The sequence below is a fragment of the Pseudoduganella sp. jia 12 genome, from assembly GCF_055502675.1.
This window is the reverse complement of sequence record NZ_JBUXKP010000005.1, coordinates 457,014-504,364: the sequence shown is the minus strand read 5'-3', so window position 1 is coordinate 504,364 and position 47,351 is coordinate 457,014. Positions and strand designations below refer to the sequence as shown.

At 62.2% G+C, this 47,351-nt stretch carries 43 protein-coding genes and 2 tRNA genes (1 of these 45 only partly in view); 19 read left to right on the top strand and 26 right to left on the bottom strand.

Features of this window, described 5'->3' with window-relative positions; all coding sequences use genetic code 11:
• The 10 genes from ACY65G_RS14295 to ACY65G_RS14250 form a co-directional block, all read right to left on the bottom strand.
• Window positions 1-369, bottom strand: a 369-nt coding sequence (locus ACY65G_RS14295; RefSeq protein ID WP_464998018.1) for a helix-turn-helix domain-containing protein, incomplete at its 3' end; no start/stop codon positions are given.
• A gap of 100 nt (window positions 370-469) precedes the next feature.
• The gene (locus tag ACY65G_RS14290) at window positions 470-886 is read right to left on the bottom strand and encodes an ankyrin repeat domain-containing protein (RefSeq protein ID WP_464998017.1); all 417 of its coding nucleotides are present in this window, start codon (window positions 884-886) and stop codon (window positions 470-472) included.
• A 944-nt stretch (window positions 887-1,830) separates the two neighbouring features.
• Window positions 1,831-3,552, bottom strand: a complete 1,722-nt coding sequence (locus ACY65G_RS14285) for a sensor histidine kinase (protein WP_464998016.1) — start codon at window positions 3,550-3,552, stop codon at window positions 1,831-1,833.
• A 401-nt stretch (window positions 3,553-3,953) separates the two neighbouring features.
• On the bottom strand, window positions 3,954-4,370 hold the full coding sequence (locus ACY65G_RS14280) for an anti-sigma regulatory factor (protein ID WP_464998015.1): 417 nt from the start codon (window positions 4,368-4,370) through the stop codon (window positions 3,954-3,956).
• 22 nt (window positions 4,371-4,392) lie between these two features.
• Window positions 4,393-4,749 (bottom strand): STAS domain-containing protein, encoded by a 357-nt coding sequence (locus ACY65G_RS14275; RefSeq protein WP_464998014.1) that lies wholly within the window; start codon window positions 4,747-4,749, stop codon window positions 4,393-4,395.
• Window positions 4,750-4,756: 7 nt separating this feature from the next.
• On the bottom strand, window positions 4,757-5,623 hold the full coding sequence (locus ACY65G_RS14270) for an STAS domain-containing protein (RefSeq protein ID WP_464998013.1): 867 nt from the start codon (window positions 5,621-5,623) through the stop codon (window positions 4,757-4,759).
• Between the two features lie 184 nt (window positions 5,624-5,807).
• Entirely contained in the window at window positions 5,808-7,088 is a 1,281-nt protein-coding gene (locus tag ACY65G_RS14265) for a sensor histidine kinase (protein ID WP_464998012.1), read from the bottom strand.
• Window positions 7,089-7,486: 398 nt separating this feature from the next.
• A tRNA-Ser gene (locus ACY65G_RS14260) sits at window positions 7,487-7,577 on the bottom strand.
• Window positions 7,578-7,861: 284 nt separating this feature from the next.
• On the bottom strand, window positions 7,862-9,850 hold the full coding sequence (acs, locus tag ACY65G_RS14255; protein WP_464998011.1) for an acetate--CoA ligase: 1,989 nt from the start codon (window positions 9,848-9,850) through the stop codon (window positions 7,862-7,864).
• A gap of 538 nt (window positions 9,851-10,388) precedes the next feature.
• Window positions 10,389-11,957 (bottom strand): methyl-accepting chemotaxis protein, encoded by a 1,569-nt coding sequence (locus ACY65G_RS14250; RefSeq protein WP_464998010.1) that lies wholly within the window; start codon window positions 11,955-11,957, stop codon window positions 10,389-10,391.
• A gap of 281 nt (window positions 11,958-12,238) precedes the next feature.
• Between ACY65G_RS14250 and ACY65G_RS14245 the strand changes: the two genes are divergently transcribed.
• The 7 genes from ACY65G_RS14245 to ACY65G_RS14215 all read left to right on the top strand — a co-directional run bounded on the left by ACY65G_RS14245 (window position 12,239) and on the right by ACY65G_RS14215 (window position 17,667).
• The gene (locus tag ACY65G_RS14245) at window positions 12,239-12,847 is read left to right on the top strand and encodes a TIGR00645 family protein (protein WP_464998009.1); all 609 of its coding nucleotides are present in this window, start codon (window positions 12,239-12,241) and stop codon (window positions 12,845-12,847) included.
• Between the two features lie 25 nt (window positions 12,848-12,872).
• Window positions 12,873-14,402 carry a fumarate hydratase gene (locus ACY65G_RS14240; RefSeq protein ID WP_464998008.1) on the top strand — a complete coding sequence of 510 codons (1,530 nt, stop codon included), beginning with the start codon at window positions 12,873-12,875 and terminating at the stop codon, window positions 14,400-14,402.
• A 363-nt stretch (window positions 14,403-14,765) separates the two neighbouring features.
• Window positions 14,766-15,614: a glutamate racemase gene (gene murI / locus ACY65G_RS14235; protein ID WP_464998007.1), complete on the top strand. Its 849-nt coding sequence runs from the start codon at window positions 14,766-14,768 to the stop codon at window positions 15,612-15,614.
• A 164-nt stretch (window positions 15,615-15,778) separates the two neighbouring features.
• Window positions 15,779-15,854: transfer RNA gene (locus ACY65G_RS14230), tRNA-His, on the top strand.
• Between the two features lie 63 nt (window positions 15,855-15,917).
• Complete coding sequence (locus tag ACY65G_RS14225) at window positions 15,918-16,586, top strand: pentapeptide repeat-containing protein (protein ID WP_464998006.1); 669 nt, start codon at window positions 15,918-15,920, stop codon at window positions 16,584-16,586.
• A 149-nt stretch (window positions 16,587-16,735) separates the two neighbouring features.
• On the top strand, window positions 16,736-17,071 hold the full coding sequence (locus ACY65G_RS14220) for a hypothetical protein (protein WP_464998005.1): 336 nt from the start codon (window positions 16,736-16,738) through the stop codon (window positions 17,069-17,071).
• Between the two features lie 149 nt (window positions 17,072-17,220).
• Window positions 17,221-17,667 carry a hypothetical protein gene (locus tag ACY65G_RS14215; RefSeq protein WP_464998004.1) on the top strand — a complete coding sequence of 149 codons (447 nt, stop codon included), beginning with the start codon at window positions 17,221-17,223 and terminating at the stop codon, window positions 17,665-17,667.
• A 296-nt stretch (window positions 17,668-17,963) separates the two neighbouring features.
• Here the strand turns inward: ACY65G_RS14215 and ACY65G_RS14210 are convergent, their stop codons facing one another.
• From ACY65G_RS14210 to ACY65G_RS14160, 11 genes are all read right to left on the bottom strand, one after another.
• Window positions 17,964-18,341, bottom strand: coding sequence for a hypothetical protein (locus ACY65G_RS14210; RefSeq protein ID WP_464998003.1), 378 nt, complete (start codon window positions 18,339-18,341; stop codon window positions 17,964-17,966).
• Between the two features lie 210 nt (window positions 18,342-18,551).
• Window positions 18,552-18,725 (bottom strand): hypothetical protein, encoded by a 174-nt coding sequence (locus ACY65G_RS14205; protein WP_464998002.1) that lies wholly within the window; start codon window positions 18,723-18,725, stop codon window positions 18,552-18,554.
• Window positions 18,726-18,754: 29 nt separating this feature from the next.
• Window positions 18,755-19,324: a hypothetical protein gene (locus tag ACY65G_RS14200; RefSeq protein ID WP_464998001.1), complete on the bottom strand. Its 570-nt coding sequence runs from the start codon at window positions 19,322-19,324 to the stop codon at window positions 18,755-18,757.
• Between the two features lie 159 nt (window positions 19,325-19,483).
• Window positions 19,484-19,819 (bottom strand): energy transducer TonB, encoded by a 336-nt coding sequence (locus ACY65G_RS14195; protein WP_464998000.1) that lies wholly within the window; start codon window positions 19,817-19,819, stop codon window positions 19,484-19,486.
• Window positions 19,820-19,855: 36 nt separating this feature from the next.
• On the bottom strand, window positions 19,856-20,200 hold the full coding sequence (locus tag ACY65G_RS14190) for an energy transducer TonB (protein WP_464997999.1): 345 nt from the start codon (window positions 20,198-20,200) through the stop codon (window positions 19,856-19,858).
• Window positions 20,201-20,263: 63 nt separating this feature from the next.
• Window positions 20,264-22,021 (bottom strand): methyl-accepting chemotaxis protein, encoded by a 1,758-nt coding sequence (locus ACY65G_RS14185; RefSeq protein WP_464997998.1) that lies wholly within the window; start codon window positions 22,019-22,021, stop codon window positions 20,264-20,266.
• Between the two features lie 432 nt (window positions 22,022-22,453).
• Window positions 22,454-23,437: a tRNA dihydrouridine(20/20a) synthase DusA gene (dusA, locus tag ACY65G_RS14180; protein WP_464997997.1), complete on the bottom strand. Its 984-nt coding sequence runs from the start codon at window positions 23,435-23,437 to the stop codon at window positions 22,454-22,456.
• Window positions 23,438-23,737: 300 nt separating this feature from the next.
• A complete protein-coding gene (locus ACY65G_RS14175; protein WP_464997996.1) occupies window positions 23,738-24,703 on the bottom strand; it encodes an SGNH/GDSL hydrolase family protein in 966 nt (321 codons plus the stop codon).
• Window positions 24,704-24,707: 4 nt separating this feature from the next.
• Window positions 24,708-25,058, bottom strand: coding sequence for a hypothetical protein (locus ACY65G_RS14170; protein ID WP_464997995.1), 351 nt, complete (start codon window positions 25,056-25,058; stop codon window positions 24,708-24,710).
• Window positions 25,055-25,213: a hypothetical protein gene (locus tag ACY65G_RS14165; RefSeq protein ID WP_464997994.1), complete on the bottom strand. Its 159-nt coding sequence runs from the start codon at window positions 25,211-25,213 to the stop codon at window positions 25,055-25,057. The genes ACY65G_RS14170 and ACY65G_RS14165 overlap by 4 nt, the downstream gene beginning before the upstream one ends.
• 159 nt (window positions 25,214-25,372) lie before the next feature.
• Window positions 25,373-25,543, bottom strand: a complete 171-nt coding sequence (locus ACY65G_RS14160) for a hypothetical protein (protein ID WP_464997993.1) — start codon at window positions 25,541-25,543, stop codon at window positions 25,373-25,375.
• A 140-nt stretch (window positions 25,544-25,683) separates the two neighbouring features.
• Here ACY65G_RS14160 and ACY65G_RS14155 point away from each other — a divergent pair, with 140 nt between their 5' ends.
• A complete protein-coding gene (locus ACY65G_RS14155; protein WP_464997992.1) occupies window positions 25,684-26,439 on the top strand; it encodes a PEP-CTERM sorting domain-containing protein in 756 nt (251 codons plus the stop codon).
• A gap of 316 nt (window positions 26,440-26,755) precedes the next feature.
• Here ACY65G_RS14155 and ACY65G_RS14150 read toward each other — a convergent pair whose 3' ends face one another.
• Window positions 26,756-27,571, bottom strand: a complete 816-nt coding sequence (locus ACY65G_RS14150; RefSeq protein WP_464997991.1) for a PEP-CTERM sorting domain-containing protein — start codon at window positions 27,569-27,571, stop codon at window positions 26,756-26,758.
• Window positions 27,572-28,764: 1,193 nt separating this feature from the next.
• Window positions 28,765-29,226 carry a DUF2867 domain-containing protein gene (locus tag ACY65G_RS14145; protein ID WP_464997990.1) on the bottom strand — a complete coding sequence of 154 codons (462 nt, stop codon included), beginning with the start codon at window positions 29,224-29,226 and terminating at the stop codon, window positions 28,765-28,767.
• A 184-nt stretch (window positions 29,227-29,410) separates the two neighbouring features.
• Here ACY65G_RS14145 and ACY65G_RS14140 point away from each other — a divergent pair, with 184 nt between their 5' ends.
• Window positions 29,411-29,677, top strand: coding sequence for a hypothetical protein (locus tag ACY65G_RS14140; RefSeq protein WP_464997989.1), 267 nt, complete (start codon window positions 29,411-29,413; stop codon window positions 29,675-29,677).
• 127 nt (window positions 29,678-29,804) lie between these two features.
• Here ACY65G_RS14140 and ACY65G_RS14135 read toward each other — a convergent pair whose 3' ends face one another.
• Window positions 29,805-30,377, bottom strand: coding sequence for a PEP-CTERM sorting domain-containing protein (locus ACY65G_RS14135; RefSeq protein ID WP_464997988.1), 573 nt, complete (start codon window positions 30,375-30,377; stop codon window positions 29,805-29,807).
• A 195-nt stretch (window positions 30,378-30,572) separates the two neighbouring features.
• Between ACY65G_RS14135 and ACY65G_RS14130 the strand changes: the two genes are divergently transcribed.
• The 7 genes from ACY65G_RS14130 to ACY65G_RS14100 all read left to right on the top strand — a co-directional run bounded on the left by ACY65G_RS14130 (window position 30,573) and on the right by ACY65G_RS14100 (window position 41,902).
• A complete protein-coding gene (locus tag ACY65G_RS14130; protein ID WP_464997987.1) occupies window positions 30,573-31,643 on the top strand; it encodes a sensor histidine kinase in 1,071 nt (356 codons plus the stop codon).
• 179 nt (window positions 31,644-31,822) lie between these two features.
• On the top strand, window positions 31,823-33,040 hold the full coding sequence (locus ACY65G_RS14125; protein WP_464997986.1) for a DUF4861 family protein: 1,218 nt from the start codon (window positions 31,823-31,825) through the stop codon (window positions 33,038-33,040).
• Between the two features lie 321 nt (window positions 33,041-33,361).
• On the top strand, window positions 33,362-34,615 hold the full coding sequence (locus ACY65G_RS14120) for a rhamnogalacturonan acetylesterase (protein WP_464997985.1): 1,254 nt from the start codon (window positions 33,362-33,364) through the stop codon (window positions 34,613-34,615).
• Window positions 34,612-35,556 (top strand): glycoside hydrolase family 43 protein, encoded by a 945-nt coding sequence (locus tag ACY65G_RS14115; protein ID WP_464997984.1) that lies wholly within the window; start codon window positions 34,612-34,614, stop codon window positions 35,554-35,556. Before ACY65G_RS14120 ends, ACY65G_RS14115 begins: the two co-directional genes overlap by 4 nt.
• Before the next feature lie 123 nt (window positions 35,557-35,679).
• Window positions 35,680-38,082 carry a TonB-dependent receptor gene (locus ACY65G_RS14110; protein WP_464997983.1) on the top strand — a complete coding sequence of 801 codons (2,403 nt, stop codon included), beginning with the start codon at window positions 35,680-35,682 and terminating at the stop codon, window positions 38,080-38,082.
• A gap of 322 nt (window positions 38,083-38,404) precedes the next feature.
• On the top strand, window positions 38,405-39,829 hold the full coding sequence (locus ACY65G_RS14105) for a glycoside hydrolase family 88/105 protein (RefSeq protein ID WP_464997982.1): 1,425 nt from the start codon (window positions 38,405-38,407) through the stop codon (window positions 39,827-39,829).
• A 90-nt stretch (window positions 39,830-39,919) separates the two neighbouring features.
• Window positions 39,920-41,902 carry a rhamnogalacturonan lyase gene (locus tag ACY65G_RS14100; RefSeq protein WP_464997981.1) on the top strand — a complete coding sequence of 661 codons (1,983 nt, stop codon included), beginning with the start codon at window positions 39,920-39,922 and terminating at the stop codon, window positions 41,900-41,902.
• Window positions 41,903-42,067: 165 nt separating this feature from the next.
• On the opposite strand, the gene ACY65G_RS14095 is transcribed toward ACY65G_RS14100, so the two are convergent.
• Entirely contained in the window at window positions 42,068-43,756 is a 1,689-nt protein-coding gene (locus ACY65G_RS14095; protein ID WP_464997980.1) for a GDSL-type esterase/lipase family protein, read from the bottom strand.
• A 133-nt stretch (window positions 43,757-43,889) separates the two neighbouring features.
• Here ACY65G_RS14095 and ACY65G_RS14090 point away from each other — a divergent pair, with 133 nt between their 5' ends.
• From ACY65G_RS14090 to ACY65G_RS14080, 3 genes are all read left to right on the top strand, one after another.
• The gene (locus ACY65G_RS14090; RefSeq protein WP_464997979.1) at window positions 43,890-45,233 is read left to right on the top strand and encodes a TolB-like translocation protein; all 1,344 of its coding nucleotides are present in this window, start codon (window positions 43,890-43,892) and stop codon (window positions 45,231-45,233) included.
• Between the two features lie 167 nt (window positions 45,234-45,400).
• Complete coding sequence (locus tag ACY65G_RS14085; protein ID WP_464997978.1) at window positions 45,401-46,318, top strand: alpha/beta hydrolase; 918 nt, start codon at window positions 45,401-45,403, stop codon at window positions 46,316-46,318.
• Between the two features lie 43 nt (window positions 46,319-46,361).
• Window positions 46,362-46,994 (top strand): helix-turn-helix transcriptional regulator, encoded by a 633-nt coding sequence (locus ACY65G_RS14080; RefSeq protein WP_464997977.1) that lies wholly within the window; start codon window positions 46,362-46,364, stop codon window positions 46,992-46,994.
• Between the two features lie 84 nt (window positions 46,995-47,078).
• Here the strand turns inward: ACY65G_RS14080 and ACY65G_RS14075 are convergent, their stop codons facing one another.
• Window positions 47,079-47,351 carry the 3' portion of a 3-keto-disaccharide hydrolase gene (locus ACY65G_RS14075; RefSeq protein WP_464997976.1) on the bottom strand. 354 nt of this gene lie beyond the right edge of the window, so only the last 273 of its 627 coding nucleotides appear in the window; its start codon lies off the right edge, out of view — the gene reads right to left on this strand; it ends in the stop codon at window positions 47,079-47,081.

Sequence of the window (47,351 nt, the reverse complement as noted above, 5' to 3'; positions counted from 1 at the left end):
TGTTCGTTTGCTTGATGGATTGACCCGCTCAGTTTGACCCTCCCTCCACACCCGCGCGAACGCTGCAACCCTGTCGTAAGAACCCTCAAATCCCAATTCCTTCAGGTCCTCATGGATCTGCTTTAGCGTACGCCGCTGCTTTCTAGATCGTGCTGCCTCGGTCTTGAGCATGGCTGAAAGTTGAATCGAGTATTTGTCGATTGCGCTGCGCGAGCGCCGCTCGGTGTAGGCCGGCTCGGTGATTTCCTCGCGCAGGTAGCGCCGGACAGTGTTTCTTGAGATGCCTAAGCGTCTGGCGATCTCTCTAAGGGGGACCTGGTCACGAATGTGCCAGCGTCGAATAATGCCTAGTAGTGCCACGTCGATCACTCCGGTTCCCCACTCAACTTGTTGAGCAGGATTGTGTCTTAAACGTGGGTCAGATTCACTTGCAAATTACTGGGTAAAGTGGGTCAGATTTCGCTGCAAATCAACAGGCGCTCATCATGTCGATGAGATCAAGGGAGACTGGCGACTCAAGCCCTGTCTTTTCGTGACTCCATGCAGCCTCAAGGGCGTCTTGCGAATGAGCTGTTTCTTCTGTTCCAAAGTCCACTTCGCTGCTTGAAATAGCAGACTCCAACTCCACCACCGCCTGGTGAGCTCCCGCTTCCACGGCGATTGTATATGCGGTCTTGCCAGAGGGAGTGAGCAGGTTCGCATCCACCCCAGCATTCAGTAACAATTTGCACATCGCGGCTTTATTTCGCGAAGCAGCGAGCATGAGAAGAGTGAGGCCATCACTATCGCGCGCATTGAGATCGTCACCTCTATCGATGTGAATCTTTAGGGCGCTTTCAACGCCGGCCAGAACAGCAATTTTCAGAAAACGATTGAGTAGACGCATATAAAGCGAAGTGGTTAGGCGCCAGTAGAAGCGTTTTGGACATCAGCGCTGCTGAATGATAGAGGCTCGACTGATGGCATTTTTAGGGCCGAACAATTTTGCAATCTCATGTGGCCGCTGACCTATGGACATCCATTGCCGCACAAAACTTAAATTTCTTTCTTGAAATAAATTCTACAGCAGATTGAAACTTATTTCACGAAAAAGGTGAGCTAATGTGGAATGTCCAAGGAGGTCTATATCAGATGGCTTCGAGATCAGTCTGAATTTGGAAGCGTTCTGAACTGAGCGAAGGATTGGCAGGTTTGCTGCAGGCTATGGGTTGTGTGCCCAAGAGTAGAGCACAATGTGGTTCTCACGGGAAAGCCGTCGGTCACCAAGGCGAAAATGCCAGTAGGGATGCACAACCCACGCCCTTGACGCGCGGTTCGGTTTGGGCGCTGTCGCCCGCACGCAGGCGACAGCGCTTAACAACAAAGTGATGATTCAGATAGGGCTGGCGAGCACGCGTTCGTCATTCGAATCAACCACATAAAGTCCGCAGGGCCTACTTCTCTCCGGCAGGTCGGCATAGGGCCAGCATATTCAAGCCGCGTCTGCCGAGCTACGCGGCACGCGGGTCCGCACCGGGCGGTTCGAGTAGTTAGGTCAGAAGAAGCGAGGCAGGCCGCCCCTCTCGAAGTAGGCGATTTTGAGGGCTGTTTCAGCAGTCGATCGGCATTTCGCCACGAGTAGCGATTGTCCGCGGCCACTTTTCTTGCGACTTCAGCGGTAGCGCCGAATGCTATAGTTTTCAATGAATGGTTTTTCCTCGCTTCCAGTGCTTGAGCTAGGTTGCCCTCAGCCTGTGACGCAGCCATTCATAGAGTGTCCGCCAGATCTTGCGCGCCGGCTAAGACTAAAACCGTATCTGTGCAAACCTAGTCACCGTTACCTCAGCCACTCTAAGCTGCCGCCCCAACCCGCGGCAACGTCACCTCCAACTGACACCCCATCCCCGCCCCATCGCTTTTCGCGCTGACCGCCCCACCATGCAGATGCACCAGACTCCTTGCCAGCGCCAGCCCAATCCCCAGCCCACCCTGGCTGCGATCCAACCCCTGCGCACCCTGTGAAAACAGGTCAAAAGCACTATCGATCAACTCCGCGGACATCCCTATCCCGTTATCCCGGATCGAGATCGTCAATGTCCTGGCCTGCACCTCGAGAAGCAGTTCGATACGTCCGCCATCCGGTGTGTATTTCGCCGCATTCCCGAGCAGGTTCGCGAACACTTGCACCAGGCGCTTGCGGTCGCCTTTGACCATCACCTGCACCGGTGCGAGCAGCACATCCAGGTGATGCTGGTGGCGTGTAACGAGTGGCCGGACTTGTTCGATCGCGTCGGCAATCACGTCCTTGATGTTCAGTTCCGCGGTGTCCAGTTCCACCTTTCCGCGCGTGACCCGTGAAACGTCGAGCAGGTCGTTGATCAGCGAGGTCATATGCGCTGCCTGCCGGGCGATGATTGCACCGGTACGCCGCACGACGCCCTCGTCGAAATGGAAGTTGGACAGGATGGCGGACGCCGACATGATTGGCGCCAGCGGGTTGCGCAGCTCGTGCGCGAGCATGGCAAGGAACTCATCTTTCTTCTGGTCCGCCATGCGCAGTGCGCTCTCGGCGTCGACGCGGTCCGTGATATCCATCTGCGCGATGACGGCGCCGGTGATCGCGCCAGTCTCGTCACGCACCGGGCGGCCGGAATTGAGCACGGTGCGACGAGGCCCGGCCGCATCGAATGGCGCGATCTCGATCACCTGGCGCGGCGATTCCTCGCCAAGCAGGGCCCGCGCCAGCGACCATTCATGTGGCGCAAGCGGCTGTCCGTGCCGTGCCGAGCCATCGGCCCACCATCCCCGCCATGGTTGCCCCGGCCCGAGGTCGGTGGCCTCGGGATGCACGCCCAGCATCCTGCGATTCTCCACATTCATCTTGACGATCAAGCCGTTGGCATCGGCGATGACAATGCCGACAGGCGCGGCCTCCAGCAGCGCATCGGTTCGCCTGCGCTCGGCTTCGGCCTGGCGGGACACTTCCAGGGCGCGCAGCTGGCTCTCGCGCAGCTCGCCCTGCACCTGTGCCTGCCGGGCGATCAGCACTGCCTGGTCCTTCACGACCTTGCGCAACTCGATCTGGCTCATGATCTGCTGGGCGAGCGTGGCCAGCACGAACTGCTGCTGCTGCGTCAAGCCTTGCGGCCGCGGTTCCAGGTCAAGCACACACAAGGTTCCCAACGGGATACCCGCCTTGGTTTTCAACAGCTGGCCGGCGTAGAACCGCAAGCCCGGCTCTCCGGTCACCAGTGGATTGCAGGCGAACCGCGCATCTTCGCGTGTATCGGGCACGATCATCAGCTGGTCTTCCAGCAATGCGAACTTGCAGATCGAATCGCCGAGCGGCATCTCGCGGGTGCCAAGGCCGACTTCCGACTTGAACCATTGCCGATTCCTGGCAATCAGGTTGACGGCGGCAATCGGCGCATCGAGCAGCTGGCTGGCGAGTTTGACGACGTCGTCGAAGGCCTGCTCCGCAGGCGTGTCGAGGATGCCGTAGGAATCGAGTATGGCAAGACGCTCGGTTTCGTCGTGGTGGTCAGCGTCCACAATGGACCAGTGTTGAACCAAGCTGCAATCGCGCAAGCGCCTGCAAGCCATCATGGGCCACCTCTACCTTGCAGCCCGGCCATCGCACCAGCGCGGAAAGCATGGCGGCGGTGTGGCATGGTTTGTTCATATGTCCCCCGTGTTATCGATCGATCACCGGCGCGGTGCATCGCAATTCCCGGGCTGTGTCACTTTTAACCAGTATAGACAACGGCCGAGCAGCAGGATGCCGTCCGGCGTGGGACAGGGACACCACGCTTCGTAGGACGAGCGCCCTGTGTAACTTCAGGTATTGGAGATGTGGGAAGTGCTGCACGATGGCCAATGGCCTGGCGTTGTAGCGGTCGGCGCACATGGGCGGCGCGACCTTTTCATGCAATGCACGCAAACCGCCGGCGGCGTTGGCGCCGTCGACCGATTCGCTAGAAGGACTTCGATTTGCTGATCTGCACCGTGGTTCCCTGGCCAGGGGCCGATTCGATATCGAATTCGTCCGCCAGGCGCTTCGCGCCAGACAGTCCCACGCCCACTCCGCCACCGGTGGTGTAGCCATCGGTCAAGGCGAGACCGATATCGGCGATGCCTGGTCCCTGGTCGATGAACGCGAGGCCGATTCCCTTGCGCGAGCCAGTGAGGAGCCGCCGTACGTGAGCCTCCCCGCCGCCGCCATAGCGCAGCGTATTGCGCGCCAGTTCGCTGGCGGCGGTGATCATCCTGGTCTGCTCGAGGAGCGAAAAACCCGCGGCGATCATCAGTTCGCGAACGCACTGGCGCAAGCGCACGACGTCCTCGTCGGAACGGATTGACAGGTGTTGCGTATCGACGTCCGTATAGCTCAAAGATCGCCTGTCTCGAAAGGGGTCAAGTTGCGTTCCGCTGCAGCAGCGCGATGCCTTTTTCAACGTTCAGCGCGGTCTGCACGCCGTGCAGCGTGAGGCCCAGCTCGACGAGCGTAATGGCCACGGCCGGCTGCATGCCGACCAGCACCGTGCGTGCATCGAGGATACGCGCCATTGCCGCGGTATTGCTGATCATCCTGCCGATGAAGGAATCGACGATGTCCAGCGCCGAGATGTCGATCAGCACCCCGCTCGCGTGGTCCTTGACGATGCGCGAGGTCAGGTCGTCCTGCAGCGTCATCGCGAGCCGGTCGTGCATGTCGACCTGGATCGTGACCAGCAGCAGGTTGCCCATTTTGAGGATGGGGATATGCTCCATCGCTACCTCAGAAGGACTGTTCGGCGCGCGTCACGTTCGCGCCCACGCGTTTCAGGGCTACCAGAAACGCATCGGCCAGCGTGGCTTTCGTGGTCACTTCTTCCAGGTTGACGCCCAGGTGCACGATGGTCTGCGCGATCTGCGGGCGGATGCCGCTGATGATGCAGTCCGCGCCCATCAGGCGCGCCGCGGCCACCGTCTTCAGCAGGTGCTGCGCCACCAGCGTGTCGACTGTCGGCACGCCGGTGATGTCGATGATCGCAATCGATGCGCCGGTCTCGATGATCTTCTGCAGCAGGTTCTCCATCACCACCTGGGTGCGGGCACTGTCCAGCGTGCCGATCAGCGGCAGCGCCAGCACGTCCTTCCACAGCTGCACGACGGGCGTGGACAGTTCCAGCAGCTCCTGCTGCTGGCGCATGATCACGCTTTCGCGGCCGCGCTGGTACTCTTCGATCGTGTACAGGCCCATGCGGTCGAACAGTGTGCCCGCTTCCGTCATCACGGTGGTGATCGTGTCCGGCTCATGCGCCATTGTCTGGCGCAGCACCGCGAACAGCGGTTCTTTCAGGGAAAAGATGAACGAGGCCGTATCGGTCGATGAATAACCCTGGCGCAAGCGCCCCATGGAGATCTCGGCCAATGTCTGGCGCACGTCCGCCCATGCAGGCGAGTCGAATTCATAATTCTGGCTCCGCTCCAAGGTGGCCGCAACCGCCGGCAGGAATCGCGTGGCTTGCTGGCGGATCTCCCCCTCGGCCACCTTGTCCCGGCGGACCATGCGGGACAGCATTCCGCCCAGCCACACTTCCAGCAAGGTTGCCTGATGTTCGTTGAGGGTTTTGGCCAAAAGGCCCGTCGTTGCCATGCTCATGCATTCTCCTGGGTTATTGCCGAACTACTTCGTGAGTGGCTTATCCAGTATCACACAGAAATAAGTTATCAATGCATTAATCGTCGCGAACGGACGGAATGATCGGCGGCTGACGTCCAAGCTAAATCCCAAGCGTGGGATACCACTTCAGTGCATGAAAGGATTGCGGTAAGGCGGGCGGGGCCTATTGCCCGCGATGACGCGGCAGCCGCACCGAGAAAGTGCTACCGGCATCTTTTCCATCGCTGTGCGCGGACACCGTGCCGGCATGGGCCTCGACCAGACGTTTGACAAGTGCCAGGCCAAGGCCCAGGCCACTGTCGCGGTCGGCCGCCGTCAAGTCGGCCTGGACATACAGGCCGAACATGGTGGGAATCAGCTGCGGATCGATGCCAACGCCATCGTCGGCGATTTCGACAACCGCGTGCTCCCCCTCAATGGCCAGGCGGATGCGGATTTCGCTGCCGGAAGGCGAGTATCGGCTGGCGTTCGACAACAGATTGCTCATCACCTGGGTCAGTCGGGTGCGGTCGCCGACGACGACCGCGTCAGCGCACGCGACCATCCGAACGGCCTGGACCTTCGCGGCGATCAACGCCCCCACCTGCTCGATCGCCGCCTCCGTTACCTGGTCCAGGTCGACGACTTCGCGCCCGAGCGCCATCGTCCCGCGTTCGAAACGGGACACGTCGAGCAGGTCTTCGGCAAGGCGGCTCATGTAGCCTACCTGGCGCTTGACGAGCCTGCCGATCCCGGCGATGCGTGCGGCGTCGAGGTGGCTTGCATTGATCAACAGGTCGGCGGCGCCGTTGACCGCGGAAAGCGGGCTTCTCAGTTCGTGGGCCAGGACGGCGAGAAACTCGCCCTTCTGCGCATCGGCCTTGACGGCCGCGGCATAGCGCACCTCATTGCTCAATTGGAGCTCTTCGAACTGGCGAGCCTGCCGTTCGAGCATGTCGGCGCGTGCCGCCAGGACCGAGTTGTCCGCGGTAAGACCAGCGATCTTTTGATGCAGGGGGGCCTGGTGAAGGGCGGATCCCCGGCGGATATCGGCCGTGGAGGCATCGACTTTGGCGAGTCCGGTCGCAAAGGAATCCCTGGTCAGCGAACTGCTGGCGGGACATTCCCGCCACATGACGATGGAGCCGCCAGCCTGGTCGTAGTCGATCGTGTCGGCCCAATCGTTGGCCAGTCGTAGCGGCTCGGTCAAGGCGCTGCGGTCGAGAGGGTTCGCGGCCCCGGTGGCGATGGATATCCCCAGGCGCGTCGATGGCATCGCGCCCCCCAGGCTGAACTGCAGGGTACCAGCGGCGCCGGATGAAACCACGCTGCGAACGATATCGGAAACGATGGTGCCGAGCCTCACCTGATTCAATGAACTGAAGCCGCAGATCGCAGCGACCTGCAAGGCGCGCTGGCGTGCGGAAAAGACATCAAATTCATTGATAAGTTCAACGGTTAGCATAAGAAGGGAGGCTGGCTTGGCGACGGCAAGTCGCAAAAATGATGTAAATCAATGCATTCTAACGTGAGGATGCTGACAGATGTCGACAACTTCACTGCCATAGGTTGATGCCGGTGAGCTGGCTGCAGTGCCGTTTTGGCCCTTGGATGCGTGGCTAGCGGACGTTTCCCTTGGGGGGCCAGATAGCGCAGAGAATCGGATGGCATGACGCTGTTGAGGCGAGGCCGCCCCGCAAGCGAACCAGTACCTTAACGACAAAGTGACGATTCAGATTGGGCTGCGCTTGCATGCTGGGTCCTTCGAATCGCCCGTGCAGGCCTGCGAGGCCCAGCTTTTTTACGACTGCGGAGCCCAAAACAAAAAAGCCACCTTGCGGTGGCTCTTCTGTTTTATGTCCTTGGCGGAGAGACGGGGATTCGAACCCCGGTTAGGCTATGAACCTAAACACGCTTTCCAGGCGTGCGACTTAAACCACTCATCCATCTCTCCTGCATTCTCCCGCGATGCGAGAGGCGCAGATTATAGCAGGTGGCCTGTAGAGTGCAAAGTTTTTTCTCGGAAAGGAACGGCTCGGTCAATCGTTCCGGATAACCTGGGCCCGGACTCACAACCGCCAAGCCCAAGAACAGGACAATCCGAGATCACGAACGCCGCAGGCTAAAGAACCGGGGACAGACCCCAAGCGAGAAAACCGGGGTCAGTCCCCGCGCCGCGGGTCGTCCCTAGGGCCACAGGCACGCACACAAAGCCGGCGCGCCCGGCCAAGTAACGACTTAAGCAGTTTCCTTCAGCTGCTCCAAGATAGCCGGATTCTCAAGCGTGGAGACGTCTTGGGTAATCGACTCCCCCTTCGCCAGCACCCGCAGCAACCGCCGCATGATCTTCCCAGACCGCGTCTTCGGCAGGTTATCCCCAAACCGAATCTCCTTCGGCTTGGCAATCGGCCCAATCTCCCTGCCCACCCAGGTCCGCAGCTCGGCAGCGATCCGCTTGGCCTCCTCCCCCGTAGGCCGAGCCTGCTTCAGCACGACAAACGCACAGATCGACTCCCCAGTCGTATCATCCGGCTTTCCAACCACGGCAGCCTCGGCGACGAGAGGATTGGCAACGAGAGCCGATTCGATCTCCATCGTCCCCATCCGGTGCCCGGAAACGTTCAGCACATCGTCGATCCGACCGGTGATGGTGAAGTACCCCGTCTCCTTGTTCCGGATCGCCCCATCGCCCGCCAGGTAGTACTTCCCACCCAGCTCCTCGGGGAAGTAGCCGGCCTTGAACCGCTCAGGATTGTTCCAGATGGTGCGGATCATCGAAGGCCATGGGCGTTTGACGACGAGGATGCCGCCCTGCCCGTTCGGCACGTCGGCGCCGGATTCGTCCACGATGGCGGCCATGATGCCCGGCAGCGGCAGCGTGCAGGAGCCTGGCACCATCGGCGTGGCGCCCGGCAGCGGGGTGATCATGTGGCCGCCGGTTTCCGTTTGCCAGAACGTGTCCACGATCGGGCAGGCTTCGCGGCCCACGTTCTTGTAGTACCACATCCAGGCTTCCGGGTTGATCGGTTCGCCCACAGTGCCCAGCAGGCGCAGGGACGACAGGTCGAAGCTCTTCGGGTGCACCTTGTCATCGGCGTCCGATGCCTTGATCAGCGAGCGGATCGCCGTGGGGGCCGTGTAGAAGATCGTCACCTTGTGCTTCTGCACGTTTTCCCAGAAGCGGCCCGCGTGCGGGAAGGTGGGCACGCCTTCGAAGATCAGCTGCGTGGCGCCCACGGCGGTGGGGCCGTAGGTGATGTAGGTGTGGCCGGTGACCCAGCCGATGTCGGCGGTGCACCAGTACACGTCGGTGGGCTTGATGTCGAAGCTCCACTTCATCGTCAGCGCGGCCCACAGCAGGTAGCCGCCGGTGGCGTGCTGCACGCCCTTCGGCGTGCCGGTGGAGCCGCTCGTGTACAGAATGAACAGCGGGTGTTCCGCTTCCACCCATTCCGGCTCGCATTCGCTTGGCTGGCTGTCGACCAGGTCGGAGAGCCAGATGTCGCGCCCTTCCTTGAAATTGATGTTGCCGGCGGTGCGCTTGTACACGACCACGTTCCTGATCGTGTCGCAGCCGCCCATGGCCAGCGCTTCGTCGACGATGGCTTTCAATGGCAGCTGCTTGCCGCCGCGCAGTTGCTCGTCGGCGGTGATCACGGCCACGGCGCCGGCGTCGATGATGCGCTCCTGCAGGCTCTTGGCCGAGAAACCGCCGAACACCACGGAGTGCGTGGCGCCGATGCGGGCGCAGGCCTGCATCGCGGCCACGCCTTCCACCGACATGCTCATGTAGATCACCACGCGGTCGCCCTTCTTGATGCCGAGCGATTTCAGGCCGTTGGCGAACTTGCACACCTTCGCGTGCAGGTCTTTATAGGTGACGTTGGTGACGGTGCCGTCGTCCGCTTCGAAGATGATCGCGGTCTTGTCGGCATTGCCGTTCTGCAGATTGCGGTCCAGGCAGTTGTAGCTCACGTTCAGCTTGCCGTCCTCGAACCATTTGTAGAACGGCGCGTCGTCTTCGTTCAGCGTGCGGGTGAACGGCGTTTGCCAGTCCACGTTTTCGCGCGCCAGACGGGCCCAGAAGCCTTCGTAGTCGCGCTCGGCCTCGGCGCACAGCGCGTTGTAGGCATCCATGCCGGATACGGCGGCGCTGGCCGTGAAGGCCGCGGGCGGGTTGAATACGCGGGTTTCGCCGAGGCCCTGCTGTTCGGTAGCTGCGGTCATGCTTGTCTCCATCGTGGTAGTTGTTTGCCATGACAGTAAGGCGAGGCGCTTACAACGCCCTTACAGTGCCCTGGTTCCGGCAAAGGCAATACTGCCATTCTAACCAGATTGGAAAAAGCGCGAGGAGACCCCGCGGCTCAGCTGGCTGCTGCAGGTGCTGCTGCTGCCACCACTTCAGGCGCGGCCAGCCCCACTGGGCCGGGCCATGGAAGGTGCCGATCCTGCCGAACACGAACCATGCGGCGAAGCCGATGCCGCACACCGTCATCAGCTACGCCGTTTGCACGCTGCGCACGCGGAACCAGCGGCACAGGTAAAGGTGGTCGATCGCCACGCGGCCAGGAATTCCCGGACGATGGGGTTCATCGCCAGGTGCAGTCAGGGCGAATGCGTGGCGAGGTGCTGGCGCACGTCCTTGGCATGAGAGCGCACGCCCGGCAAACCCAATCCGGCGTGCTGACCACCATGACAAAAAACGGGAGGGCGACCCGCGGTCCCCCTCCCGTTTTCTGCCGATCCCGCTACTGCCGGGCCGATGTCAGGCGCGATGCCCCAGCAGCATGCGGCCCGGGGTGGCCGCGCCGTCCAGCCGGAATACGGAAACCGCCTGGGCCAGGCCTGCCGCCTGGTCCTGCAGCGAGGCGGCGGCCGCCGACGCCTGTTCCACCAGCGCGGCGTTCTGCTGCGTGATGTCGTCCATCTGGCCGATTGCCACGTTCACCTGCTCGATGCCGGCGCTCTGCTCCACCGTGGCGGCCGTGATGTCGGCCATGATGTCCGTCACGCGCTTCACGCCTTCCACCACGTCGTTCATCGTGCTGCCGGCCTGCGACACGAGGCGGCTGCCCGCGTCCACCTTGTCCACCGAGTTGCCGATGAGTTCCTTGATTTCCTTCGCGGCGCTGGCCGAACGCTGCGCAAGGTTGCGCACCTCGGATGCCACCACGGCGAAGCCGCGGCCCTGCTCGCCGGCGCGGGCCGCTTCCACGGCCGCGTTCAGCGCCAGGATGTTCGTCTGGAACGCGATGCCGTCGATCACGCCGATGATGTCCACGATCTTGCGCGCGGACTCGTTGATCGCTTCCATCGTGGCCACCACCTCGCCGATCACTTCGCCGCCCTTCACCGCCACGCCGGACGCCGCCTGCGCCAGCTGGTTCGCCTGGCGCGCGTTGTCCGCGTTCTGGCGCACGGTGGTGGTCAGCTCGCCCAGCGAAGCGGCGCTGTGCTGTAGCGAGCCGGCCTGCTCCTCCGTGCGCTGCGACAGGTTCAGGTTGCCCGCGGCGATCTCTCCCGATGCGGTGGCGATGGTATCGGTGCCGCTGCGCACCTCGGCCACGATGCCCACCAGGCTGTCGTTCATGTCCTGCAGCGCGTGCATCAGCTGGCCGATCTCGTCGTTGCGGCGCACGTCGATACGGCTTGTCAGGTCGCCCTTGCTGACCGTTTGCGCCAGCGTCAGCGCATCGCGCAGCGGCAGTGTCACGGAGCGCACCACGCGATAGCCCATGAACGCGGCGGCAACGAGTGCCAGCACGGCCACGGCAATCTGGATGTTGCGGAAGGCGGCGTTGGCGGCCAGCAGCTGCTCCACCTTTGCGTCCGCAATGCGGTCCTGCTGTTCGATGAGGTACTTGAAGGCCTTCACGGTGGCGGCGCCGTGCTTGTTCGTGTTCGCCGCGCGCCATGCGGCCGCTTCTTCCGTCTGGCCGGCGGAATACAGCTCGAACCAGCGCGGGCGCGAAGCGAAGTATTGCGCATACGATGCCTTCAGTTCCGCCAGGCCCGCCTGCTCTTCCGCCGTGTGCGGCATGGCTTCATACAGCTTCAGGTTGTCGGCGATGAGGCTTGCCCATTTCTGCTCGTCGCCCAGGATCTTGGCGCGCCCCTGCTCGTTGGCCGTCATGAAGTTGGCGATGCCGAAGCGCAGCTCCCACATGGCGTTTTGCGCGCTCACCAGGCCGGCGCTGCTGGATTTCAGTTCGCGGATGCCGTCGTTGTTGCGCGCCACGCTCCGCAGGGACATGCCGCTCACCACGAGCAGCAATACGAACAGCACACCCAGCATCAACGTGATGCGCGTGCCGATTTTCAGGCTGTTGAACATTATTGTTATTCCAGAATCGTTGTGCGGGTGGCGGGGGTGAGGCCGGTCGCGAATGCATGATGGCCGTGATGCTGCGAGGAATGGGCAGCGGCCGAAGGGGGACGATTGTAAATCGGCTGTATTACCTGAGTAAAACATTTATTGCTGATATGTTTCGGTGCAGCAACAACTGCCCGAAAAATGCGGCTTGAGCGGCTATCGCTTGATCAGCGGCAAGGATCAGGCAGGTGTAGAATGTCGGGTGTTTTTATCCGCACTATTCCCACCGGAGCCTTTACTCGATGACCGATCCGAAGCTTTCCAACGGACGCCGCCTTTCCCCCATTGCCTCGTTCATTTTCATGTCCCGCTGGCTGCAGCTGCCGCTGTACTTGGGCCTGATCCTTGCGCAATGCGTCTATGTGTTCCACTTCTGGGTCGAGTTGAAGGATCTGATCGGTGCCGCGCTGGGCAACGAAGCCTCGCTGCAGCACATCATCGCCGCCGTGACCGTGCCGAACGCGCCGCCGCCCACCAAGCTCAATGAAACGACCATCATGCTGGTGGTGCTGGGCCTGATCGACGTGGTCATGATCTCGAACCTCTTGATCATGGTGATCGTGGGCGGTTATGAAACCTTCGTCTCGCGCATGGGCCTGCAGGATCACCCGGACCAGCCGGAATGGCTGTCGCACGTGAATGCCTCGGTGCTCAAGACGAAGCTGGCCACGGCGATCATCGGCATCTCGTCGATCCACCTGCTGAAAACCTTCATCAACGCCCAGGTGTACGACGCCAAGACGCTGATGGCGCAAACGCTTATCCACATTGCATTCCTGCTGTCCGCCATTGCGATCGCCTATACCGACCGCTTGATGACCGGCACGCAAAACGGTTCAAAGAATCACTAATCCAGCCAACCGCAAGAGAACAGTCATGACCATCATCAAGCAAGAAGACCTGATCGAATCCGTGGCCGCAGCGCTGCAGTACATCAGCTATTACCACCCTGCCGATTACATCCAGCACCTGGGCCGCGCCTACGAGTCGGAGCAGAGCCCGGCCGCCAAGGACGCGATCGCGCAGATCCTGACCAACTCGCGCATGTGCGCGGAGGGCAAGCGGCCGATCTGCCAGGATACCGGCATGGTCAACGTGTTCCTGAAGATCGGCATGGGCGTTCGCTTCGAGGGCTTTACTGGTACCGTTACCGACGCCGTGAACGAAGGCGTGCGCCGCGCGTACAACTTCGCGGACAACAAGCTGCGCGCATCGATCGTGGCCGACCCGCACTTCGAGCGCAAGAACACCAAGGACAACACCCCGGCCGTGGTGCACATGGAACTGGTGGAAGGCAATACCGTCGACGTGGGCGTGGCTGCCAAAGGCGGCGGTTCCGAGAACAAGACCAAGTTCGTGATGCTGAACCCTTCCGACTCGCTGGTGGACTGGGTACTGAAAACCGTGCCGCTGATGGGCGCCGGCTGGTGCCCGCCGGGCATGCTGGGCATCGGCATCGGCGGCAGCGCCGAGAAGGCCATGCTGCTGGCGAAAGAGTCGCTGATGGAAGACATCGACATGTTCGAGCTGAAGAAGCGCGGCCCGCAGAACAAGGTCGAAGAGCTGCGCATCGAACTGTGCGACAAGATCAATGCGCTGGGCATCGGCGCGCAGGGCCTGGGCGGCCTGACGACCGTGCTGGACGTGAAGATCAACATGTACCCGACGCACGCGGCATCGAAGCCTGTCGCCATGATCCCGAACTGTGCCGCCACGCGCCACGCGCACTTCGTGCTCGATGGTTCCGGCCCGGCCTACATCGAACCGCCGAAGCTGTCCGACTGGCCGAGCGTGTCGTGGGCACCGGATACCGAGAAGTCCAAGCGCGTGGATTTGAACACGCTGACGAAGGAAGAAGTGGCTTCGTGGAAGCCGGGCCAGACCCTGCTCCTGAACGGCAAGATGCTGACCGGCCGCGATGCCGCGCACAAGCGCATCCAGGACATGCTGGCCAAGGGCGAGCCGCTGCCGGTGGACTTTACCAACCGCGTGATCTACTACGTGGGCCCGGTGGATCCGGTGGGCGACGAAGTCGTGGGCCCGGCCGGCCCGACCACGGCAACGCGCATGGACAAGTTCACCGACATGATGCTGGAGAAGACCGGCCTGATCTCGATGGTGGGCAAGGCCGAGCGCGGCCCGGTCGCCATCGAATCGATCCAGCGCCACCAGTCGGCTTACCTGATGGCCGTGGGCGGTGCCGCTTACCTGGTGTCGAAGGCGATCAAGAACGCCCGCGTGGTGGGCTTCGAGGACCTGGGCATGGAAGCGATCTACGAGTTCGACGTGGTCGACATGCCGGTGACCGTGGCCGTCGATTCCACCGGTACTTCGGTGCACCAGACCGGGCCGAAGGAGTGGGCTGTCAAGATCGAGAACCTGAAGGCGGAAGGCGCGCTGGCCTGATCGTTGGCTAACGCCTCCTGGTGTCGAACACCTTTTCCGGGGCTTCATCCGGAAAAGGTGTGCGACACCGGTTTTCCTCTCCGAAACCTGCATTGATGCCGGATGTCGAGAGAGCGCCGGAGTTGCAGGGGTCTGTCCCCGGTAAGTGTTAGCAATGGCGCTTACTACCGGCGTGCCGAGGGGACTGACCCCGGTTTTTTGCTGGTGCCGTAGTAACGCTTGCAAAAAACCGGGGTCAGTCCCCTCGATCAAAGCACATGGCTACGTTCGATGCCAACAACTGGTGGGGACAGACCCCAGCAGCTCGAACACCTCCTCTGCATCATCCTTCCCAACGCCCTTCCCTGATTCCAGGAGCCCGCGATGACCCACCCCACCCTCCCCGTCAATGCCGAATCCCCGATCGGCATCTTCGATTCCGGCGTGGGCGGTCTCTCGGTACTGCGCCACGTGCACGCGCAGCTGCCGCATGAGCACCTGATCTATTTCGCCGATTCCGGTTACGCGCCTTATGGTGACCGCGAAGAGGGATGGGTCATCGAGCGCTCGCTCGCGGTGGCCGCATTCCTGTTCGGGCAAGGCGTCAAGGCGCTGGTGGTGGCCTGCAATACCGCCACCGTTGCCGCCATCAAGGCCATTCGCACGCAGTGGCCGGGCGTGCCGATCGTGGGCGTGGAACCGGGCCTGAAGCCGGGCGCCGCGGCCACCAGGTCCGGCAAGGTCGGCGTGCTGGCCACGGACCGCACGCTGCACAGCGAAAAATTCCTCACCCTGCGCGACCAGGTCACCGCCGCCACGCAGGCCGAGTTCCTGCTGCAGCCCTGCATCGGCCTCGTCGACCAGATCGAACTGGGCCAACTGGGTTCGGCGGGCACGATGGCGCTGCTGGAACAATATGTGGTGCCGCTGCTCGATCGCGGCGCCGACACGCTGGTGCTGGGGTGCACCCATTATCCGTTCGTCGAACAGGCGATCCGCAACGTGGTGGCACAGCACACCAGCCACGATCCCGATGCGCCGGTCGCGTTGATCGACACCGGCGACGCCGTCGCCCGCCAGCTCGCCCGCCTGCTCGAAGGCGCCGGCCTGCTGCGCCCCGCCGGTGTCGCCCACCTGCGTGGCTACACCACCGCCAACCCCGCCATCCTCGCCGAAGCCTTCCGCGCCCTTCTCTCGCTCACGCCGCAGGTCGATGCCGTCGTCGTTGCCTGAAAAACAGGGGTCAGACCCCTGTTTCCAAGAAATTTCCGCAAAACAGGGGTCTGACCCCTGTTTTGAGGAAATTTTGCAAAAATAGGGGTTTGCCAGATGCCAATCGGCCTTGTATAATGCGGCCTCTGTTGCGCTACTGGCGAAACAGAAAACGTAGTTCAGTGGTGGCTGTAGCTCAGTTGGTAGAGTCCAGGATTGTGATTCCTGTTGTCGTGGGTTCGAGCCCCATCAGCCACCCCACCGAATTCAATGAAAAAGGTCACCTGCTCCGGCATGTGGCCTTTTTTGTTTTCCGGAGCACCGATGCAGATCACCGAACAAACCCTCACCCGCGCGGACGTGGAAAGCGCCCTCGCCCAAGGCACCCAGCGATTCGAACAATGCGATCTGGATGGCGCCGACCTGTCGCGGCTCGACCTGCGCGGCGCCAGCTTCGTGAATTGCAGCGTGGCTGAAACGTCGTTCTATGCCGCCAGGCTGATGCACTCCACGTGGCAACGCTGCCGTGGCCGCCAGGCGGACTTCGAGTCGGCGGACCTGACCGATGCGCGGTTCCACGGCTGCGACCTGAACAACAGTAGCTGGCGCCGGGCGCGGCTGGCGTCGGCGCTATTGAAGGGGTGCAAGCTGACGGGGGCGAATTTCGAGGAAGCGGCGCATTTGGCCCTGGCATTCGAGGATTGCCTGCTGGTCGGTGCCGACCTGCGCCGCATGTCGTTCCGCAAGGCGACGCTGGAACAGCTCGATTTCGCCGATGCCGACCTGGCCGGCTGCGATTTCCGTGACGCGGTCTTCCATGGCGGCAGCCTGCGCAACGCGAACCTGAAAGGCGCGCGCTTCGACAACGCGGACTTGCGCGAGGCGGACCTGGGCGGGCTGAAGCTGGCGGACGTCAAGCTGTTCCAGGGCGCGCTCATCTCTACGCGGCAAGCGGCCGAAGTGCTGGCGGAAATGGGCTTGCGTATAGGTTGAGCACGTACCGTGGGGTATTTCATACACGACAAACGAAATTCCGTAGCAGTCTCGAACAAACACTGGATTTATTGCGCAATATCAATAATCATTTCCTGAAGCAATATTAAAGATAGTTGTCTATCCCTTCCGCTTCCGGAGATATCAAAATGATTACGCGAAAAAGCAGCACTCTGCCGTTCTTCATGGAATTAGTAGCGTATGAAAGGGCTCTCGGCACGCGCATCGGGAAAGCATGGCAGTGCGTATGGGAAGGGCTGGCCGGCAAACCGGTCCTGGCGGCTGGTCAGTCCGCGCACGCAGCCGTATCGGTGCACGCCAGTCAGGCACAGGCTGCGCCCCGTGAAATCTTCTGTGTGAGCGAGCAGGAAGCAGTCGAGTTGGCCGGGAGAATGACCGCGCAGGGTTATGCCGCGGAAATACAATATGACACCTATGACTTCTCCTGGTCTGTGGAAGTCAGCGCGGCGGTATCAAAGTCCTGAGAACCCGTAGCGAAGCGACAACTACGACCGGGGCGTCGGGACAAAGCGTTGCACACTGGGACGATAGAGAAAATATACTTCCTTAAGTTGCACTAAGGAATTTATTTGCCGCTACAATATAGGTATTCCCTTATACTAATAGGCACGACATGTCCGCCAGCCCCGCCCTGAAAGAATTCTCCACTTATAGCAAGGACACCCCCACCGAGCGCCCGGGCATCGATGGTCGCGCGGGTGTGTTCGTTCCCAGCGACTGCCTGGACTTGGATGGCGGGCCAATCCGCAAGGGCGCCGGTATCGTCGGCTTCGGCAATCCGGATGGCACGCTGACCGTGTATTTCGAAGCCAACCGCTTCGATGAAGCCAGCCTGCACAAGTGGGAAAACAAGGTACGCAAGGCCTACGACCGTCTGGTGATGGTAGCGCCAACAGTTTCGAAAGGGAAAATGAACGCCAGCACGCTGGAACTGGTGGGTTACATCGACGGCAGCGGCCTGCACCTGAAGCAGCCGGAAAGCGTCACCGAGTGGCTGACGATCTCCAACGCCCTCGACACCGCGCCCGAGTCAAACATCATCACGTTCGGCCGACGCTAAAAGCCGCCGTCCGTGCGGCCGAACTCGGCAGCAGAAACAAAAAATGCGCAGGCCGGACTGCCTGCGCATTTTCACGAGCCTTCCTCCTACAACTCGCCCAACCTTTTACCGATGACGCCGGAGCCCCGCCCCCTTAAGATGACCTTAAGTCAAAAGGAGCACATCATGGCACGGCACATTCCACTTACTTTCAGCACCATCCTGCTCGGCCTGGTCGGCGCATCCACCTATCTGCTGTGCTCCACCGACATGCTCCACAACGCCACGTTCTTCCTGCTGCATTAACCACAGCAGCATCAACGCCGGCCGCGACCCCAGCCGCGGCCGTGATGGCCACGCCCCCAGCCGCCCGAACGGTGGCTCCATACGAAGTCCAGCCCGATCGAAACGGGCGGATACCAGTATCCCGGCCCGTAGGCCGGTGCCGGCGAATAGACGGGTGGCGCCACATACACAGGTTGCGGCACATAGGTCACCGTGGGCCCTACGGGCAGCGGCTCGGTGGTATAGGTGACGGTCGAACCGGCACGGGCCGCGGTGCCCGGTGCCACCGGCGTTACCGAAACGGTGCGCCACTGGTAGGGATCGACAGGCTGCGCCGCATAGTAGGGTCCCGGCACGGCACAACCGGCCAGCGCGGCTGCCACGAGGGGCAGAATCAACAAGTTTTTCATCGTAAATCTCCTTCCCAATAGAGAACTATAGGGAATTTCCGGCGTGCGCGCCGCGGATTTACATACCGTTACAGCGCCAAACATCACCGCAACATCGCGCTGAATCATGCGACGAATTTGTCGACGAATATGCCGTGATTGCCAGCACATCGAGCCGTTGAACAGTCGCGCGGCGCGCACCGCGCGGCCCTGCATCAGTAACTTTTTGACTCAGTGACTGCGTGCCTGCTTCTTCCCGCCGCCGGCGCCTTCCTTGCTGCCGGCCTTGGTGTGGCTTGCCGCTTCCTTGCCCTGCTTCGCCTTCTTGTTCGAAGGCGTGGATTCTGCTTCGGCCTGGGTGGCGGACTGCTTGTTCTGACTACCTGTAGATTTCGATTGCGCCATCAGTTTCCTCCATCGGTTGATAAGGCAAATCAAATATACGGTATGTCGCAATCATCGAGCGCACGGCCGTTTTTATCGAGCCGCTGGGCGCAGATTTCGAATTTGACACCGTGCTCGAACTCGAGCCGGTGCACTTTCCCGTAGGGCAGCGCCACGCCCTGCTGCACCACCTTGCGGTATTGCAGCGCCGGCACATCCGTGGGGATCGCCATCGACGTATGGAAGTTGCGGCGCCGGTCCTGCTGGCGCCGGTGCACATCCACCACCACGGCCAGGTCCAGCGCCACGCCGCCCGACACGTAGTCGTAGCGCGTGATATTGCGCGACGTGCTCAGCACGCCCCAGGCGCAGGGCGTGGCCCCTTCCCTGCAACTCTTGATTTGCGCCAGCGGGAAGATTTCCTCGTGGCCGGCCAGCTGCGCCAATGGCCAGGTGGTGCGCACACCGTCGCGCTTGCCGGACAGCGGGTTCGTCCACGTAATGGCATTAATGACCGATACGGTCTGGCCCGCGCGCACCGGATCGTTCTGGTTACGCATCATGGAGCAGCCGGACAGCAGCGTGAAACACATCAGGGACAGGCAAAGCGGTGTTTTCATGTCGATCAACGGTCGAAGGATACCGGCAGATTAACAGATGTGCGCAAAAGCAAACAGGCATGCACGCCCGCCGAAAAAAAAGCCGGCATGCGCCGGCTTAAGGAGGTAAAGCAAAGTACAGCAGAAAGCGTTGAAATACGGCGTTGAAAATCGTGGAAATCAGTCCAGCTTCCAGGCGTAGTCGACCTTGGTCCAGGTCTCGGCCGGCGAACCGTCCTTCGAGCCCGGCTTGAACTTGCAGGCGGACAGCGACTTGATCGCGGCCTTGTCCAGGTTCTTGAAGCCGCTCGACTTCTCCACCTTCGAATCCTTCACATCGCCACCGGACGACACGAGGAAGGCCATCGACACCGTGCCCTGCTCCTCGTTCATCAGCGAAGCCTTCGGATAATCGGCCTTGCAGTTCTTGCTGTCGAAAGAAGCCGGCACTTCCGCGGCGGACGCGACACCAGCGAAGAGCACAGCGGCCAGGCTACCCATGAAACGCTTGTTCATCTGATTCCCCTTTTCGTTATCAGCTATGTGTTGTGATTACAGCGCCCAGACGTAATCGACCTTGGCCCAGGTTTGCGCCGCGGCGCCGTCTTTCTTGCCCGGCGTGAACTTGCATGCGGTCAGCGCCTTCAGGGCAGCCTTGTCCAGGTTCTTGAAGCCGCTGGATTTTTCGATCTTCGACTCCACCACATCGCCGCCCGGCGATACCAGGAAGGCCATCGACACGGCGCCCTGCTCTTCGTTCAGCAGCGAGGCTTTCGGGTATTCGGCCTTGCACTTGCGGGCATCGACGGAGGCCGGCACTTCGGCGGCAAACGCGGTGCCTGCAACGATGGTGGCGGCGAAGGTGGCGATAAAGGCGGAGATCAGGTGCTTGTTCATGTTCTTATTTCCAGAAAGATTATTGGTGAATGTTGTTTGCGACGTTACTTGTTCTAGTACTGCTTAGAATTCTTCCCACTCGTCCGCGCCGGCCGTGGCAACCACGGCTTTCTTCGGCTTGGACGGTGCGGCTGGCGCTGCCGGTGCTGCGATGGCCTTGCGGGCCGGGGCAGCCTTCGCCACCGGTTTTACGCTGGCGGTCGTCGGCACGGTCTTCGCGGCGATGGCCACGGCTTCGATCACGGCGCGTTCTTCGCCCGCTTCCAGCTTGAAGATCGATACCACGCGGGCCAGTTCGCCAGCCTGGTCCTGCAGGCTTTGCGCGGCGGCGGCCGCTTCTTCCACCAGCGCGGCGTTCTGCTGGGTCATGCTGTCCATCTCGATGATCGACTGGTTCACCTGTTCGATGCCGGCGCTCTGTTCCTGGCTGGCGTTGGCGATCTCGCCCATGATGTCGGTAACGCGGCGCACGGAGGCCACCACTTCGTCCATCGTCACGCCGGCCTGGCCCACCAGCTTCGAACCGCGCTCCACCTTCTCCACGGAGTCGCCGATCAGCGCCTTGATTTCCTTAGCCGCGCCGGCCGAACGCTGCGCCAGGTTGCGCACTTCGGAAGCCACGACCGCGAAGCCGCGGCCCTGCTCGCCGGCACGGGCCGCCTCGACGGCGGCGTTCAGCGCCAGGATGTTGGTCTGGAAGGCGATGCCATCGATCACGCCGATGATGTCGACGATCTTGTTGGCCGATGCGTTGATCGAGCTCATCGTGTCCACCACCTGCGACACCACGGCGCCACCCTTGCGGGCCACGTCCGATGCGCTGGCGGCCAACTGGTTGGCTTCACGGGCGTTATCGGCGTTCTGCTTCACGGTGGAAGTCAGCTCTTCCATCGCGGAAGCGGTCTTTTCCAGCGACGATGCCTGCATTTCGGTGCGGGACGACAGGTCGATATTGCCGGCGGCGATTTCACGCGAGGCGGTGCCGATCGTTTCGGTGCCCACACGCACCTGGCTGACGATGTCCACCAGGCTGTCGCGCATGTCCTTCATTTCCGACAGCAGGCTGTCCTTTGCGGCGGTCGACGTGTCGATCGAAACAGACAGGTCGCCCTTGGCGATGCTGCCGGCGATCGACGCCGTGTAATCCGGCTCGCCGCCCAGCTGCTTCAGCAGGCCGCGGGTAATGGCGATCGCGGCAGCCACGGACAGGAACACGGCGAGCACGCCCATGCCGATCATGAAATTGCGGGCGCTTGCAAAGCCTTCCTTGGCATCGATGGCCGACTGCTTGTTGACCTTGTCTTCCAGCGCGCCCAGCTGGTCCAGCGCTTCCATCCATTTCTTTTGCGCGGGACGGATTTCCTTGATCAGCACGCGGGTGGCGCTCATGGCATCGTTTGCGAGCCAGAACTGCGAAGCGCGTTCGATGGCGGGCATGGCCGCGGCTTCATGTTCCTTGATGGCCGCCAGCAGTTTCTTTTCTTCCGGCGATGCTTCGGCTGCGAATTTGGCTTCCAGCTTCTGCAGGTCGGCCTGGTATTTCGCGTTCTGTTCCTTGATGCGGGCGAATTCCGGTTCCATGTCGGCCGGGTCGGACATCAAGGTCAGCACGCGCAGCGAACCGATGCGGTCGGCCACGTTGTTGCGCATGTCGATCACGAGCCGGGTAACGACGTTGTTGACGCTGACAACATGGTCGAGGCGATCCTGGATCTGGGCCAGGCGGAAAATGCCCACCGCCGTGACGGCAATCAGGAAAGCCAGTACCAGTGCGAAACCGAGCGCCAGACGGCTGCCCACCTTCATTTTGCTTAAGTTCATTTCGGCTCTAAATTGTTAGTGGTTATTTTTAAGCGGTGTTGTAAAGCGATCCTGCCCAGCAAAACCTTTGCGATGCCAGCCTGTTGCCTGAACCAGGGACCTCCGACCCGGGTTCATGACTGCGCATGCAAAACAGGAGGAACGAGAACGCGGAACTGCCCTGGTTTCCGTTCAATCACACGTACTGAAGAATCAGTAACGTGTGTCCATACGGAAAGTATAGTTCTGCGAATTGCTTAGGGGCAAGCGAATTCCTACGCAGAAATGCGTAATGAGGGATTTCTATGGGGAAATTACGACAGATCGAAAAAAATGGCCGGAGAACCGGCCAGTTTCTTCTATTTATGAACTAAAACAGTGCGTTTGCAGCGATAACTGCACCGAAAACGCCACACTCGGCCGTTTTGGTGCGGGGCGAGCGATAGCGTTCGTTCAACGCCGGAACGCTTCCAGCAGCAATGCCGGATCGCCAGCGGCGAGCCGCTTCGAATCGGACAGCGTTTGCCGGAACTGTTTTGCACCCGGCAAACCCTGCATCAGGCCCAGCATGTGGCGCGTGATCGTGTTCAGCTTCAGCCCGCGGCCGCCCTCCTTCGCCAACTGGGCGGCAATGTACGGCATCATCGCGCGCAGCACTTCCTCGCGGTTCTTCACCGGCGCGTCGTCACCGTAATACTTGCTGTCGAACGTGGCCATCAGGTAAGGGTTGTGATACGCCTCGCGGCCCAGCATCACGCCATCCACGTGCTTCAGGTGCTCATCGATCTCTGCCTCCGTCTTGATGCCGCCGTTGATCAGGATCTCGAACTGCGGGAAATCCTTCTTCAGGCGGTACGCATAGTCATACTTCAGCGGCGGGATCTCGCGGTTTTCCTTCGGCGACAGGCCTTTCAGGATCGCGTTGCGCGCATGCACGACGAACGTGGTGCAGCCCGCATCGGCCACCGTGCCGACGAAGTCGCGCACGAAATCATAGCTTTCCGTTTCGTTGATGCCGATGCGGTGCTTGACGGTCACGTCGATCGACACCGCATCGCGCATCGCCTTCACGCAGTCGCGCACCAGCTCCGGCTCGGCCATCAGGCAGGCGCCGAACGCCCCTTTCTGCACGCGCTCCGACGGGCAGCCGCAATTGAGGTTGATCTCGTCATATCCCCACTTTTCACCCAGCCTGGCCGACGTTGCCAGGTCTTTCGGATCGCTGCCGCCCAGTTGCAGCGCCACCGGGTGCTCTTCCTCGTTGAAGCGCAGGTGGCGTTCCACGTCGCCATAGACGAGCGCGCCCGTAGTGACCATTTCCGTGTAGAGCCAGGTGTGCTTCGTGATGTGGCGGTGGAAGACGCGGCAGTGGCGGTCGGTCCAGTCCATCATGGGGGCTACAGATATGCGCCTACCCTTGTAAGTTTCTGATTTCATTACTATTTTGCGATTTTTAGCGGGTTTTCAGGGCAGCCATTTTTGATGTAATTTGCCCGTTTTTTTGGTATTTTGCGGGCTCACTACATCAAATTTACATCAGCATGGCGTCAAGACAGAAGCGCGGGACAGCGTGGTTGCCCAAGTACGACGTACCGGCCACAAGTCGGTAAGCAAGTCGTTTCCTACGAAAGGCATGGCTTCGGAGTGGGCCTGGAAGATCGAGTCGGAAATGGACGCTAGCGAGTATCGGGATAATCGAAGCCTCAATTCTATTACAATCGGCACTCTCATCGACCGTTACACTGTGGAGATAGGAGCGATCCGGCCGTTTGGCAAGAACAAGGCTGCGGTTCTGAAACCGCTGCGATCTTCCTTGGACAACGTGCCGCTGTCTGGCCTGACGTCCGATCGACTGACTGAACACGTCAATGCCCGGCGGGCTACCGGCGGTAGCGCCTGCGATGTCGAGCACCTGCGTTGGGTAGGTGTTCTTGCCGATCGTGCGAGTGCCCTTGCTGGCGGTGACGGCCAACGTACCCGTCTGCCAGCGCGTTGCGGTCCATCCATCGCAACCTGACCGGTCGTATTCGTGCCGAGCGTGCCCGCCGCCCCTGCCAAAAAGCCGTTGTTGATCAGGTTGCTTGAGGGGTTCAGAGCTGCATCGAACAAGCCGGCGCGGCTCCACTGCAGCGCCGCTACAGCCAGCAGCAGCGGTTCGACCACAGGAACGAGCGAACGCCCCAAGATGAAGCCGCCACGCAGGGCTGCATACAGGCCGTCGCCGAGCAGCGCAGTACGTGCGCCACCGGGCACCGTGATGCCTTTGTCCAGCCGATAGCCCAGATCATCCCTGTGATCCGTCATTTCAAGCGTCGGATCTGCCATCAGGACACCCGCCTTGCTGTGCGCCATCTGACGCACGACCGTGGCCTGACGTTGCAGGCGCTTCTGGTCCGTGTCCGTGATAGCCACGTTGGTGCCCGACCCGTACCAGCGCGGCAGGATGGGAATCACGATCGGCGTGACGCCGGCCGCCAGCAGTAAATCGCAGATGGCGGCGATGTTGCCCGCCACCTGCTCAGCCGTCACAGCATTCGACAGGTCGTTCGTGCCGCCATGCACCACGCACATGCGAGCGTTCAATGTCAGCATCTTCGGGATTTCGTCGGGGGTGCGGGCCAGGATGTGGGCGGTCGTCTGGCCACCAATACTGAAATTCAAACTACCGTCGAAAAACACGCGGCCACCGGTCAGGATCGACAACCGGTCATGTAGCCGTTGGAACGCAGATCTTCGGTGGCACCCGTGGCGTTCTGCGCGGTGATCGAGTCACCAGCGCAGCGACAGCCATCGTGCCCCGAGGTGCAACGCCGCCGCCCAATGACAGAGCTTGCGCATTGGGGCCGCCCACCACACCGACCGAACGTCCAGTTGGATCGATTTCGACCAATACGGGGTATCGCTGATTCGGCACCACCGGCTCGATGTACGCCACCCCGCCGGTAAGGTCCGAGGTGGCCAGCTTGGCGGCGAGCAGCCCAGCCTCGGTCGCGGCATCCAGCGTGACGTTGGTGTTTGCGTTGTATTTGCCGTGCTTGGCGAGCAGTCGAATGGTCATGCCGATGTCCTTTTCATGGATTCTTGGTGGGCGGTTTCAATGCGGTTGCGCATCCAGTTGTCGAAGCCGATCGCTTCCACGTGCTTCCAATCCCGGCGCAGCTCAACGCGGCCGGTCAATATCTTCGTCACCAGCTGGTCGCCGTCCGCAATCAAGTTGCCTGCCGGTCTCGCGCATACACAGCGATCTGGCCGCGCTCTTCATCAGCATGAGTGACGTCTCTCATTGGCTGACCGTCAAGGGGGACGCAGCAGCGCAGCCACTCCGGCTTGTAGTCCGGGTGGCCTGGGTATGCGGTTAGGCGCATTGCTTCCTCAGGTATCGATGTCGTTCAGGTTGCCGCGGCGGTCTGGCCGGCGCGCTTGGGGGATCAGGTCCCAGCCAAGCTGACAGCGAATCTCGTCAGGCGTGGGCGGCGGGTCGCGCGACCAAGTGTGGCGCTCCATGTACTTGCGGGCCGATTCCTTCGCGTTACGCATGCTCAAAATGGGATTGTAATTAAGAGTCAAAGTCCAAGAAATTACCAAGTCTCAAGGAAAATGTGACAATTTGTGAGATTTTGAATGGTTGTAAAGTTGTACACTGTTACGTTATTTTTCCCAACCACAATTATAGGATATTAATTTTGAGAAATATTTCTCTTCGATTTTTGATGACTAGTTTAACTTTGGCAGTGATCAGCCCGATAGTTTGCGCTGAGACTACCGGATATATCTCTGCCAAAATACCTACAATTTCCTTGGCTGACTTAAATACCTCTGACGAATATTTACCAATGTCTGTGGATTTGTCGCGCAGCACAATTTTTTATCACGTTAGGCTTGGGAAGTACTACAGTGGCCCTGGGATTGAGGAATTTGAATCTTTCAGCGCAGGCGAGAAAACCAAAAACATTGATATGGGTTATGGAACGGCATCCTGGCAAATAAATAGCCCACAGGACTTGAGTATAAAAGTGTCTTTAAAAGGCGACGGAGGGGGGCGAGCTGGCGCAGTTGTTACGGTGCCAGTAATAGTAATGCCATATACAAGTATCAGCTTCACAGCCGTGTCTACTCTTAACGTTAGCGTCGCCCCCTCTACCGAGTCAACTGGGTGGTCCCTTTTTTCTGCCGCCCTGTTTTACCCTGATGGAAATTATGCTAGCAATATTCCACCCTATGATTTTAAAATCGGTCATGGAAATTGGGACATGACCAGATCGTACACCTTTGTCAACGATACCGATGAGGCAGTCAACCTGAATTATCAAATGATCGCCTCTGTTGAAATCAACATAGCTCCAACCTTGGCAGTTCCTGAACCGGCCACTTATGCCATGCTGGTGGCCGGTCTTGGTTTGCTGGCCTTAACGCGCCGTCGCGCTACCCGTAAGGCCTGACGTTTCGTGCGGCACAACGAAAAAGCCCTGCGTCATCGCTGATCGCAGGGCTTCGAATATTGGTAGCGGCCGGCGCTGATCTCCAGCTTTCCGTCTGTGCCTTTTCAGGCCACACCTTCCTTCATGTGCGCACATGGACGGGTCAAGGACTAACGCGCATCAGCTTGCGCTTTCACCACGCAGGCCCGCTGACCTTTCGGCGCGGGCCTATTGCTGCAAGGGTGCGTTCAGCGACATCAACGGGGAGGAATCCACCGCCAAACGAAAAGAAGCCCGCGGTGTTCAAGCGCGGGCTTCTTGGAAAGCAACTGCAAGATTAAGCTTGTGACGACCTGGCTCTTCTGCGCGCGGCACCAGCAAGCGCGATCGCGCCGACGGATAACATCAGCCAAGCACTAGGCTCGGGCACCTCCGTAACAGGTTCGCGTCCTCCGTACGAAGTTAAGAAGTCAAATTTCAATGCAAGTTCGATATCAAAATCATTGTTATTAATTGCGGATAATGAGAAATCCTGGCTATTATCAATAAAACTTTGATCTATTCTAAGCACTGAGTTCTGTTGGAAATACTGCCCAATATGATCCACTGAAACATAATCCAAACTCGCAAATAGCTGCGAAGAGGCGCCCGACAGTTCGAAATCAGAGATTGTTGGCTTATATAGCAAGCTGAGGCCTCGACCACTTATCGTAAATGCACTGTTTGCTCGCAAGAGAACTCTCGCGTTCTGTTCGCCGCTCGCTGCAAGGCTATACTCTGTATCGTTGTCGCTAGCCTCAAAATCACCGTTAAAGGAAGATGTTAGACTCCCAAGTGTTCCATTACTTTGAACTCCGATCGAAGCCCCACGCTGTTCAAGCGACCTGTCAATTGGAACTGAGAATACTGGTTGCGCAATTACATTTCCTGCTAGTGTGTTAGCTCCATACTGAGTGATTACATAGCTTGCACTATAGCTATTAGTTCTTTGACTAATCACGAAACCAGCTTCTTGGCCGTCGTCTGGCGTCAGATCTTGTACGCTGTATGTGACGTCAGTGAACCCAACCCGACCAGAAACATCTGCCATCGCCGGTGCAGCTATCGAAAAGGCTACCGCCGCAGCGAATGTTGATTTCAATAAAAAATTCATTACTCCTCCCCGTTTATCGCAGAACGGCTGCGACCGGGTGGCTCTTTAATTGATGACAGATTGACCACCTCTTCAACTATATGGCACTCTTATCAGTCAAGCAAGTATAATAAAGAATAAAAAGCCCGCTGACCTTTCGGTGCGGGCTTTTGTATGCTCAGGGTTATCTACCAAGTGAGCGGACTACATAGACGAGCGACGGCATCCATGGTCGGGCGCTGTCGCAAGTCCCGGTTATCGGTGGCGCGCTGCCGCGCGGAGCTTCGATACGGCCCGGGCCGAGTGGCCATCCGCTATGCTCTGCAGCTCGCTCACCATGTTGAGCACATGCTCGCGGACGAATCGGGCGGACATCGCCAAGTCGGCCGAAGAGGCGCCGCTGAGTCAGTGAGCCAGCGAACGCTCGGCCACTGTGCGGTAGAGCTCTATCGCCGCTGCCGCATCCCAAGCGGTTCTCAGGCACCCATCGGCACGCGCGGCCCCGCTTCGTGACCTCGGCAGTCCAGACGCGCAACAGGCGCGCCACCTGCGCGACACCACTCTCCAGTGCAGTCAAGTCGCCCAGCAGCGCCTGGCGACAGTCCGCCTCTCGGTTCACGTCCTTCTTGCGAATAGCCTCAGCCAATTCCTTTTCGCCGTGCGTGCGCACTCAAGCGCCTTCACCATGTCCTGGGTTGTGGTGCCGGCGGAAGTGGCATTTTCGTTCTTCTTACAACCGCAGCAATCCTTGCAATCGGATACGGCTTAGTTAGTGGGCTACGATGGTTGCTAGTCAACTCTGGCCCTGCACTTTCCTCGGTGATAGCGAGATCGTCATCAACTGAGAAATTTTTCATGGCGCTAGGTCTTGGCATCGTTTCTTTTGGCCTCGGCTATGTGCTCTTCAAGTTACGGAAGAATGCCAGACATGTATCTTGAGATCGGAAGTGCATTCGCCTTTGCTATGGAACCGTGGTTAGGTCAACTATTCCATCGCAATTAACACTTCTTGCGGTCGCGCCAGGTGCAATCCATGTATTCGTGCGTGGATTGTCCGTCAGTCCATCATGGGGGCGACGGACAGGCGCCGACCGCGGTATGGATTCGATTCGGAGCCCGATTCGACGGAGGCTTCGTCGGCGGGCCGGTAACGGTGGTGTTCATCGCGGCGGAGGATTCAAACGGGACCGCACATTAAACAGGCAGCTGGCCGCTCAGGCCGGCACCACCTGCCGCAGCGTCGCCGGAACGATCCGGCGATGCACCGGCGCCACGAACACCATATACACGTGCCCGAGCAACCGGTGCACGTGCACCACGGTCGACACCACCACGCCGTCGCCGATGCGGCAGATCGAAACCCGCACATCCAGGTGCCGGTCCGAATCGCCGAGGATCACCTCGTCGTCCGCCAGGTGAACCAGCGAAAAAATCCCCACACGGTCGCCAACACGGTAACTGGCGGCAGGTTTGTCGCGGTCGAAGTCGCCCAGTTGACCGAGGTCTTTCAAGCCCAGCCGGGACACGATGCGATTGCGTAAGGTCATCAGGCGTTCGACCCAGCGCGGCGTGCGCGCCACCGTGGCCAGGTAGAGTTCGAGCGCCGTGCGCTCGTCGCCAGGCAGGTCCAGGTGATAGGCGTCATGGAAACTCGCGCTCGCGCTAGCGGCGTGCAATATGCTAGCAGCAGGTACCGTCGTTTTCGTGATGGAAGTCGTCATGGAACATGAGTTTAGCGGCATCTCCACTGTTGCAGAACAAGCGTCATAAGCGCATAGTTTGATACGTATCAAACCTTTTCATCTTGTCCTGTACATCACGCCTGATCGACTTATCATCAGCAACTCAGGAGGAGACGCCATGCAAGACAACGACCTGGTGACGTGTCGCAGGGTGAATTACATACAAGCCGCGATGGTGCAAGCGGCCATATCGATCCAGCAGGCGCATGGCATGGAAGCGGCGGTTGCCGTGCTGCGGGCTGAAAACCTTTCGCAGGCGGTCATCGATCGCGTGCTGTCATCCGGCGCCCGAAAGCGGCTTTGGCCCTACTCGGCGCTGGAAAGACCCGCATCGTTAATCACGAAAAACCAGGGTCAAAAGCCCATCAGCGCTGCCAACGGATAAGGTTGAACCGAGTGTGCGGTTGCGCAAGACCGAGGGGTATGTGGGTGCGTTGCAGTCCCATGCTGTCGATGCAGGTTTTCTTGCATGTATCTTGCGGACAGCAACGCCTCCGGGCAGTTCGATTACATTACTTGCGCCGTGCGGCGCGGGAACCCAGCAACAGCAGGCCGGCGCCAAGCATGGCATAGGTCGCCGGTTCTGGTACGGAGCTGACCAGCGTCACCGTCTCGATCGTCTGCGGGGTGAATTGATGCACCCACCATTCGTTGACGCTTCCCTGGCCGTAGTGATCCCATGAGAAGGATTCTCCCGTAACGTAACCGTAGCTGTCCGTATCGATACTATTCGACCATTCGTCTACATAGCTCGACGAGAAATACGCGGAAAACTGTACGCCACCAGACACGCTATAGGAAAATGCCGAAACACCGCAGGAGTCACCTTCCCACGGGCAGCTCATGACGTTATCGCCCGCGACCACTAACGAAGTGAGCTCATCAAGGCTGATAACGCTGTCGCTGTTGGCGTCGACACCACTGAACTTTGCCGTATAAATCAGGTCAGGATTAAAGTAATGCTCGCCGGGATTGATGATGCTGAATCCCTGCCATTTGACTTCCCATTCATCCGCCAACGCGGCCTGCGTGACCAGGCAGCATCCCGCCATGATGACGGCTTTCAAGACATTCTTCATTTCCATGCTCTCCAAGAGTTAACCCCGTCTCAATAACATTATTGAGAAAATGATTGTAAAACAAATAATTCCTGGATTTCGGGCGTGTCAGGACAGCGCAACACTAGCAAGCAGCAACTATCCTGATGCTGTTACCAATTGGCGCTGTCATATCAGGAATCATGATAGCTTTTACAAACTATCATTCTGGAGACCGCCTGCATGCCGTCGATCGCGCGCGAACAGATCACCCGCGAGATGCGCCGGCATCGCGATCGCGTGCTGCTGCGCTGGCGGCAGCGCATCGGCGACGAAATCCCGTGCAGTGCCGCGCTGCCCGAGGCGGTGGTCTTCGACACGATCCCCGAGCTCTACGATTACCTCACCCTGTCGATCGCCGATCCCGACGAGCTGGGCCGCACGAGCCTGGCCCGCGCACATGGGGCCGACCGGGCGCGCCAGGCCAGCTACCGCCCCGCCGACCTGCTGCGCGAATTCCAGGTACTGCGCCGCTGCATGGCCGAGATCGCGGAAGAGGAAAACCTGGTGCTCACGCACCTGCACATGAGCGCGCTGGCCGCCAGCTTCGATACCGTGGAGCGCGAAGCGCTGGATGAATTCGACAGCGTACGGCGCCGCGAGCAGGAGGTGGCGCAAATGACGATATCGACCGAACTGCGCGAGCACCTGAACGTGATCGGTGTTTCCACGCAGCGCATCATGGCCCAGGGGAACCTCGACAAGATCGCCCAGCTGGCCAACCGCATCCGCATTCGCCTGGCGAAGGTCGAGGCCCTGCTGGACGAGCAGGACCGCCAGGAAGTGGCGAAAGCCGAGCGCCTGCCGCTGCTGCTGTCCACGTTCGACCTGCTGGCGCTGGCGCGCGAGGCGTGCCGGGAAGCGGCCCATCCGCATACGTCGGTCGAAGGCGATTCCGTATTGGTGACGTGGTGCCGCATCTCGATGCGCCAGGCATTGCGCACCCTGCTGGCGGAAGGCCGGGACGCCGCAGGCCCCGTATCGATCGCGGTCCGCCGGGCGAACGGACGCGCGTCGCTCGCCGTGCTGCACCGCCATGTACTGCCGCCGGACGTGGTGCGCACCCTGTTCTCGGCGCGCAATGCGGAAACGCATCCCACCGTGCGCGAGTGGGGCGTGGGCCTCGCGTTCGTGCGCGAAGTGGCTGAAACCCATGGCGGCAGCGCCATCGTCCACAGTTCCCATGCCGCCGGCACCGAGTTCCGGCTCGATCTTCCCGTCGATGCCAGCCCGTTCCTGGGCAACAATAGCTGAGCGATGTTTGCAAACTGCTCAGTTTCTTGATCGAATCGCGCCATGCGTTGACACCTGCCGGGCCAGTCCCGATACTCGGTTGCCATTCCCGCACCATGGCGCAGCCTTGCCCGCCTGCGCCGCCGCCGGGCCGGCGACCGATCCTTGCCATTCCCCGCAACCTTCGTATTGAGAGCTCCATGAACAATCGATTCCTGCTTGCCACCGCCACCTTCGCCGCACTCGCCGCTCCTGCCGTCCACGCCGAAAAGCTGTCGATCACCGTCACCCATTCGCTCGACGCGGCCCGCCCGTCCGAGACGATCACCGTGCCATGGTCCGAGGTGAACCGCGTGCTGCCCGGCGCGCTGCTGCAGAGGATCGCCGTGCGCGACGCGGCCGGCAAGCTGCTGCCCTACCAGGTGACGAACGTGGCGCCGCAGGCGAAGGACCCGGAAAACCGCGGCATCGCCTACGGTGAACTGATCTTCCAGCACGACTTCAAGGCCGGCGAGAAGAGCGCCACGTTCACCGTGGAGAAAACGGAAACCGTGTCGCCGCCGTTCCCCACCAAGGTGCACGCCCGCTACGTGCAGGAACGCCTGGACGACTTCGCGTGGGAAAACGACAAGGTTGCGCACCGCACCTATGGCCCGGCACTGGGCGCCCCGGCACCGGCCGGCGGCGGCAAGGAAGTGCTGGTCACGAGCGGCAACGACATCTGGTTCAAGCGCGTGCCCTACCCGATCGTGGACCGCTGGTACAACAAGGGCCACGACCACTACCACGTGGACCAGGGCGAAGGCATGGACATGTACAACGTGGGCCGCACGCTGGGTGCCGGCGGCACCGGCATCTGGGATGGCTCGAAGATCGCCAAGGCGAACAACTACGCCAAGTGGAAGGTGCTGGCCAACGGCCCGGTGCGCGCGATCTTCGAACTCTCGTACGACGCATTCGACGCGGCCGGCACGAAGGTTGCCGAAGTGCGCCGCTTCACCGTGGATGCCGGCCACTGGTTCGACCGCATCGAATCGACGTACACATTCACTGGTCCGCAGCAGTTGAACGCCGTCGTCGGCCTGAACAAGACGCCGAGCGACAAGGGCCAGGACCCGCAGATCGCCACCGACCGCGTGCCGGCCGACGGCTCGCTGCGCCAGTGGGTCACGCAGAAGAGCAACGATTCGTTCGGCGTGGCCGTGGTGGTGCCCACCGCGAAGGACGGCGGCTCCGACCAGGCCAACGATTTCGTGATCGCCCCGGTCACTTCCGGCAAGCCGCTCACCTATTACGTGGGCGCTGCCTGGAGCCGTGCCGGCGAGATCCGCACGAAGGACGAGTGGGCGAACCAGGTGGCGCTGACCGCTGCGCGGGCGAAGTCGCCGGTGAAGGTGGCGGTGGCGGCGGTGAAGTAGGTTTTCGCTTGCATGCAGGCTGATTGCTTCAAGCTAGCTGTTGGCTGCGGGACACCGGCTTTTCTCTGCGTGTGACTGCATCATGCGGTGGTTGTTGGCCGCTGAACACCGGTGTCTGACACCATTTCCGGGAGATTCATCCGGAAATGGTGTCAGACCGCTGCGGCGGACCGACCGGTTTGCTTCTGACCGGTGTTCCTCTAACGCTGCCACAACGCATGCATTCCCCACGCTCACTGCCCTGATTCTTTGGGCGCTCCCACGGGCCACGCGCCACTCGCCCCCTAAAATACCGCGCAGGCAACCACTCCCTCACCTCCCATGAAGATCAAACCCCTCGCCGCCCTGCTCCTCGGTCTGGCAGCCCCCGCAGCCTTCGCCGCCATGCCCGCCGAAGGCTGGCGCTTCGACTTCACCGCCAAGCCGGCAGCAGGCTACACGGCCGTGCAGGCCAGCAGCGCCTACGACACAGCGCGCGGCTACGGCTTCGAAGCCGGCAACACCGCTGCCGCAACGTTCTTCTCGGCCGACGTCCCCGAAGGCAACGTGGCCGTCACCGTCACCCTCGGCCCGGGCACGCACACGATCAAGTCCGAGGTGCGCCGCCTGATGCTGGAGAACGTCGTCGTACCCGCGGGCCAGTCGGTCAAGCGCACATTCGTCGTCAACACGCGTACGCCGATCATCGCCGCGGCGAATGGCATGAAGCCCGGCGCCGTCGACCTGAAGGCGCCGCGCGAAACGGTGCAGGAAGCGTGGAACTGGGACAAGCGCATCACGCTCGAGATCCACGGTGGGGTGGACAAGGTCGAGATCGAACCCGTCCAGGTACCGACGATCTTCCTGCTGGGCGACTCCACCGTCAGCGACCAGCCGGGCGAGCCGTATGCCAGCTGGGGCCAGATGCTGACGCGCTTCTTCAAGCCCGGCGTGGCCGTCGCCAACCATGCGCAGTCGGGCGAGACGTTCCGCGATTCGCTGGCGCGCCGCCGCATCGACAAGATCGTGTCGCAGGTGCGCCCCGGCGACGTGGTGCTGCTGCAGTTCGGCCACAACGACCAGAAGCAGATCGCGGCCGGCAGCGGCGGGCCGTTCACCACCTACAAGGCCGAGCTGCGCCGGCACGTGGACATGGTGCGCGCCGCGGGCGGCCTGCCGGTGGTGGTGTCGTCGATGGAGCGCCGCCGTTTCGATGCGGCGGGCAAGCCCTATGCGACGCTGGCCGACTATGCCACGGCCGCGCGCCAGTCCGCCGAGGAACTGCGCGTGCCGTACATCGACCTGAATGCCACCAGCCTGGCGCTCTACGCCGCGCTGGGCGTCGAAGGCTCGAAGCCGGCGTTCGCCACGAAAGACGGCCAGATCGACAACACGCACCACAGCAACTACGGAGCATGGCTGCTGGCCAAGGCGGTCGCCGCCGGCATCCGCGACGCGAAGCTGCCGGTCGCCGCCCAGATCGTGGATGGCTTCGCATTCGATCCCGCCCGCCCCGCCCCATTCGATACATTCGCCGTGCCGGCGAGCCCCCGCTACACCAACGAGCGCCCGCTGGGCGATGAGGCCAACCGATGATCCGCAAACTGATTGCAGCCGCACTGCTCTCCTGCACCCTGCCCGCCTTCGCCGCCGACGGCTACATCTTTGCCTACTTCACGAAGAACGGCGAGGACGGCCTGCACTTCGCGTCCAGCACGGATGCGTACAACTGGGACAAGGTTGCTGGCGGCAAGAGCTTCATCACGCCGAAGGTGGGCAAGTCGAAGCTGATGCGCGACCCGTGCATCGTGCGCGGGCCGGACGGCACGTATCACATGGTATGGACATCGGGCTGGAACGAAAACAATATCGGCTATGCGTCGTCGAAGGATCTCGTCAACTGGTCCGAGCAGAAGGAACTGCCCGTGATGGCACATGAACCGGGCGTGCTGAACGCATGGGCGCCGGAGATCGTGTACGACGACAAGCGCGGCGAGTTCCTGATCTTCTGGGCTTCCACGGTGCCGGGCAAGTTCACGGAGACTGCCGGCTCGTCCGAGCAGAAGTACAACCACCGCATGTACTACACCACAACGAAGGATTTCACGAACTTCGCGCCCACGCAGCTCTTCTACGACCCGGGCTTCTCCGTCATCGACGCCACGTTCGTGCGCGCCAATGGCAAGGATTACCTGATCGTGAAGGATGAAACGGTCAAACCGCCGCGCAAGTACCTGCAGGTCGCCGAGGCGCCGGACCTGCGCGGGCCGTTCAAGCCGCTGTCGGCGCCGATCACGCCGAAAGGCCTGTGGGTCGAGGGTCCGACCGCCATCCAGGCCGGCCAGGATGTCATCCTGTACTTCGACGCCTATACCACGAAGCACTACGGCGCGCTGCGCTCGCGCGACCTGAAGACATGGGAAGACGTGACGGACAGGATGCGCTTCCCGGATGAAGGCACACCCGTGCGGATGCGGCACGGCACCGTGATCCCCGTGCCGGAAGCCGTGCTGGCGAAGCTGCGGGCTGCGAAATGAACTCCTCTTCACACGGATTTACCCCGATTCACACTATGTTACTTAACGACTTGCGGTGGAAATAATGGCAACGGATGCGGCAGGTACAATCCCGCCCATCATTCCTACAAAAACAGCCACGCAATGAATCCATCGAAACTCGTCCTGCGTCCCCTTCCCGCGCTGCTGCTCGGTGCCCTGGTCGGCCAGCTGGGTATGGCGCAGGCACAGCAGGCACCTGCCGCGCCTGTCGTCACGAAGCCAGCCACCGCAGCCGCGCCAGCCGCCACGTCCACCGCGCCGTCCACCGTGACTGCAACGCCGGTCGACGAAACGAAGAAGCCGGCCCCCGCGCCGGAACAGGCGGGCAGCACCCCGATGCAGACCGTGACCGTGGTGGCGGAGCGCCCCGCCGAGCAGATCGACCGCTCGACATATGACGTGAAGTCGGAAGTGATCACGCCGAACGCGTCGGCGGCCGACGTGATCGCGAACGTGCCGAACGTGACCGTCGACCAGGACGGTAAAGTGGCCATCCGCGGCAACCAGAACGCGCAGGTGTTCGTCAACGGCAAGCGCTCGGCCATGTTCTCCGGCCAGAACGCGGGCGATGCGCTGAACAGCTATCCGGCCGAGGCGCTGGAATCCATCGAGGTGATCACCACGCCGGGCGCCGAATTCGGCTCCGAAGGCGGCAGCGGCCCGATCCTGAATCTCGTCACGCGGCGCGTGCGCGCGCCGGGCACGCAGGGCACGGCGTCCGTCAACGTGGGCACGGAAGGCCGCTACGGCACGTCGCTGTCCGGCAGCCATGTCGCCGGCCGGCTGCAGATCGAGGGCCAGGTCGGCGTGATGCGCAACGTATTCGAGCGCAAGGGCTATTCCGACACGGAGACGCAGGTCGGCAACAGCGTGTGGACGACGCACCGCGAGAACACGAGCCGCACGCCGTCGAAGACGCTGTCGCTGAACCCCACGATCAGCTACAACCTGGGCGAGACGGACCGGGTGAGCGCGGCCATGAACTTCAACCGTTCGCTGCGCGACACCGGTTCGAACGAGTACTACCAGACATATCACGGCGGCGCCTCGCCCTACGAGGAATACTTCCGCAGCATCGACCGCGGCAGCCAGGCCACCGTGTACCAGCTCGCGCTGGGCTGGGAACGCAAGTACAGCGCCACGGAAAAGCTGAACATCGACCTGCGCACGTCGGGCACCGAGTCGAAGACGGACAGCTGGAACCGCAACGCCTACGTGGTGGCGCCGCCCGCCGGCGCGCGGCCGGAAAGCACGAACGGCAACGACAGGTCCGAGCGGCTCACCGAATTGAGCCTCGACTACAACAAGCGCATCAGCCCTGTCTTCAACTTCAAGGCCGGTGCCAAGGTGGGCCGCCGCACGGGCGAATCGGATGCCGACTACTTCAACATCGACCCGCTGACGGGCGAGGAAGTGGTGGACTTCAACCGGGCCAGCGCATTCAAAGTGACGGAGAACACGTATGCCGTGTATTTCTCGCCGAACGTGCGAATCTCCGAGCACTGGACCATGCTGCCCGGCCTGCGCTACGAGATGGTCGAGCGCGACATGGACTACATCAACCAGGGCAACTCGGCCAGCGACTCGACGAAGAAGCTGCTGCCAAGCCTGCACCTGCAATACGGCTGGGGCGAGCGCGGCGCCACCGTGACGGGCGCGTACTCGCGGCGCATCAGCAGGCCGTCGCCGGAAGACATCAACCCGAACGTGCAGTACGTGGACGACCAGAACTACTCGCAGGGCGACCCGCGCCTGGCGCCCACGCATGGCGACAAGTACGAGCTGAAATACACCGACACGTGGGGCGCCGTGAACAGCAACCTTTCGCTGTTCCGCGAGAAGGACAGTCCGCTGCTGGGCCGCTTCCTCACGCCGGTGCCGGGCAGCACGGCCGTGGTGAGCGAGGCGGTGAACTTCGGCGCCAAGACGAACGACGGCATCAGCTGGAACCTGCAGTACAAGCCATCGCGCGAGGTGCGGCTGGACGGCACGGTGGGCTACCGCCGCGTGACGCAATCGTACCTGGCCACGCTGACGAACGAAAACGGCGCGAACTACTCCGTTGAAACGGAACGGCGCCAGAACACGCCCACGCTGCAGCTGCGCTTCAGCTATTCGGGCTTCGAAGGCCACACGATCCAGCTGAACGGCAACTACACGGGCCGGCAGTTGAACGGCCTGTTCGAATCGGAACCGAACTGGCAGGCGCACCTGTCGTGGTCGTGGGCCCTCACGCCGCAATGGCGGCTGCGCACCAGCGTGCGCGACCTGTTCGACAGCAACGTCAACGAGAACCGCCAGGTCACCAGCACCGTGCGGCAGTACAACTACAGCGAACAGCAGGGCCGCACGTTCATGGTCGCCCTCAGCTACAGCTTCGGCGGCGTCTCCGGCGACCCGGGCCTGCGCAACAACCCCGGCATGTTCCGCGGCCCGCAAGGCAACGGCCCCCGCGGCCCCGGCGGTTTCGGCCCTGGTCCCGGCGGCTTCGGCCCGGGCATGTAAGCGCATCTGGTGTCTGACACCTTTTCCCGCCTGCGGGAAAAGGTGTCAGACACCGGTCTTTTCCTGAAGTCGCACATAGCGCTCGCGCGCCGGGGTCTGTCCCCGGTAAGTGTTGGCATCCGAGGCATACCGAGCGCCCCAAGGGGACTGACCCCAGTCTTTTGCTCGCGCACCTTAACCCCCTCTCCAATCAACAATGCGAGCAAAAGCGCCCCGAAGCGCTCACCGCATTGCACCTCTCAACCATATCGGCTACTGTTCCTGGGGATCGCAGCGCAGATCGCAAGCGCGGCCACCATTAACCTCGGAGACGATAGTTCAAGTGAAGAAGACCCCGTTCAAATTGAAGGCTGGCCGGCTGCTGATCGGCACGCTGCTCGCATGCACCTCCCTGCACCTCGTTGCGCAGGAAGCCCCGGTCGCGCAGGAGAAGGGCCCGGCCGCGGCGGATGCGATGCTGCACGCGCTCGAAGTCAAGTACCCGAACCCGTACCGCGCAATGGAAGCGGCCGAAGTGAAGGCTGTGATGGACCGCGTGTTCACGTACCTGGACGCCACCACGCCGGCCGAACTGATCGACAAGACCTCGCACGCGCCGATCGCAAAGCTGGACAAGGCCAACCCGGAAGCCGTGCTGAAACCGGGCGACTTCCGCCTGACCAGCTATGAATGGGGCGTCACCTACGCCGGCATGCTGGCCGCCGGCGCCGCCACCGGCGACAAGCGCTATACCGAATACACCACGAAACGCCACCAGCTGATGGCGGACCTCACGCGCCTGTACCTGCCGGCCGTGAAGGCCGACCCGGCGAATTCGCATGCGCCGATCAAGAGCTTCCTGAATCCGCACGCGCTGGACGATGCCGGCGCGCTGTGCATGAGCTTCCTGAAGGCCAAGCAGATGGGCTCCAAGGTGAACTATGGCCAGATGGTGGACATCTGCGGCAAGTTCGTCACCGAGAAGGAATACCGCCTGCCGGACGGCACGCTGGCGCGCGGCGGCCCCGATGGCAAGGGCGGCAACAAGCAGCGCCCGCTGACCAACACGCTGTGGCTGGACGACATGTTCATGGGCGTGCCGACCATCGCCCTGCTGGGCAAGGACACGGGCAACACGAAATACTATGACGATGCCGTGAAGCAGGTGCTGCAGTTCTCGAAGCGCATGTTCAACCCGCAGCTGGGCATCTACATGCACGGCTACGTGGAAGGCCTGCGCGACCATCCGGAACTGCATTGGGCGCGCGCCAACGGCTGGGCCATCATGGCGATGGTCGAAGTGCTCGAAGTGCTGCCGAAGAACCACAAGGGCTACAAGGCCGTGGAAGACCAGCTGCGCGCGCACGCGAAGGGCCTGGCCAAGTTCCAGCACAAGGACGGCCTGTGGCACCAGCTGATCGACCGTAACGACTCGTACCTGGAAACGTCGGCCACGGCGATCTACACGTATGCGATCGCGCGCGCCGTCAACCGCGGCTACCTGGACAAGGAATCGTATGGCCCGATGGCCAACCTGGCGTGGAACGCGGTGGCTTCGAAGGTGAACGCGAAAGGCGAGATCGAAGGCATCTGCGTGGGCACCGGCATGGCATTCGACCCGGCGTTCTACTACTACCGCCCCACCAGCACCCGCGCCGCGCACGGCTACGGCCCGCTGCTGCTGGCCGGTGCGGAGATCATCGAGATGAACAAGAAGTTCAAGTTCGGCCTGAACGACAGCGGCTTCATGTACCAGGGCCAGCGCTGATCGACCGGTTTCCAACGCCATTCGCATGACATCGCGGCTGCGCTCCCCCGTCCGGGACCGCAGCCGTTTCTTATCGCAGGAGAGAACGGAATGAAGACAACGATGACGCTTTGCGCGGCGGCTGTCGCGGCAGCCTTGCTGGCCGCCTGCGGCACCACGGGCACCGCGAACGTGGCGGCGCCAGGTACCGCCACGACGATCGGCACCGCCATGGTGCCGGTGAAAACCGCCATGCAACTGGAAAAACTCGATCGCGGCACGGTAGTCGTGCGCGGCAAGGCCGGCACGCTCGTGAGCTGGCGTGCGCTGGCGACCGATGTGCCGGACCTGGCGTTCAACGTCTATCGCGACGGAAGGAAGCTCAATACGGAGCCGCTGGCCACGTCCACCAATTTCACCGATGCCGCCGGCGGCGGCACGGGCAGTTATGAAGTGCGCGAAGTGGTGAACGGTGCGGAAGGTGCGGCCAGCAAGGCGCTGGCCATCGACGGCTTCCTCACGGTGCCGCTGCAGCGCCCGGCCGGCGGCAGGACCGCCGATGGCAAGGACTACACGTACAACGCCAACGACGCATCGGTGGCCGACCTCGATGGCAATGGCCAGTACGAAATCGTGCTGAAATGGGACCCGAGCGAATCGAAGGACAACTGCTGCGCGGGCTTCACCGGCAACGTGCTGCTCGACGCCTACCGGCTCGATGGCACGCTGCTGTGGCGCCTGGACCTGGGCCGCAATATCCGCGCCGGCGCGCACTACACGCAGTTCCAGGTGGCCGACTACGATGGCGACGGCAAGGCCGAACTGATCGTCAAGACGGCGGACGGCTCGCGCGATGGCGCGGGCAGGATCATCGGCGACGCGGGCGCCAACTGGGTCAGCGGCAGCGGGGAAATCGAGCAGACCGACCGCACGGGGTCGCGCCGCACGGACGACGGCAAGCTGATGGCCGGCTTCATGGGCCGCATCGTGAAGGGGCCGGAATACCTGTCCGTGTTCGAGGGCGCCACGGGGCGCGTGCTGGATACGATCCCGTATCCGTCGAAGCGCGGCGAGGATAGCGACAACCCGAGCGCGGACGAGCTGAAAGCGCGCTGGGGCGATGGCTACGCCAACCGGTCCGACCGTCACCTGGCCGGCACCGCCTGGCTGGACGGCAAGCGCCCCAGCGCTATCTTCGCCCGCGGCTACTATGCGCGCACCACGATCGCCGCCGTCGACTTCGCGGGCGGAAAACTGAAACAGCGCTGGTACTTCGATTCCGAGGCGGCCGGCGTACCCCAGGGATATTCGGGCCAGGGCAATCACCAGCTCAGCGTGGCCGACCTCGATGGCGACGGCCGGCACGAGATCCTGTACGGCGCGATGGCGCTGGACGACGACGGCAAGCCGCTGTGGACCACCGGCATGGGCCACGGCGATGCGATGCACGTTGGCGACCTGGATCCGACCCGTCCCGGCCTGGAGAAATGGGGCGTCCACGAGAACATGACGATGGCGCAGAACCGTGGCGCCGCGATGGTCGACGCACGCACCGGCGAAGTGCTGTGGTCCACGCCGGCCACGAAGGACACGGGCCGCGGCGCCACGGGCGACATCGATCCGCGCTTCCCGGGCGCCGAAGCTTGGTCGGCGGCATCGCCGAACCTGTTCGACGCGAAGGGCAACGTGATCGCCACGACCCGCCCGGGCCAGATGAACTTCATGGTGTGGTGGGACGGCGACCTGCAGCGCGAGCTGCTCGATGGCACCAAGGTCTCCAAGTGGAACTGGCAATCGGGCCGCGCCGACGTGCTGCTCGACGCGCAAGGCGCCGCATCGAACAACGGCACCAAGTCGAACCCCGCGCTGTCCGTGGACCTGTTCGGCGACTGGCGCGAGGAAGTCATCTGGCGCGCGGCCGACAACAACAGCCTGCGCATCTACTCGACATCGATCCCCACCACGCACAAGCTCACCACCTTGATGCACGATCCTCAGTACCGCGCCGCCATCGCCTGGCAGAACACCGCCTACAACCAGCCACCGTGGCCGTCGTACTACATCGGCGAAGGCATGCCAGCCGCAGCTAAGTAAAGTTGCTCAAAAAATGGGGACGTACCCCATTTTCCGAGCAATGTTGCCTGAAAAATGGGGTACGTCCCCATTTTCCAGGCAACTTATTGACTGCCGCTTCTTCACGAAAAAACAGGGTCCGTCCCTGATTTTCCCTGATTTTTCGTCCCTGACTGTTCTGGTCTCTCAGGGGTTCACGCCTTCCACCTGCCGGCCCTGCGCTGACAGCCACTTGTCCACCAGCCCGCCCGGCAGGCCGCGCAAGGCCGCGACCACGCGCTGGGCGTTGAAGGTGGCGCCGGCTTCGTTGGTGTGCGTGCGCGCATCGCTGAAGAAGGTGTCGACGACGCCCGCACCCGCGCGGCGGTAGCCCTCGGTGACCACCATGGTCAGGTCGACGAACTGCGCGCCATGGCGCTGCGCGACTTCGCGGCCCCACTGGGCGAAGGTCTCGAAGTCGCGGCGGTCCTGCCACACGTCGCGGTGCGGGACCGGCGACAGCAGCACGACCGTCGCGCCCTTTGCCTTTGCATCCTGCACGTAGCGGGCCATGTACCAGCCGAACGTGCGCACCTGCTCGACCGTGCCGTCGGCCTTCCTGTCCTCGACGGTTTCCGGGCCGGTGCCGGGGCCGGAGGCGCGGCCCTTCATGGCCGGGTCGCCGATCCTGCCGCCGTCGTTGTGGCCGAACTGGATCGCCACCATGTCGCCGGCCTTCAGCTGGTCGAGCACCCGCTGCCAGCGTCCTTCCGTATAGAACGTGCGGCTGCTGCGGCCGCCGATCGCATGGTTGACGACATTCACGCGCGACGTGTCGAAGTATGGCGCGATGCGCTCGCCCCAGCCGACATGGCCGCCGGCACCGCCGCTCTTCACCGTGGAATCGCCGACCAGGTGCAGCGTGGGCAGCGCGCTGTTCGCCGCCTGCTCGGCTTTCACCGATGCCGCGTCGACGACGGGACGTTCGTCCTCGCCGGCGGAGGCGGCAGGGATGGCCCTGCCCCGTTCGTTCAATGCGCCGACGAGCGTTCGCAGGCCCAGCGCCTTGATGCCGCCGACGACGATCCGCGCGTTCAGGTCCGCGCCGGCCCAGTTGGTGTGCACGGATTCGTCCGGCGTCACGAGCGGGAACAGCTTCATCACTTCGTCGCGGCCGATCTCGTCGTAGCGGCGCGCGGCCAGTTCGTTCAGGTCGATGAAGCCCGCTTTCTCGCGCTTCGCCACTTCCTTCGCCCAGCCCGCGTAGTCGCCGGCGTTGCGGCGCACCTTGCCATCGTCACTCCAGCGCTTGCGGGGTATCAGCGACACCACGACCGGCGTGGCGCCCTTCGCGCGGATCTGCGCGATGTAGTCGGCCAGGTACCAGCCGTAGCTATGCACCGTTTCGCGCTGCTTCGTCAGCAGGTTGTCGATCTCCTCGGTCTCGTTGCCGGTGCCGCGGATCGTGCCGCGCGCGCGGCTGGTATCGTTGATGGCGCTGGCGTCGTTGTGCCCGAACTGCATCAGCACCACGTCGCCCTTCTTCACCAGCGCCAGCGTGCGCTGCCAGTGTCCGCTGGTGACGTACGTGCGGCTGGACAGCCCGCCGACGGCGCGGTTGACGACGTTGATCTTCGACTCGTCGAAGTAGTTCGCGATCGGATTGCCCCAGCCCCACTGGCCGGCCGGGCCCTTGCCCTGGCCGTCGTCGTGGCCGTTGCGCACCGTGGAGTCGCCGATCAGGATCAGGGACGGCAGCGACGGATTGGCCGGTTCCGGCAGCACGACCTGCGCCCTGGCCGGATCGGTATTCACCGCCGAAGGCAGGCTCGCTTGCGCCTGGGCGACCGCGTGGCACAAGAGGAAAAGAAAGAGGGATTGAAGGTATCGTTTCATGAACCCATTCTACGGCAGCGGTTTTGCAGGGGTTCGCGGCGGCTTGCAAACGATCAGGAAGATGAGTGGAGCCGGCATGCGCAACCTGCGCGGCCGGGCGCACAATCGGCCCTTTCCACCCTGGGCACACACGATGAACACCTCTACCCTGCTGCGCGCCGCCGTGTGCGCGGCGCTCTGTTTCACCACCGCCGCCCACGCCGGCATCGGCCAGCGCTTTCCTTCCGAACGCAAGGTCGTGAAGGACCCCGTCACGGGCACGATGCTGACCTTCCTCACCAGTACACCGCAGGGCGACTCGAAGATCTACCCCACGCACCCGCAGTGGACGTCCGACGGCAAATGGCTCGTGTTCCGCTCGAACCGCGTGAAAGGCGAGGCGATGGCCGTCAACGAAACCACCGGCGACATCGTGCAGGTGACCGAGGGCGGCTATTCGGGCATGCTGAACATCGCGCAGAAATCGATGAAGCTGTACTTCATGCGCCCCGCCGCCGAACAGGGCGTGCTGCAGATCGTGGAGGTGGACCTGGCGGCCGTGTTCCGCGACAGCGCCGCCGGCAGGATGAAGGCGCCGGACGCATACCAGCGCATCGCCGGCACCACGCCCGCCGACCTGGAAGCGGGTGGGGACATGGCGCTCGACGCCGACGAGGAATGGGTGTACTTCCGGGTGGGCCGCAACGCGGCGGCGAAACACCTGCCGGCGGGCGCGAAGATCGAGGAAAACTTCGGCCCGCGCAACATGGGTGCGGGGCCGAACGGCATTGCGCGGCTGAACGTGAAGACGGGGGAAATCCGGCAGGTAGTCTCCGTGGGCTTCCAGATCGGCCACATCCAGGCCAACCTGTGGAACCCCGGCGAGATCGTGTTCTGCTGGGAGACCGGCGGCAAGTCGCCGCAGCGCACGTGGACCGTGCGGTCCGACGGCAGCGGCCTGCGCCCGCTGTATCCGGAAGCGTCGTACGAATGGGTGACGCACGAGGCGGTAATCACCAAGGATGAAGTGGCGATGGCGCTGATGGGCCACCGGCCGGTGAAGGATGGCGGCGGCGGCGTGGCCGGTCCCGCGACCGGCGTCTACGGCGCCAATCCGGGCCAGGATGCGGCATGGGGCGATGCCGGCACGCGCGAAAAACCGACGGGGCTCGCCATCGTCAACCTGCGCACCCGCGAGATGACGATCGCCGGGCAGACGCCCTCCGGCAGCGGCTTGTGGCACGTGCACGGCTCGCCCGACGGCCGTTTCGCCGTGGGCGACGATTTTTCGCGGTCGCTGTGGCTGATCGACCGGAAGACACGCGAAATGAAGCTGCTTACCACCGGCCACAAGGACACCGCCGCCGACCATCCGCACCCCACCTTCAATGCGGACGGCACGAAGATCCAGATCCAGTCGGCCATGCTGTCCGCCGATGGCAAGGCGATGAACATCGTTGTCGTGCCGGTGCCGAAGGACTGGCTGAAGCGGAAGTGAGTGAAAAGTGAGTAGCAAGTAAGTAAGTAAGGCAGAGAGGCGCCCATCTGTATATGACCCGGGTGCGGGGCCCGGTGATCCCGGGCCATGCCTCCCTGCCAGCCGGCGCGCGCAAGGCGAGCAGTCCAGTGCACAATAGCCCCGCCGATCATCACATTTTGCGACTCATGAAAAAATTCGTTCTTCCCATCCTGCTTGCCATGGCCTTCTCGTATGCCGCCGCCGCGGATCCCGATGTCTTCCCCCTGTGGCCCGAAGGGGTTCCCGGCAAGAAGGATATCGGCCCCGAGCAGAAGGGCAAGGGCTATATCCAGAACACGTCGAACCCCACGATTACGCTGGTTCGCCCGTCCGACGGTCGCCCGAACGGCACGGCCATCATCGTGGCACCGGGCGGCGGCTATGTGCGCCTGTCGGCCGACCACGAGGGCACCAAGTATGCCAACTGGCTCGGCACCCTGGGCGTGACGACGTTCGTGCTGAACTACCGCATGCAGGAGTTCGGGCACCCGGCCCCGCTACAGGATGTGCTGCGCGCCGTGCGCCTGGTCCGTTCGCGCGCGGCGGAGTTCGGCATCGACCCGAACCGCATCGGCGTGATGGGCAGTTCGGCAGGCGGCCACCTCGCGGCCAGCGCCGGCACGCTGTACGACAATCCGGCCGGCCGCACGGGCACGGACCTCGACAAGGTGAGCGCCCGCCCGGATTTCCTCGTGCTGTTGTACGCGGTGATCTCGATGGAAGACGCCGCCGCGCAAACGCGTTCGCGCAAGGCGCTGCTGGGCGCCAAGCCAACGCCCGAGGTGGTGCGCCTGATGTCCCTCGAACAACAGGTGACGGCGCAAACCCCGCCCACGCTGCTGATCCACACGCAGGACGACGCCGTGGTGCCGGTCGAGAACAGCATCCTGTTCTACCAGGCGCTCACGAAGCACAAGGTTCCCGCCGAGATGTACCTGTTCGAACAGGGCTCGCATGGCATGGGCTTGCACGGCGGCCGCGCCAACGCTTCCCAATGGCCGCGCCGTGCCGAGGAATGGCTGCGCGCCCGCGGGCTGCTGACGCCATCCACACCGGCGAATTGAGCACGCAAGGAAGCAATAGCGGGCACCGGATACAATGTGCCGCATGTCCAAGCTCCCCATTGAATCCGACGCCGCCGCGCTGATCGCCCAGCTGGACCAGGTCGCCCAGGGCCTGGCGCAAACGTTCGCGCCCTTCTGCGAAGTCGTGGTGCACGATCTGCGCGACCCGGACCATGCGATCCTCGCCATCCACAACAACCTGTCCGGCCGTGCGCCCGGCGATCCGGCCACGGAGCTGGGGCTGGCGCGCATCGCCGACAGCGGCTATCCGCAGGTGGTGGCCAACTATGCGAACCGGTTCGCGGATGGCCGCCCCGCCAAGAGCACGTCCATCGGCATCAAGGATGCGGAAGGCAACTATGTGGCGGCGCTGTGCCTGAATGTGGACATGTCGCTGTTCCGTTCCATGCAGAACGCGCTGCAGCAGTTCGGTGCCACCGGCACGGCGCCGTTCCAGGAGTCGCTGGACCCGGCCAATGCCGAGGCTATCCGGCGGCGCATCGACCAGTATGCGGCCGGCCTGGCTGCTTCGCCGCAGTTGCTGAAGGCCGAGGACCGGCGGGCGTTGATGCGGGAGCTGAAGGCAGCCGGGTTTCTCGAGGTGCGGCGGGCGATGGAGATCGCGGCGGCGCATCTGGGGATTTCGCGGGCGACGGCGTATAACGACGTGAAGTAGCTGCCGGCGCGCGTGCCGACAGCTTCCAGCGGCAACTGCTGGCAGGCGAACACAGCTATCCCACACCGGTTCTCCGCCGCCGTACTACAGCCTTTCCAGCCTCACATTCCGCAACTGGTAGGCCGCGCCCTCGAGCTGGAACCCGATACGCCCCTCGGCCGGTTGCGCCTTCGTGATGCGGTTCTGGACAACGCCGTTGATGACGACGTCGATGGTGCCGTCGCGGCAGACGATGTCGGCGCTGTTCCATTCGCCCGCGGGGCGCTCGCTGTTGCCACCGGTGCGGGCCTTGACGACGGGCTGGGCGCCGGGGGCGCTGGTGGGCGGTTCGGCGAACGTGGCGGCGGCCATCGGCAG

Bases quoted from the DNA above. Each gene is read 5' to 3' on its own strand.
- ACY65G_RS14215 (WP_464998004.1), top strand. From the start codon at position 17,221: ATGTCCGCCAGCCCCGCCCTGAAAGAATTCTCCACTTATAGCAAGGAC.
- ACY65G_RS14270 (WP_464998013.1), bottom strand. From the start codon at position 5,623: ATGAGCATGGCAACGACGGGCCTTTTGGCCAAAACCCTCAACGAACAT.
- murI (WP_464998007.1), top strand. From the start codon at position 14,766: ATGACCCACCCCACCCTCCCCGTCAATGCCGAATCCCCGATCGGCATC.
- ACY65G_RS14130 (WP_464997987.1), top strand. From the start codon at position 30,573: ATGCCGTCGATCGCGCGCGAACAGATCACCCGCGAGATGCGCCGGCAT.
- ACY65G_RS14110 (WP_464997983.1), top strand. From the start codon at position 35,680: ATGAATCCATCGAAACTCGTCCTGCGTCCCCTTCCCGCGCTGCTGCTC.
- ACY65G_RS14090 (WP_464997979.1), top strand. From the start codon at position 43,890: ATGAACACCTCTACCCTGCTGCGCGCCGCCGTGTGCGCGGCGCTCTGT.
- ACY65G_RS14120 (WP_464997985.1), top strand. From the start codon at position 33,362: ATGAAGATCAAACCCCTCGCCGCCCTGCTCCTCGGTCTGGCAGCCCCC.
- acs (WP_464998011.1), bottom strand. From the start codon at position 9,850: ATGACCGCAGCTACCGAACAGCAGGGCCTCGGCGAAACCCGCGTATTC.
- ACY65G_RS14210 (WP_464998003.1), bottom strand. From the start codon at position 18,341: ATGAAAAACTTGTTGATTCTGCCCCTCGTGGCAGCCGCGCTGGCCGGT.
- dusA (WP_464997997.1), bottom strand. From the start codon at position 23,437: ATGAAATCAGAAACTTACAAGGGTAGGCGCATATCTGTAGCCCCCATG.
- ACY65G_RS14095 (WP_464997980.1), bottom strand. From the start codon at position 43,756: ATGAAACGATACCTTCAATCCCTCTTTCTTTTCCTCTTGTGCCACGCG.
- ACY65G_RS14085 (WP_464997978.1), top strand. From the start codon at position 45,401: ATGAAAAAATTCGTTCTTCCCATCCTGCTTGCCATGGCCTTCTCGTAT.
- ACY65G_RS14220 (WP_464998005.1), top strand. From the start codon at position 16,736: ATGATTACGCGAAAAAGCAGCACTCTGCCGTTCTTCATGGAATTAGTA.
- ACY65G_RS14225 (WP_464998006.1), top strand. From the start codon at position 15,918: ATGCAGATCACCGAACAAACCCTCACCCGCGCGGACGTGGAAAGCGCC.
- ACY65G_RS14080 (WP_464997977.1), top strand. From the start codon at position 46,362: ATGTCCAAGCTCCCCATTGAATCCGACGCCGCCGCGCTGATCGCCCAG.
- ACY65G_RS14250 (WP_464998010.1), bottom strand. From the start codon at position 11,957: ATGTTCAACAGCCTGAAAATCGGCACGCGCATCACGTTGATGCTGGGT.
- ACY65G_RS14240 (WP_464998008.1), top strand. From the start codon at position 12,873: ATGACCATCATCAAGCAAGAAGACCTGATCGAATCCGTGGCCGCAGCG.
- ACY65G_RS14135 (WP_464997988.1), bottom strand. From the start codon at position 30,377: ATGGAAATGAAGAATGTCTTGAAAGCCGTCATCATGGCGGGATGCTGC.
- ACY65G_RS14190 (WP_464997999.1), bottom strand. From the start codon at position 20,200: ATGAACAAGCACCTGATCTCCGCCTTTATCGCCACCTTCGCCGCCACC.
- ACY65G_RS14265 (WP_464998012.1), bottom strand. From the start codon at position 7,088: ATGCTAACCGTTGAACTTATCAATGAATTTGATGTCTTTTCCGCACGC.
- ACY65G_RS14185 (WP_464997998.1), bottom strand. From the start codon at position 22,021: ATGAACTTAAGCAAAATGAAGGTGGGCAGCCGTCTGGCGCTCGGTTTC.
- ACY65G_RS14125 (WP_464997986.1), top strand. From the start codon at position 31,823: ATGAACAATCGATTCCTGCTTGCCACCGCCACCTTCGCCGCACTCGCC.
- ACY65G_RS14290 (WP_464998017.1), bottom strand. From the start codon at position 886: ATGCGTCTACTCAATCGTTTTCTGAAAATTGCTGTTCTGGCCGGCGTT.
- ACY65G_RS14245 (WP_464998009.1), top strand. From the start codon at position 12,239: ATGACCGATCCGAAGCTTTCCAACGGACGCCGCCTTTCCCCCATTGCC.
- ACY65G_RS14275 (WP_464998014.1), bottom strand. From the start codon at position 4,749: ATGGAGCATATCCCCATCCTCAAAATGGGCAACCTGCTGCTGGTCACG.
- ACY65G_RS14140 (WP_464997989.1), top strand. From the start codon at position 29,411: ATGCAAGACAACGACCTGGTGACGTGTCGCAGGGTGAATTACATACAA.
- ACY65G_RS14195 (WP_464998000.1), bottom strand. From the start codon at position 19,819: ATGAACAAGCGTTTCATGGGTAGCCTGGCCGCTGTGCTCTTCGCTGGT.
- ACY65G_RS14170 (WP_464997995.1), bottom strand. From the start codon at position 25,058: ATGACCATTCGACTGCTCGCCAAGCACGGCAAATACAACGCAAACACC.
- ACY65G_RS14205 (WP_464998002.1), bottom strand. From the start codon at position 18,725: ATGGCGCAATCGAAATCTACAGGTAGTCAGAACAAGCAGTCCGCCACC.
- ACY65G_RS14100 (WP_464997981.1), top strand. From the start codon at position 39,920: ATGAAGACAACGATGACGCTTTGCGCGGCGGCTGTCGCGGCAGCCTTG.
- ACY65G_RS14200 (WP_464998001.1), bottom strand. From the start codon at position 19,324: ATGAAAACACCGCTTTGCCTGTCCCTGATGTGTTTCACGCTGCTGTCC.
- ACY65G_RS14115 (WP_464997984.1), top strand. From the start codon at position 34,612: ATGATCCGCAAACTGATTGCAGCCGCACTGCTCTCCTGCACCCTGCCC.
- ACY65G_RS14150 (WP_464997991.1), bottom strand. From the start codon at position 27,571: ATGAATTTTTTATTGAAATCAACATTCGCTGCGGCGGTAGCCTTTTCG.